Source organism: Anaerobacillus sp. ABD4_527, assembly GCF_056160805.1.
In genome coordinates this window covers 576,716-634,386 of the sequence record NZ_JBSWXZ010000001.1, presented here as the reverse complement: position 1 = coordinate 634,386, position 57,671 = coordinate 576,716, and the positions used below count along the sequence as shown (strand labels likewise).

The following is a 57,671-nucleotide window of genomic DNA, read 5'->3' as shown; positions in this document are numbered from 1 at the left end:
TTTCCATTTATCGTATTCGAAGGCTCGCACATATTTCCCTAACCCAAACGGTTCGATTTTCTCTTCTTGTACTTTTTTCACAAGAGCAATTGTTTTTTTGTCGATTTCTTCTTCTATGATTCGTTTTATCTTTTTCTGATCCTTTTCGAGATCGATTGTAGATGTGTTTTCTGTGATAGCTACCTTTAATTTAAATTTCACGTCAAACGTGAGCTGATCTTTTTTATAGGTTACATCGACATTACTTTTGATACGTGTAACCCCTACACTCAAAACTTTATTAGGATCTTCTACAATGAGGGAAATCGGTATTGGTTCCTGTACATCTTTTTTTAACATTTGAAGGATAGAACTATCTAAATGCCCGATTGAAAAGATGTATTTGCCATTATTGTCTAATAAAGCTGTGCCTTGTACCTGAATTTCTTCACCTACCAATTTAATTTCCGTAACAGCAGGCGTTATGCCTTTTTCGAAATTTGCATAGTGATATTCTTGTAACGTTGTTAGTACAGCGTTTTCTCTCAAGTGAGTGGTGTCGATTAAGTCTGATAAGTAAACGGAAATTCGTGGTTTATCACTTGGTCTAAACTCCATCACTTCTTGCACAGATCCATCCACCAAAGCAATCCTTGCATTAGGAGAATTTTTCGGATCACGGTAAAAAACATCTAACTCGTCGAATATTGGTTGCTCTTTCATCAGATCTTTTCCTAACAACAATACTTGGAGTTTTCCTCCAACGACAGTCCCTGCACTTTGAGAGTCTAAGTTATCTCTAGCTTGCCTTAAAGAATGGGCTGTTGTCTCAAGAGTTGCTACGGTGTCTTTCGCTTCTCTACTGAATACTGGACTCGTTTGATAGATCTCCATGTCACCTTCTTCTTCACTTTTATCAATTCCCACGACTAATGCAATCGAGGTTCTTTCTAGTGAAAGTTGATCCGATCGGCATCCAACTAAAAAGATGAGTGGCAGCATAATGACGGTTATGTATTTTCGATACTTCACGATTTCCGCCTCCTAACCATTCTAAACAACCAACCATACACCATTAGCAATAGGGGCATGAAAAATGCAATGCCGAGACCAACCTTATTAAAAATGCCTCCTAGTTTATCTAGATTTGTTAATGAGTTTGTGAAGAAATAAAAGCATATATACAAAATGGGAAGTGTTAGAAACAGAATAATTTGATGATCTTGTCGCTTTAAGAGTTGAGCAATACTAAATGAGGAAGCGAAATAATATGGAATCCCAGTTGTAGCTAAGATCAGTAAATAAAAAGATAAAAAGATAATCTCGAAGCGTTCAAGAAACGGAAACTCGATCGGCTTTACTAAGTTTAGTGTTGGCCAAACATATTCAAGTACTTCATAAGGTCCGTAGAAGATAAATGATCCGAACGTAACGACCAAATAACTTAATAATGTTATACCGTTCGCAATCAATATTCCTTTAATCGCTTTCGTCTTATCTTCTAAGAATGGATAAATGATAAATAACAGTTCTAATCCTAAGAAAGAAAAGGTAATACTTGGCACGGATTTTATGATCGGCATGAACCCATCTTTTATAATCGGTAATAAATTTAGCAGATCACCAGTAATCATTGGACTCATGAATAAGAAAGCCATCCAAGAAGTGAAAAAGAAAACGAGAACACTGAAGCGTGAAATAATTCTTAGCCCATTTCTAGCTAAATAAAAACTAGGTATGGTAATGATTAAAAGAATAAGATAAGGAGCAGTTTTTGGGAGCACCCATGTATTGATGATGAAGACGGAAGTAGCTGTAATCAGGAACATCCCTAAGGCTGTATAGGCAATCCAACAAATTGAGAATACGGAACCTAGCCATTTACCAAAAAAACGTCGAAATAGCTGTATGATCGTATCTTCAGGATATTTTTTCATTACTTGAATGATAATGATCGATGCAATTACACTTAACGCATACCCAATGAATAACGCGATCCAACTGCTCGTGTCACCAATTTCAGCTAAGTCTCTTGGTAATGACAATATCCCAATCCCAGATTGAGTTCCGTAAATTAGTAATGTGAACTGGGTCAAGGTTAACGTATTATTTTTGAAATTTGGCACGCTCACCAACTCCATTTAATGTGCATCTAATTGCGACGTGATACTCTCACTTTATTAATTGTCCACAGTGGAAAGCGGATGATAGAATCCTTTAAGTCTTTCCACTTTAGTGGTCCAAATGGAATGCCATAAGGCGTACCAACAGATTCGAGACTGACTAAGTGCATCACGATTGCCATAAAACCGATAACGATTCCCACCATTCCAAAGAATGATGCAACAAGCATCATTGGAAAACGAATGAAACGTATACCGAATGCCATTTCTGGGTTAGGCATGACGAAAGATGCAATCGCAGTCATCGCAACGACGATAACCATGATATTGCTCACGATCCCTGCTTCAACCGCTGATTGTCCAATGATAATACCTCCAACGATACCAACCGTTTGTCCGATTGACTTTGGCAGTCGTAATCCAGCCTCTCGTAACATCTCAAGGATAAATTCCATTAGAAATGCTTCGATTATAGGTGGAAACGGTACTTCTCTTCTAGATTGTCCAATTGACAAGAGCAGTTCAAGAGGTAGAATTTCATAATGAAATGAAATAATTGCGATATAAATTGATGGCAAGAAGATAGCGATAACAAAGCTGACAAACCGTAGGATTCGAATGAATGAAGATGAGATCCATCTCGAACTATAATCATCGATACTTTGAAAGAATGAGTTGAAATTAATCGGTGCTACGATAACACTCGGAGAACGATCAACGATGATCGCATATCTTCCTTGTAATAAATCTGCTGCTACACTATCAGGTCTTTCAGATGATAGGTACTGAGGAAAAATAGAGTAAGGATTATCCTCAATCATCTGCTCTAATTCACCGGAATCTAATATCGTTTTATAGTTTGCCTTTTCAATTCGATCCATTAACTCTTCAAGAACTTTAGGGTTTGCAAGATTTTCCAGGTATAAAATGCCGATTTTGGTCTTGTTTTCACTTCCCACATACGTGTATTTGATCCTTAATTGATCACTTGTTAAAAACTGTCGAAGCATAGCAATGTTATCTTCTAAAGGTTCCACAAAACCTATGTGCGACCCTCGGATCGTTCGCTCGTTTGCTGGCTCGTCAGGCTTTCTCTTTTGTAAGTTTTGAGCATTGATATGCAACGCGTCGTTCTCACCTTCAATGAAGAGAATACAACAGCCGTGAAGTAAGTTCGTTGTGATATCTTTCCATTTATTTACCGTATTTAAGTTTGGGACGGGAATTACATCTTGTATAGATTTTTGAGGGGAATGATCACCAAACAATGGGCTGAGCACATTTTGGCTTATGTAAGGTGTATCGGAAAGATGATCAATGTACGTTAAAAGTGCACTTCGCCCATCAAAAATCGTAATTTCCCTAATCGTTAGTCCTGGAAGGTTTAGTGAATGAATGAGAAATTCCTTGTTTTCAGCAAGGCATGACGAAATTACTTCTTCTTCGGATGAAGATAGTTGTTTCGTTGGTTCTTTAATTTTTCTTCTTTTTCTTCTCATTATCGTCACCTCACTAATCTCCCGCCTTTTTACTATGTACATCCCATCAATCCTCTATTCACGTCTCCTTCCCGTTGGCATTTCCAAGATATGAATATTAGGGAACTTTTTTGAGAAACTACCTTACAAATAGTCGTAGAGGAGTTTTTACGATGAAAGTGAGACGGCAACGACGTTCAAACGATGAACATCGAGAGAATCAATCTTCAACCGATACCCCATTATCAAGAAAACTAGATGAAAATGAGACGTCCATCAAAGATATTTTTAATGATTGTGAAGATATTACCTATAACACGTACCAGTATAGTAATTATTTCAATGAAAAAGCGCTGGTGCTCTTCTGTGAAACCATCGTTCAAAATGAAAAAGCGAATCTTCTTAAAGAAGTCATGCAAGATCTTATTCCACATGAAGTTGGTAAGGCAACTGAGGTGGAGTTAAAGGATGTAAAGGAGTTTTTTATTGAACGAGGCGTTTCATCTCGAGCAGTTAAGGTAATCGATAAGGTTCAACAAGTTAGTGAGAAGGTATTGGACGGGTATATCGTTGTGCTTTTCGAAGGTTGGAACAAGGCATTAGCATATGAAGCATTTGCAGTGGAAAAACGCTCTGTTGGAGAGCCACAGAACGAAGTGTCAGTAATCGGTCCTCGTGAAGGCACGATCGAAAACTTAACGAAGAACTTAGGGTTGATTCGTTCTCGATTAAAATCAGATAAGTTAAAAGTGAAAATCCAGAAAAAAGGTGAAAAAACGAGGTCAAAGGTTGCATATGCCTTTCTGGATGGAACGGTTCCTGAAGATACGTTAAAAGAGTTCGAAAAACGGTTCGACGAACTTAAAGACGAAGAAATTCTAGAAACATCTTATTTTGCTGAGTTATTAGAGGATTCCACGTATTCTCCATTTCCACAGTTCAAAACAACGGAGCGGCCAGACGTTGCAGTCTCTGCTCTACTAGGTGGGAAGATCATTGCACTGGTAGATGGGACACCAACGATTCTTATATGTCCAGGGTTATTTATTGAGTTCTTTCAATCCCCTTCTGATTATTATCAGCGTACGCTATTTTCTTCCTTAATCAGAATGCTTAGAATTACAGGGTATATCATAAGCTTGAGCTTGCCGAGTATTTATATTGCCTTATCAACTTTTCATACAGAGTTGATTCCATCTGTACTATTACTCGCGATATTAGATACGCGAGAAGGCATGCCCTTTCCCGCTTTAGTAGAAGCCCTAATCATGCTGTTCTTCTTTGAACTATTACAAGAAGCGAGTTTGCGGCTTCCTCGTCCGATTGGTTCTGCCGTGAGTATTGTAGGAGCGCTCGTTATTGGTGATGCCTCGATTAATGCTGGTATTGCTTCTCCTATGATGGTTGTAGTAGTTGCTTTAACAGGGATCGCTTCATTCTCGATTCCTCAATATGAATTTGGAACTTCTTCTCGTATCTTAAGAGTTCCTCTTATGATCGGAGCAGCAATCCTTGGAGGGTTTGGTCTAATGATTGGTTTTCTACTGATTTACCTTCATCTGATCAGTTTACGCTCGCTAGGTCAGCCGTACTTTGCACCACTAGGACCGATACGAAATGGGATACTCTATGACTTCATCTTCCGTTCTCCTCTCTCTAAACAATTAAGAAGACATAGGCAAAGTCAAGTCCTCCCTGAAGCAAACAATAAAGGAGGAGGCTGAGTTGATGAAAAAGAAGCTGATCATGTTCGTTTGTTTTGTAACAACTTCCCTTCTATTAACAGGGTGTTGGGACCATGAGGAATTACCGGAATTTGGATTTGTTCAAGCGGTAGCGATCGATTTGGCTGAAGAAGAAGAAAATAAAATCGACCTTACAACACAGTTCATTAAGCCGTCTCCTAAGATTGGTAGTGCAGCTGGCGGTGGAGATAAGGCATTTTTTAATATTGAGACGAAGGGAGATAGTGTCTTCGAAGCGATTCGGGATATTGCGACTCACCTTGGTCGTAAGGCGCAGTGGAGTCATACAAGAATCGTATTGATTAGTGAAGAATTAGCGAAAGAGCGGAACGTTGGTGAAATATTAGAGTTTTTTTACCGTGATCACGAACCGCGATTGCTCATCAGTATTGCGATAATGGAAGGAAAAGCGAAAGATTATTTAGAGGATAAACCTTTTATTGAGAATACGATCAGTCAGCAATTAAAGGAACTTGAATACTCGTCATCTATGTATAACGGCAAAACGGTCGATATGAACTTGTTGATTTTTGGTAGAGAGCTTAAGAGTGAAACAGGTATTGCAAAGCTTCCTTTTTATAAATTTGCATCAACTGGTGAGCCCATTGTATCGGGGATTTCTTATCTTCAAGATGGCAAGTTAAAAGGGCATCTATCTGCGAAGAAAACAGAATCTTTACTGAAATTAATAAATGAAACAGAGTCAGGTATAATCGAAGTTCCTTGCGAGGGTTCAAAAACAAATTTAAACGAGTCTATTGAAATTAGTCATGTAGAAACGGCGATCAAACCGACATTAAAACAAGATAATTCCGTCGATGTTACTGTCGATATGGATATGTTTGGTGATATTGGTGAGTTGAAGTGTACAAATATCGATACAACTGAAAAAATCAACAAATATAACAAAAAGGTAGCGGGTGTCGTGAAAAAAGCAGTTGAATCAACCCTTACCAAATTACAAAAAGAAAAGGTGGATTTAGTTGGGATAGGAAATGAGATTTATCGTAATCATCCAAAGAGATGGAAAGCGATAAAAGATGAGTGGCCAGAGATTTATAGCGAGGCTACATTTAATGTGAATGTCGAAATGGATATCGGTAATTCGGGGTCAGACGTTGGAAAAGCATTCTTTGAGTAAGGACGTGTCGTATGAACGAAAGAATAATCGTGACCATCATTGTCTATCTACTGTTAGCTTATACATGGTTTCTTGATCGAGATAAAAAAAGTCGGAAAGATTTCCTCTTCTACATGGGGTTAGTTGGTATTTCAGGCTACTTAAGCTTCATCTTTATAAGTGGAAAAGCCATGTTTAATTTAGACGATCTATTAGATATTCCGTTTGAACGTCCTGCTCGCATGATTTTCAACTATTTCACTTCCTAGAAAGGGCGTGCATGAATGAAACAAGTAGAAACGATTGACAAACTGCAAATGGTACTATTGTTTCAGGCTTTTATCACAGGGTCTACGATCATTAACATTCAAGGTCCTTTCATTGGAATCGCAGAAAACGGAGCATGGATATCAATTCTACTCGCCAATGGATTTGGTGCCCTCGTGATGTTTGTTGTGCTTTACATGTACGAAAAGTACCCAACCTTATCGTATATACAATATACGAAAGTCTTGATGTGGAAACCGATCGCTTACTTGTTTGGTATCTCTCTTGCATTGATTGTTATTCTCTTTACAGCTAACATCACATATGGAATGGGACAATTTTTAACAACTTCAATGATGAAAGATACTCCTTTATACATCTTTCACTTCTTGATCATTCTGGTAGCTTCCCTAACCGTTCGACAAGGGATCGAAGTCATGGCTCGGATGTTCCATGGGATCTTCTACTTTCTTTTTTTTATCATCTTCTCAATTTTAGTACTCAATGTTACACAGTATCACCCAGAATTTCTAAAGCCCGTCCTCTCAATAGGGTGGAAACCCGTGTTTCACGCGGCATATGTAGGTATCGGATTTCCTTACATAGACATCATGTATTTTGCCATGATCCTTCCTTATCTTAAGAGGGATGATAAGCCTTTTAAGCGCTGGATGTACGGAGGTCTTATCCTTAATGGCATCATACTAGCTGTAACCATCATTGCATCGATTATGGTTTTTGGTCCAATGGTTACCTATGAGAAATTTCCGATCTTCCAGCTTGCAAGAATTATTGAGATTGGAGAAATCATTCAACGTGTGGAATCAGTTTTCGGAATCGCACTCATCATTGGGTCTTATATGAAAATAACGTTAATGCTATTTATCATCGTTGAGATCGTAACACAGCTATTCGACTTATCGAACAAACGGGCATTCGTCTTTCCATTAGGGCTGCTCGTGTATCTCTTTTCCACAACAAGCTTCAATAACGAAGTTGAACTTGGAGAAAGCGGTTTGATTATGGAAACGATTCTTGCTTTTTCTCTTGGTTTTCTACCTTTATTGATTGTCGCTGCGCGAGCTCTCATCAAACGCTAGTTTCGTTCGTGTGCGAATTGAAGCTTGCCTCTTGCGCCTACAACTAATTTTTTCATAGTATCTCTGTCACTTGTTACATATCGCGCATATACTCTTTCTTTTTCCTCAACAATTTCGATGAACTCTCCGGCTGGGAAAAGATCATCCATGTCTTGTGAAGAATAACTTGCTGTTCGTTCTTTCTCTTTGTTGTATACGTCTAACCTGTTAAATTGATCACCATCCATAACGACATGAATGTGATGATAGCCTGACATTACTCCGATATCATCATGGTCACTTACATATGGTGGCGTGTTGATCTGATGCTGTTTGATCATTCCTGTAAAAACAAGTGCTAAGATGAGCACTCCTGTCATGATTAACCCTTTCACTTGCGTCCCCTCATCATTCGTTTTATACAGGTTATTCATCCTAAGGGGAACTGTGAAAAAAGCAGTTTCACACCACAAAAAAAGCACACCTATCAAAAGGTGTGCTTAAACTTACTTACCGGTTTTTTCTAACTTTTTCACTTGTTTACTTCTTAGCTGACCACATGCAGCATCAATATCTGTTCCGTTCTCATGACGGATCACACAGTTGATGCCGTGCTTCTTAAGTGTATCGTAGAAACCAAGGATCGATTCTTTTTCACTGCGCTGATAAGAATGATCATCGACTGGGTTATAAGGGATCAAGTTCACATAGGAAAGTTTGCGCTTATCTTTCAACAGCTGAGCGAGCTGTACCGCTTCTTCCTTATGATCATTCACATCACGAAGCATAATATACTCAAACGTTATGCGGCGATTGGTCTTCTCAAGATAATAATCGATCGCTGGCATCAATTTACTTAGTGGATAAGCTTTATTGATCTTCATGATTCTCGTCCGCAGCTCATCGTTTGGCGCATGAAGAGAGATCGCAAGGTTAACTTGCAAGTCTTCATTTGCGAAATCATAAATCTGATCAGCAAGTCCACTAGTAGAAACCGTAATATGTCTAGCACCGATCGAAAGTCCTTTTTGAGAGTTAACGACGTGAAGGAAGTCCATCATGTTTTGATAGTTATCGAAAGGCTCTCCGATACCCATTATAACGATATGACTAACACGTTCGTCTTGTCCTTTATCATCTAACGCGTGTTGAACGTTCATAATTTGCTCAACGATTTCGCCACTAGTTAAATCACGACTTTTCTTTAGTAGTCCACTCGCACAGAATGAACAGCCGATATTACAGCCTACCTGCGTCGTTACACATACTGACAAGCCATAATGGAACCTCATGAGTACTGTTTCAATAACGTTCCCATCTTGTAATTTAAACAAGAACTTAATCGTACCATCAGAAGATTCCTGTTTTATTTCTTGTTCTAGTGTTTGAATCACAAAGTTCTCTTTTAGTAGTTGAATACACTCTTTATTAACGTTGTTCATTTCTGAGAAGTCTTTTACGCGCTTTTTATATAACCAATCCCACACTTGTGAAGCACGGAATTTCTTATGACCATGTTCCATCAGCCAATCGGTCAACTGATCAAAAGTCAGTCCGTATATAGATTGTTTCATTTGTAACCCTCTTTTCAATTCTTAGCCATTCATTCCTATACTACTAGAAGTATGCCCAACAAGCAATGGGTTAAGACGAGTTTCCATACCTTAATAAAGAGTTCTTTGTCCTGATAACTTATTTACTTTGTGTTTTGCATCTTTCTTTTATCGCTGCTAGAGCACTTTCTTTGTCAGTTTCATCAACTTCATGCCATCGAATTTTTCTGCCGAATTCATCCGCTTTTGCATAAGCATAAATTTTATCATCAAATTCCGCTACGCTAATCTCCCAAAAATAGGACACTTCTGCACCTGTTGGCTGAGTGACGTCAACCTTATATAAGTAATAATCTACTTTATTCAGCATCGTTTCCCTCCTTCCCTATAAGAACTTCTTTTTACCTTCTCAGTTTATTTTACACTATAAAAAAACAGCTGCTAACCAGCTGTTTTAAGTCTATCCTAAATTTTGTACGTCCCACGTTCTTATTGAATAGTACCCACTGTTGATCTTTTCCTTTTCAGCCATCAACGTGCTTTGTAATTCAGATGGGAGCTTTGTAAACGTTCCGTGTAAAGGATCGATCCCATCATAGCTACTGTATATCGGCACAGTGACAATTTGTTTATCCACTGTATCAAAGCAATGAAGACATAAAAATCCTACGCTCCTCATTCGATATGAAAACATGATTCGATACCGTTCGTTCATGTTCTACCCCTCCTTTTGTTCGTGTTAACAGTATGTACGAACAACAGTTCGTTTATACACGGAAAAAAAGCACCTGAGAAAAACAGGTGCTTTTGCTTTAGAACGTAGGGATAGCGTCTGTATATTAGCGGCTTGATAAAATTTTTGATTTTGCTTCTAGTCTTCTTTTATGCAAGATCGGCTCGGTATACCCATTCGGCTGATCGATTCCTTTGAAGACGAGATCACAAGCAGCTTGGAAAGCGATCGACTGGTCATAATCGCTGGCCATCGGTCGATATTCGGGGTCATTGGCGTTTTGTTTATCAACGACTTTCGCCATTCGTTTCATCGTGCTCATAACCTGCTCTTCAGTACAAACACCATGACGTAACCAGTTAGCCATATGTTGACTAGAAATTCTGAGTGTCGCACGATCTTCCATTAAGTCAACATTGTGAATATCAGGAACTTTAGAGCACCCGACACCGTGCTCAACCCAGCGAACAACGTATCCTAAGATACCCTGAGCGTTATTATCGAGTTCTTCTTGAATGTCATCTTCAGACCAATTCGCTTGTTCAACAACAGGGATTTCTAGAAGATCATCTTGGTAGTTTGAGGTTAATTGAGCTAATTCAGTTTGTACAGACGGTACATGCACTTCATGATAATGGAGTGCGTGTAAGGTTGCTGCGGTTGGGGATGGAACCCAAGCAGTGTTTGCTCCTGCCTTAAGCTGACTTCCTTTTTGATCTAACATTTCAGCCATCAAGTCCGGCATTGCCCACATGCCTTTCCCAATTTGCGCTACACCAGTAAAGCCCGTTTTTAAGCCTTGTTGTACATTAGATTTCTCGTAACTTTGTAGCCAAACGGAGTTTTTCATCTCTTTCTTTCGAACAACTGCACCTGCTTCCATCGAAGTATGAATTTCATCGCCAGTGCGATCTAGGAATCCTGTATTGATAAAGACGATGCGCTCTTTTACTTCATTGATACAGTTGCGTAGGTTTAATGTGGTTCTACGCTCTTCGTCCATCACGCCTATTTTAATCGTATGTCGTTCAAGACCAAGAACATCTTCAGTTCTATTAAATAACTCATTCGCAAAAGCGACCTCTTTCGAACCGTGCATTTTTGGTTTTACGATATAGATTGAACCTTTTTTGGAGTTTTCGTACTTCCCGTTTCGTAAGACATCGTGTTTTGCGATTAGTCCAGTAATGACAGTGTCTAAAATCCCTTCTGGCACTTCGTTGCCTTCGCGATCTAAAACAGCGTTTGTAGTCATGAGGTGACCAACATTTCGCGCGAACATGAGAGATCTTCCTGATAAGGAAAACCTTTCGCCATTTGGACTTACATATTCCCGATCCCCATTTAATGTTCTTGAAACCGTCTTCGCTCCTTTTGTAAAGGAAGCAGTTAGATCTCCTTTTATAAGACCTAAGAAATTTCTATAGACCACGACCTTGTCTTCAGCATCCACCGCCGCAACGGAGTCTTCAAAGTCCATAATGGTCGTTAGTGCAGATTCAATGAAAACATCCTTCACGCCAGCAGAATCATTACGACCGATCGAATGGTTTCGATCGATCTGTATTTCTAGGTGAATGCCGTTATTTTTCAGAAGGATTTTGCTTGGATTCGTTTCATCTCCTAAATAACCCACAAACTGAGTAGAATCCAATAAAACGCTTTCCTTCGAATCATGTAAACGTGCACGTAGTAATCCGTTCTTAATGAAGTAATTAATTACATTACTGTGGCTATCATTTTTTAAAGGAACTGTTTTATCCAAGACGCTTTTTGCATAAGAGATGACCTTATCTCCTCTGATAGGGTTGTATTCTCCACTACGCTCAGCTCCGTCACCTTCTTCGATAACATCCGTCCCATACAATGCATCATAGAGACTTCCCCAACGCGCGTTCGCCGCGTTGATTGCATATCTTGCATTATTAACTGGTACGACTAGCTGAGGACCCGCCTGATTCGCAATCTCATCATCAACGTTTGTAGTACTTATGTGGAAGTCGCTCACTTCAGGTTCAATATAGTCTAACTTTTTTAAGTAAGCTTTGTACTGCTCAAGGTCAAACGCTTTATTTGATTTGTGCCAGGCGTTCAAGTTTTCCTGAAATTCGTCACGTGATTTCAATAAAGATTTGTTTTTTGGAGCTAGATCTTGAACGATTTCTCCTAATCCATTCCAAAACTGGTCTTTTGAAACGCCGCTTTCAGGTAGTACATCTGTATTAATAAATTCATAGAGTTCACTAGCTACCTGCAAATATTCTTCTTGAACATAGCCTTTCATAAGCATCTCTCCTCCATAAGTTATACAGTCACTTAATCAGAACTGTCTTATCGTTATGTATTATCATATAATAGAAGCGAACTTTTATATAATACATATATGGAATACGTACTATTCTTTGTGGTTATAAACCTTTGATTCTACTATCCCAGGAGTGATTCTATGGAAATTCGTCACCTTGAATACTTTACTGAAGTTGCGAAACAGCTAAGTTTTACAAAGGCTGCTGCAACTCTGCACGTTTCACAACCTTCAATAAGTAAATCCATCAAACAAATAGAAGATGAGCTAGGAGTACCACTTTTTTACCGATCTAAGCAACTAGAGTTAACAGACGCTGGTAAAGCAGTGCTTGTCAACGCAAAGAAAGTCCTTCAGTCATTTGATAACATGACAGCCGAGTTATCTGATATTACCGCAATCAAAAAAGGTGAGATTAAAATTGGGATTCCTCCTATCATCGGTGCAGCTTTTTTTTCGAATTTAATTAGTCGATTCAAAGAGCTATATCCTAACGTCACCATCCTTCTGACAGAAGTCGGCTCAAAACGGATCAAACAAGGCGTAGAGGATGGCTCATTAGATGTAGGATTGGTTTGTAATCTTCCAATGCAGGAAGCGAATTTTGAGACACTTCCTCTCATAAAAGATCCTTTGATGGCGATCGTTCACTCAGATCATCCGTTAAGCAGAAGGGGGAAAGTGACGATTTCTGATTTAGATAACGAACCGTTTATTATGTATCGTGAAGATTTCACCCTATATGATCGTATCATTGAAGATTTTACAAAACATGGCTTTTATCCGAACATCGTTTGTCAGAGTTCCCAAAAAGATTTCATGATCGAAATGGTAGAAGCAAAACTCGGATTGGCATTACTCCCTGATAAAATTGCAATGCGTATAAAAAATCCATCGATCGAGGCTCTTCAAATTGCTGATTCAGATGTCAGTCTAGAACTAGGATTGATCTGGAAAAAAGATAAGTATTTATCTTTTGCGGTACGAGAATTTATCAAGCTTGCCAAAATGTGAATGTAGTAAACCCGATGAATGTTTTCATCGGGTTCGATTTGATTACTCTTCTGTTATTTCCCATTGATGTTCAAACTCAACACACCCTTTTAGGGTTTGGGCGACAGGACAACCTCGTTCAAACACTGCTAACGCTCGCTCGGCAGCATCTCTCTTCCCTTCTGGAATCACAAGGTTATACGTACACTTGATTTTTGTAATCTTTAAGACGCCATCTGGTGCTTCGATGAGCCCTTCAAATTGACCAGATAGTTTATCTGGAAATGTTGGTATTTGGCGCGCTTCCAGCGCACCTGATAATGTACCAGTTAGTCAGCCACCAGCTGCAGCAACGATATGGTCTAGTGTGGATGGATATTCTTCTTCAACAGAAACACCGTAAAAATCTTTGACGCCTCCGTGAACACCAAATTCAATCGGTTCTTGAAAATCTGCGATGTAAGCGCGTCGCTTCTTGCCTTTGTCTTGCTCGATTCGTATATTTGATATTTCGATCGGTTTACTCAAACAATCCCTCCTATATTCTTCGTTATTATTCATTTTCCACTGCAACTATTTCGTTAAACAATGTATCAAATCCTTCTATCGATATTAAGAGAAGGGATAACGAGATAATGGTAGAATAAAGTATCAAAAGGGGGAATGGTAAATGCCTAAAACGTGGGATCAATCGATCGAAATACATGCACCCATCGAGGTAGTGTGGGGGTATTTAGATGGTTCATTAGAAAATATGCAGAAAATCATGCCGAATGTAGTGGAAAATACGCCCGTTAAAGTGACTGATGAGGGTGTTGGGAGTATAGCGAGACAGAAATATCGCGAAGGCAAACGCGTGATGGAATATGATGTACATACGTTAGAGTATATGGATAAAGAAGAAGAGAAAAAGCTAACGATCGCTTTTAACCTTGGTGGGATGTTTGATATTGAAGGCACCTATGAATTGTTTAAACTATCTGAAGATACGACGAAGCTTCGATATACGGGTTTTAATAAACCGTTGAAATGGTACATCAAACCGTTCGTGCTCTTTTCCAGTGATAAAGTGGTTAACGAATTTTTAGATAGAGTGAAGCGTGTATCTGAAAATCGAGAATAGAAGCCAGATGATGTCTGGCTTTTTCATATATCTTTTCGACTGTTCACTTCAAAAGCAGCTCTGACACCTGACTCAATTGCTCCTTCGATCCAGCCATGGAATGATGAAGTATGTTCGCCAGCAAAGTGCACTCGACCTTCAGGTTGAGTGACAACCTTTTCAAATTCAGTAATTTGGTTTGGTTTATAAAGAGTAAAGCATCCACCTGAAAATTCATTTTGACTCCAACTAAATGAAGCCCCATTCAAATAATCATCAAATACCCGTTTTCCGTGAACCTTCGCAAGATCTTCAAGCGACTGAGTGATTTGTTGTTCTAGCGATAAACTATTCCATAACATTGCATTATCTTCCCAGCTATAACTGGCGAGTAACACCCCGCTTGTTGACTCATCGACGGTTCGACTAGGAGTATATGTATACCGGTTTGGGAAATCCGATATTAGGTTCGCACCGCCAAGTCCTTCCTCCTCCCAAAAATTCTTTTTAAATTGAATGCCGATCTTCATAGACGCCACGTAATGGAGCTCTCGAATTGCTTTCCATTTTTCAAAAGAAAACGAATGATAAGGGTACACTTCAATAAATTGAAACACAGAAAATGGGACGGTCATGATGACTACATCACTTTTAAACGTGTTGATTTCTCCAGTTTGTTGGTTCCGACTTTGAACCACGATATTCCTCGGTCTTTGTACCAACCTGTGTACTTTTTCGCTATAGAGAATGTTCTCTTCTAGTTCGTTAAGAAAGGACTTTGGCAAGCGGTCATTTCCGCCAGTTATCTCATTAAATTCTAACTCCGCATTAAACACTGTATTAACGATATCCGTTAAAATATCAACGAAGGATAGCTCTGAGAACCCCTCGATTCCTAATAACACCTTGATCATACGAACGGCATTTGGTGAGAGAGATGGCCCGATGGGATTGTATCTCAGAAAGTTTTCCATGGAATAGCGATCGAACTTTCTTCTTAAGAAATCTTTTTGGCTTTGATCCCCCTTCTCATATAGCGTATAAAAGGGTTGTACCGCACTTAAAAATAATTCTACAGCTGTTTTTCCCTTTTCCTCTGGTCGTACTGGGAAGTTAAGGATATCCGGGTTTTGTTCATACTCTTCCCTACTTACCTGAATGCCATTGGCATATAGGATATCTTTCGGTGAGCTGTTAATAAATTTATTTATTGGTAAGTTAAAACGTGAGATATATTCATATGTTAATTTATGGGTAACAGGAATCCTCATAGCACCGACATCAAGGTATTTACCATCAGTAAAAGGCTCTCTCATCGTATAGATTCTTCCACCAATCCGCGTGTTTCCTTCAAGAATCGTTACATTATGCCCCGCACTTTTTAGAAGGGATGCTGATACAAGCCCAGACATTCCTGCACCGATAATCATAACATTCAAAGTTCGATCTGATTTAGGTAGACCATTTCGTATGACTGCAAGCATATCATCTGGATAACTCAGTGAGTGATCAATCGGTTGCCTCATCGTTTCCCTCCTTTTTATCACCCTATGTAGAGGAAGGAATTTATATGTTTAAGTCGTACTTGATACTTGCATCACCATCTTATAGTTGACCATAGTGACTCCATTCTTTTTGACCTGCTGCTTTTTCACTACCTTAAACCCTTGACGTTCAAAGAACGGTTTCGCGGTGATGCTTGCTTCAGTAGTCATTTGTTGTAAACCAAGCTGTTTCGCTTTTGTTAAGAGTTTGTGTACAAGCGCGGTAGCGACATCTTGCAGCTGATAATCTTTATGAACATAAAGAAGGTCTAAAACTCCCTCTCCTGTTAAATCAGCAAACCCAATAATAATACCATCCTCGGTAGCGACGTATGTATCATGATGATGAAGAGATTTTACCCATTCACTCTTTCTTTTTTCTCTTTCGTCGGGATTAGCCCAAGCAGCTATTTGTTCATACGAATAGTCTCGAGAGTTAATCGAATGGACGGTATCATAAAATAAATCGATGATGGGTTGAATATCTTCTTCATGGAACTTTCTAATCATCATATGAATCCCTCCTATCACTACTTGCTAACCATGCGTTGAAGAAATTTGAAAGACAGTGCACGTGCACTGTCTTTTAAGGATCACCTCATGTTTTCAACAAGCATGGCCATGCCCTGACCTCCACCTACGCACAGCGTTGCGATTCCATAACGTTCATTTCTTCTCTTCATTTCATACATCAATGACGTTAATATTCTAGCACCTGTAGCTCCGAGCGGGTGCCCGAGCGCGATGGCACCTCCGTTGACATTTACTTTACTAACGTCAAGGTTTAGTTCTCTTATAACAGCGAGTGCCTGCGCTGCGAAAGCTTCGTTAAGTTCAATCAAGCCGATCTCTTGAAGGGACATGTTTGTTCTCTCAAGCAACCTTTTTACAGCCGGGACTGGTCCAACTCCCATGATTTCTGGTGACACACCTGAAGTAGCCCAATCAACTACGCGAGCGAGGGGTTCTACGTTCAATGCTTTTGCTTTTTCTTCGCTCATGATAAGCATGGCTACTGCACCATCATTTCTTCCACATGCATTCCCGGCTGTTACGGTCCCATTCTCTTTAAAAACGGGATTCAGTTTCGAAAGCTTTTCGAATGTTGTCCCAGGTCTCGGATGTTCATCTGTATCAAATAAATAAGAATCTCGTTTTGATTTAATCTCTACCGGCGTGATTTCTTCGTTGAAGGTTCCTTTTTCAATAGCAACAGCTGCTCTCCTTTGGCTTTCAGCTGCAAAGTGGTCCTGATCTTCTCTCGAAATCTCATATCGATCAGCAACATTTTCGGCAGTCATCCCCATTCCAAGTTTTGAACCGAAAAGTTCGATTGGCTGCTGTCCAGCTTCTGTGTTGGAATCCACCAATTGTGTCCTGTCTCCTCCAAAGCGACTGTTACGTAAATAGATGGGAGCATTACTTAAGCTTTCAGTCCCACCAGCAACGACGACCTCTGCTTGTCCAGTTTGAACTTGTTGTACAGCAGATGCAACAGCTTGCATTCCAGATGCACAAAGTCTATTTATCGTAAAGCCAGGCGCAGTTTCTGAGATACCAGCCCGTAATCCTGCTACCCTCGCTACGTTTGACGATTCTGTCGTCTGTCTTACTTCTCCTAAGATGACTTCATCAACGGATTCTGGTGAGATTCCTGCCCGCTTAACCGATTCTTTTATAGCGATCGCGGCAAGTTCTCCAGAATTAATATTCTTCAGTGCTCCTCCATATCGTCCGACTGGCGTACGTACTGCTTCAACGATTACGATTCGTTCTTTCATCTTGCTTCCTCCCTATGTTCTCAGCTTCGCTATGAATATGTATAGAACCCTTTTCCACTCTTCTTGCCAAGATGACCTGCTTTAACGTACTTCGTTAAGATCGGGCAAGGTCTATATTTCTCCCCAAGCGTTTCGTATAGATACTGCATGTTACGAAGTCTTGTATCTAGTCCAACTAAATCTGCAAGTTCAAGCGGTCCCATGGGATGGTTTAACCCTAATTTCATCGCCTTATCGATGTCTTCAGGGGACGCCACGCCTTCCATCACCATATTCATCGCTTCGTTTCCTATCAAACAGTTCATTCGGCTTACTGCAAAACCTGGAAACTCATTGATCTTTACACACTCTTTCCCAATCGCTTCTCCAAATGCAACTGCTTTTTGGATCGTTTCTTCAGATGTCTCAAGCCCGCAAATAACTTCAATTAATTTCATTCTAGGGACAGGGTTAAAAAAGTGAAGGGCAATGCATTTCTCTGGACGGCTAGTTTGTGCAGCAATTTCTGTTGGTGACATCGTTGATGTGTTTGTTGCAAGAATCGTATGATCAGGTGTCATTTCATCAAGCTGTTTAAAGATGCTCGTCTTTAATTCCATAATCTCTAACACAGCTTCGATCACAAGATCTCGATCGTTCACTGCTGCATTCAACTCAGTCGTGTACTCGATCGAACCCAAGGACGAATCTGCTTCTTCCCTCGTTAGGATTTCTTTCGCAACTGCACGTTCAAACTCTTTTTCATGGTAAGCTTTGGCCTTTTCTAAAGAGGATTCGTTTATATCTTGAAGAATAACGGATAAGCCTGAAATGGCTACGGAATACGCAATGCCTCGTCCCATCGTACCTGATCCGATCACTGCTACTTTTTTAATCGTCATTAAGAACCACCCCTCGTTTGATAACGCTTTCAATCTGTGTTACAGACATTTTATTCTCAAGTAATAATTACTTTTCCTTTTCCATAAACTTACCTGTTAGTCGATCTCAAAGATCTTTCCAGGGTTCATGATGCCATTTGGATCGAGTGATCGTTTTATTCCGCGCATCACTTCGAATGCTGGACCATGTTCCATCTGCTGGTATTTCATTTTCCCTGTGCCAACACCGTGTTCTCCAGTACATGTTCCGCCTTTTTCGAGTGCATAGTGCACGAGGTGCTGATTTAGTTTAGTTGCTTTATCGAGTTCTGTTGGGTCATTAGGGTCTAACATGACGATCGCATGATAATTACCATCCCCAACATGGCCAAGCAACGCACCGTCTAACCCGTACGCTTCTATCGCTTTTCTTGCATCAATAATCGCACCTGCTAGTTCAGATATCGGAACGCAAACGTCGGTAACCATCATTTTTTTACCAGGAGAGTCATGGCTAAATGAATAGGCAAGATTATGACGTGCTTCCCATAGTTGAGCTCGTTTTTTTGAGTCATGCTCAAAAATAAATTCATCGCAGTTGTTGTCTTCCGCAATGCTTTCAGCAAATGCAACGTCTTGTTTTAACCCTGCTTCATTGCCGTGAAACTCAATAAAGACGGTAGGTTTTTCTAAATAATTCGTTTCATTTGTTTTGTTTACTTGTTGAATCGATCTCGCATCAACAAGTTCCATCCTCGCTACAGGTATGCCAGCATGAAGAATGTTCGTGACAGTCGAAACCGCGTTTTCTATTTCTGGGAAAACGATACGTCCAGCGAGAATCGTTTCTGGAATTCCATAAACTTTTAATGTAAGTTCTGAAAAAGTACCAAGTGTTCCTTCCGAGCCTACGAAAAGGCTGTTCAGATGATACCCTGATGATGATTTAGCTGTTAAGCTCCCTGTATGTATCACTCTTCCATCAGCAAGCACCACTTCCATATCTCGAACGACATCTCTCATCACACCGTAGCGAACGGATGTTGTGCCACTTGCATTTGTAGAAGCCATCCCACCGATCGTCGCATCAGCTCCTGGGTCTACAGTGAAAAATAGTCCGTACTTTTTAAGTTCTCTATTCAACTGTGAACGTGTTACACCAGGCTGTACGCGAACTAAAAAATCATCGGGACGTACTTCGATGATTTTGTTCATAAGTTGAAAATCGATCGAAATGCCGCCTTGGTAGGGAATCACATGTCCTTCAAGGCTTGATCCAAGCCCGAATGGTACGATCGGTATTCCATGTTTATTTGCTTCAGATACGACGTTACGAATGTCGTCTGTATTCTTTGGAAACACGACGACATCTGGATTATGAGGAGTATGATATGACTCATCCCTACTATGTTGATCAATGATTGTTTCGTTTGTACTGATTTGGTCTGGTTCAAGTAGAGTTGATAGGACCTCAAGGATATTCTTCAAAATGAATACACCTTCCAATCTTTTGTGTAAAATTATAATTATTCTGACAAATATCGTCACTCTTATTATGAACCAAAAGTCATCAAAGGACAATGGCCGAGCAACACATAAAAAACCAGGTACATTCCATGTACCTGGCAATTCATATTATTTTCCGATAAACATTTGCGTCCAGTAATGTCCATCTTGAGCTAGTCCGACACCAATATGGGTGAAATTACCGTTCATGATGTTCTTGCGGTGCCCTTCACTTTTCATCCATGCGTCAACAACAGCTTCTGGCGTTTGTTGTCCTTGGGCGATGTTCTCACCTGCAGTCTTAAAGTCAACACCAAAATCTCTCATCATATCGAATGGTGATCCATACGTTGGACTTGTGTGCGAGAAGTAATTATTCTTCTGCATATCTCGTGATTTTTCTTGAGCTACATCACTTAATTTCGTGAATGCTTTTAGATCAGAAAGACCTTGCTTTCTTCTCTCTTTGTTCGTTAGGTCGATTACTTGCTGTACTTCTTTGCTAATTTCTCCAGATGGTTCTGCTTGCTTTTCGTCATTCCCTTGTGCAGGTTGTTGATTATTCTGTCCCTGGTTGTTGTTGTAGTTGTTTTGCCCGTCTCTAGCGCGTTGCTTTGCCTGCTCATCTCCCCCACCTATTCCATACTGCTCTGGGAATCCTTCAGGTAGGTACTCTCTAGGATCAATACCAGGAATCGCTTCTTTGAACTCAAACTGACCTTTCTTCACAATTTCTCCATGTGGGAACTTGCTACTAGGTGTTTCAGTGCTGTAAGAGTTCGGATCGATTGTAATTTGACCAGAATTGATTCGCTGAATGCCTTCAGTTGGAGCTGTTGTATTCATATTCATTGCTTCGTTTTTATCATTATCACCGTTAGCGTTACATGCTCCGAGTAGGATTAACCCGGGAAGTAATAACGGCATTAATTTTTTGTACATGCTTTGCCCTCCTTGTGTAATTTTTCTTACATCCTTAGTTTTTCATCAAAAGGGCAAAGTATTTGTGGTAAAAACCGTGAATTCATCCATGAAAATAAGCCTCTCTGCATTTGTTGCAGAGAGGCTTTGTGTTATCAGCCAGTATTACGAAGTCCGGCAGCAATTCCATTAATTGTGAGTAAAATTTCTTTTAACAATTCATTATCAGAGCTATTGTCAGCTCTGTATTTTGAAATCAACTCGACTTGAAGTGAGCTTAATGGATCTACGTAAGGGTTTCTTAGGCGGATAGAGTCTTTAATGTTCGGTGTTCCATCTAATAATTCTTCTTGCCCTGTAATCGTGAGGATTACATTTTTCGTCAGATGATATTCTTCAACAATCATGTTGAAGATACGTTCTGCTACGTTTTCGTCTTTAATCAACGCCATATACTTTTCTGCAGTTGGTAAATCTGCTTTCATTAGACCCATCTGCAAGTTATCGATTAATGAAGCAAAAAACGGCCATTTTTCATACATTTGCTTAAGTTCGCTCAAGCCTTCTGGAGTCGAAGCATACTGATTAAGTCCAGTTCCAGATGCGTACCATGCTGGCATAAGCTGACGACTCTGTGTCCAAGCAAACACCCATGGAATAGCACGTAGATCATCAAAGCTGTTCGTACCTTTTCTGCTCATCGGACGAGAACCGATGTTTAGTGCACCTAATTCAGGTAAAGGTGTCCCGTTAGTGAAGTAAGTTAGAAATCCTTCATCTCTGAACACAAGGGACTGATACTTCTCAAGTGAAAGCTCTGACATCATCTCCATAGCTTCCTGCCATTTTTCTTGATCTGGATCTTTTTCTATCCCCGTTACAGCTGCTGAAAGTAATGTAGTTGTTGCTTGTTCAAGGCTTCGGTACGCAATATCGTACAGAAGGTAGCGAGAAGATAGAACTTCACCCTGTTCAGTGATTTTCACACCTGCTTTGTACGTTTCTGGTGGCTGAGAAAGTAAACTTCTTCTCAATGGTCCACCGCCACGTCCAAGTGCTCCGCCTCTACCGTGGAAAAATTTAAGCTTAAGGTTTCGTTCTTGTGCGATCTGGCTAATCTCTTGCTGGGCTTGGTATAGCTTCCAATTCGCAGTTAGCGTTCCGCCATCTTTACTGCCGTCAGAATAGCCGAGCATAATTTCTTGGCGGTTCCCAAGTTGGTTAAGGTGTTTTTGATAAACGTCTAGGTCAAAAAGCACTTCCATCGTATTCCCACCGGCTTTTAGGTCATCGATCGTCTCAAGAAGTGGTGCTACGTTAAGATTACTTTCAATACTCCCATCGGAGTGCAATCGGTAGATCCCTGCCTCTTTTGCAAGTACTAAAACCTCAAGTAGATCACTCGCTGTTTGGGTCATACTGATTAAGTACACTGAAATCGACTCGTTCCCAAACTCGTTGTGCGCTTTCTTGATCATCGTGAAGATATCGAGGATTTCTTGAGTCTCACTCGTATAATCTTCATATGTTGACAATACTGGTCGAGGATCCTCTAGGACTTCTGTAAGTAGAGTAACCTTTTCACTTTCGGATAATGAGGAATAATCATCACAAAGTTTGACGCGCTGCAATAATTCATTGATAGCACCTTCGTGTTTCCCACTGTGGTTTCGAATATCTAGTGTTGCTAGGTGGAATCGGAAGAGTGTTACCTGACGGATAAGTTTGTGAAGGTCATCAAAATGAAACCCTTCTGGATAATGTTGACGAAGGCTATTTTCGATTAGCCTTAAATCATCAATAAACTCATCCGCATCTTGGTATCCCATCGTTGTACCAATCTTATTTAGTTTCTCGAGCACATAAGATAGCTTCACACGGTAAGATTCATGTGGCACTCCCCACCGCTTAACATGTGGAAGCGTCTCTTCATCTTGTTCAATCGATGCGATAAGTTCACCACAAATCGGGACCCGATTAGAAGACTGACTTAATTTTTTCATGAGCTCTTTTACGGATTGCTTATATTTAGAAATAACGACTTCACGCTGCTTCTCTAGCGTCTTCCAAGTTACTTCAGGCGTAACAAATGGGTTACCATCTCGGTCTCCACCAATCCATGAACCAAAGTTTAGGATGTTTGGGATGTTCCATGAAACATCTGGGTAATGTTCTTTTAGGCATTCATCAAGTTCTTCATGAATTTCTGGAAGCACATCAAACAACGTTTCTTCAAAATAAAATAGCCCTAAATTCACTTCATCCATAACGGTAGGCTTCTTATGTCGGAGCTCGTCTGTTTGCCAAAGTGTTGTAATTTCGTTATAGATTGAATCCTTGATACTCTTTTTCTCTCTAGAAGTAAGTAATGGGCTGTCCATTTCTCGAAGAGCATTAGCGATTCGCTTATGAATTTCAAGCACTGATCGACGAGTTGACTCAGTTGGGTGAGCTGTCAGAATCAATTCCAATGAAAGGGATTCTAGTGTTTCTTCGATCAACTCTCCAGGCACATTGTTTTGTTTAAGCATTGATATTGCATGTGGAATAGAACCAGGTTGTGATTGGTCTTCTTCAAGCATTTGATAATCTCTTCTTCTTCTAATTCTGTGATTTTGTTCAGCAATGTTTACCAGATGAAAATATAATGCAAAAGCACGAATAACCTGTTTCCGTAATGGAGATTGTAGGTTTTGTATCGTCTCTTCTAACTCCTTCGTCATTTCATCCGTTGCATCTTGTCTGATCGATTTCGTCTTTTCACGAATCGACTCCACTTTTTCTAGAAGTCCAGGTCCGCCATGCTGCACTAAAACGTCACCGAGTAAGTTACCTAACATATTGATGTCACGCCTTAGTGCAACGTGGTGGTTTTGTTGTGATGTTGTTGCTGTATCGAGTTTTGCCATCTGCGACCATCCTTCCTTGATTTTAAATTCGAAAATTAAAATTATTTCAATATTTCTATTATATACAAGAAATTTTATTTTTGTCACGTAATAAGAAAGCGTTTGTAGATAGTCGCATTCCCTATAGTAACTAGTGAGAAAGGGATGGAAGCGGATACATTATTCTTGAAATTTTTCTCTGAAACCATAGAAAAACCCGCAGTATTTGCGGGTTTCTAAACAAATTCTATAAGTGGAATTTTTTTCTGAACTGCTCGATTTTTTTATTTTCCCCTACGATCAGAATCACATCATTATTTTGAAATGCGACTTCTGCATACCGACTTAGAATCGGTGAGTCCTCCCTCAAGATCAGAGAAACGTTAAGATCATACTTTCTTGAAAAGTCTAATTCTAGAAGAGTTTTTCCGACGAGTTCTTCAGGTACTTTTAATTCAACTGCTGAAACGTTTTTCGTGATTTCGATATATTCGATCACATTAGGCATCGTAATCTGTCTTGCTACTTTCATTCCGGCTTCTTCTTCTGGATAAATCACTCGATCTGCACCTAAATTTGAGAGGATTTCTCCGATTTCTTTACTCGTAGCCTTTACGATAATTTCCTTTGCATTCCGTTCTCTTAGCCTGTTCGTGATAAGGATGGCTGAGTATGAATCTGTACCGATCGCAACGAATACTGCATCGAATTGATCGACATTTAAATCGTCCATCACACCATTCTCTCTAAGGTCCCCTACGATCGAATGGGTGGCGTATTTCTCAACATCCTCGAGAGGCCCTTCGTCTTTGTCACAAACGATTACATCGCATTTTTGTTCATACAGTTCTTGTATGATTCCCTTTGCGAATCTTCCTGCCCCTAATACTAAAAATTGTTTTCTCACTTGATCAACCTCCTTCTTATCCCACAGCTAGGTCTTCTTTTAAATATCGAGTTTTTGATTTTTCAATTTTAAAAACAACATAAATAAAGCTGAAAATACCTATTCTCCCGATGATCATCAAAATGCATAACAGGAGCTTAGAGAAGGTTGCTAGTTCTCCTGTAATCCCCATGGACAGTCCAGTGTTCGTTAGGGCTGAGAGTACTTGAAAAGCAATCAATTCAATTTCCTGCAACTCGAAAAGTGAAAGTGCAACAGTCGATAACCCAAACAGAAATACAAAGCTTACAAAGATTAGAAAAGCTTTATTGATGGAGTCTTGTGAAATCGTCTTTTTCATCAATGTCGTATGTTCTTGAGATTTCGCAACAGAAACCATCTTAGCCATCAAAACGGAGAAAGTTGTTAAGCGTAACCCTCCTCCTGTACTGGACGAAGCGCCACCAATGAACATAAGGATCATGAGAATTAGGACTGTCGTGATGTGAAGTGTAGATATGTCGATCGTCGTTAATCCGCCGTTCCGAGTTGTTGCAGATAGAAAGAACACATTGAACAATTTATCTGTAAACGAAAGGTGGTGGAATGCCCCATTATGTTCAAGTGTATAATAAATTACTGCTGCTAAAAGAAATAATGACGTATGGAGCCGTATGTTGATTCGTGAGAACAAACTCCTTTTACGCCGAAACGGATTTATGTATTCTACGATCGTGGGAAACCCAAGACTTCCGATGAAAATCATCACCATGGTCGTTAATAAAAACAAACGACTTTCTTGAAATGACATAAGGCTATCGCCAAAAAGGTCGAATCCAGCGTTTGTAAAGCTCGCGACACTGTGAAATACCGTTACAAAGATCGCTTCTTTCAAAGAAGCAAATTCGTCTCGTATTCCGTTGAACATTAAAGCAAACCCTATTGCTTCAACAATAAGCGCGATCATTAGGACGGATATACTTAACGATTTAATCGTTTTTAATTTGGATTGATTTTGGTCTTTAGAAAGGAGAAGCATACTCGACATGGTAAGCTTCTTACCCATCATCATGAATAGGTAACTGATGAGGACGAGTATTCCTACTCCGCCAAGCTGCATTTCAATGATGAGGATAGCTTGACCAACCCTCGTAAGCTGTGTAGAAACATCGATTACTGATAATCCAGTCACACTAAGAGCACTGGTTGATACAAACAATGCATCCACAAATGGGAGGCCTCCAACATTTGCAAAAGGAAGGGCATAGAATAGGCTAAACAGTAAAATAGTCCCCACGTACATCATAAATATATAACGAAAAGATTGAATGGTTGATTTGTTTTTATACATAACATCTCTCCAACTAGTGGGTATCTTCACATTTATTTACAGCATATACACTATATCATACATTAAAAACAGGCTATGAAAAAAACTCCTTACTATTAAGGAGTTTTTGCTTGTTGTTTTATTATATAGTCGTATAATCCCATAGCACATACAGATAAATCTAGCTCTATGTAGCGATAGATGTGATGGTCGGTTGGAATTCCTTGATTACTGAGTGTTGCTTTCACTTTTGCAAATAAGTCATCCGCAATCAGTTTACTAACATGTTCAGGTGCACCCTCGTTAACATCATTTGCGATTGTTTCAGCTGAACGAATAAATTCAGGTAACCAATACGTTAATTGTTCGGTTACGTGTTCAGGTGCATCCGATTTCCCGTAGTGTCCAAAATAAATTGCATCAGGGTTGAAAGCCATGATCTTCTCAAGCGAATCAAGCATATCATGGGGGTTGAACTGATTAGGAGATGTTGATGGTAGGTAAAGCTCAACACCTGATAGAGGATAATAAACCCCTATCGTATCGCCTACAAAGACACCGTTTGTTTTTGAGTCATGGATTGAAAAGTGATGCTTCGCATGGCCCGGAGTATCGATGAAGGTAAGAACTCGATCCTCTCCAACCGCCAACTTTTCTCCATCCTCCATCGTGAGTAAACGATCGGATGGAATCGGAATGATCGGATCAAAAAGTTCATCGAATTTCTCACCGTATACAGCTTTTGCTCCTTGAATTAAGCGTGAAGGATTCTCAAGGTGTCGGTAGCCCTTCTGATGGACGATCACTCTAGCATTTGGACATTTTTCAAGGAAGAGTCCAGTCCCTCCAGCGTGGTCAAGATGAATATGAGTCACGATGATGTTACGTACATTCTTTAAGTCGAAATTTAGTTCTTCAAGACCGTTTAGTAAATGAGGAATCGATGGACTTGCACTCGTTTCGATAATCGTGATTTCTTCTTCGGCAAGGATATAGCTACCAGTTCTTTTTTCTAGGTTAAGATCATTTAGATCAACTAAGTATAAATCCTCACCAATTTTTTCAGGTTGGGTCATTTTGATCGTCCTTTCATCCATACTTTTTCTTTTTATCATGAAAGGCTTCTTCAAGACAGCCACAAACTCCTCTAATTCTAAGGAATTGCTAGTATGATTGCAGTGTTCTTTCAATCAATCGAGTAATGTCCTTAAACCTGTTTTTCCCGCCAAATGGACTATCGAGAAGACTGCACAACGCTACGAGATCAGAGAGTTTCGCTAATTGTCTCCAGTTAGACGATAATATGATACCGTTGTTTTTCAAACCAGTTAAGAGCCCCTCTTCAAATGACTCCATATTCGGAAAGTGATCGTAGCGAATCATGTTACCGATGTCTAAATAAATGCTCCCTGAAAAAGCAAATTCCCAGTCTAATACAGCACTGACTTCAGTTCCCTCTATTAAGAGGTTAAGTCCGTTAAAGTCACCGTGAACGAGCCTAGCTTCACTTTCGTCTTCTAAGAAAAGTACAGCATGTTTTTTTGCGTATGCAAGGATTCTATTTGTTAAAGACTGTGAGATTCTTGAGGTCATCGGTCCGTTTTGAACAAACGATTCAATTATTTCAATAAAGGATGTTTGAGTTAGACGAAATGGTTCTTTTACTGTTACATTCGCATCTAAAAAGCCATGTGAATCAAACGATAGCTTCCGCAACGAAGCGAGTTGTTCACCAACGGAATGACCAATCGAATACATCTCATTAGATGAAGAAGTTAACCGATCTCTTAATAAAACTCCTTCTTTCCATTCAACCAGTGCAACACTAAACTCTGGTCGATGTGAGAGATATAGGAATTCAGGGGTTCTGACTTCTTTAGGTAGAATTTGATTAAGATTCTGTTCAAGGGTGAGTGTTTTCTTGTTCGTAGTGAACCTGGCAACAAGAGATGACCCATCATTGAGGTCTAATTTGTAATTAGAGTGGCTCAATCCACCTTTTAATAAATGAATGTTTGAGATGGATAATCCGGGTTGATAGCTTTCTACAATAGCAGAAAAGGTCTTTTCATCTGGTTCGATAATCGGCTTATTCCGTTCCCAGTTCGTTTTCATCGTGCACCTCCTACTGTTGTTGCTAAAAAAAGAGCTCTTTCGTTTTTAGAAAGAGCTCTTTGATTAATTCCAACTTATTGGTAATGGCAAAACATCCTGGATGTTTTTTTCATAGCTTGTTCTCTCATTTTCCGTCATCCAAATCGTCACTGATCCCTTATCTTGACTTGTTCGAATCAAGCGCCCCACGCCCTGGCGGAGTCTAAGCAGCATGTAAGGTAGGTCCACATCCCCTTCAGGATTCCCCGCATGCTTGCGCTTTGCTTGGAATACAGGGTCGTTCGGTGGCATTGGAAGAGATGAAATGATGACGTGTGAGAGTGACTCACCCGGGACATCTAAACCTTCCCATAGGTGATACGAACACAATACTGCAGAAGGATCATCTTGAAATTCTTTAACCGTTTCACTAATTTCACGATCGCCTTCGTAAATCATTTTAAATGACCAGTCTTTCCTGCCTGCCCATGTTTTAAAACGGTTCATTTCTTCTGATGATGAGAATAGGATCAATGAATGACCATTATTCTTTGTAAGTGAATCTCCGATATCGCTCCACTTTTCTTCTTCATCACCTTCAATATTTCCTTTTAACTCCATCTGCTCTTCGTAGTCAAACGGGGAGTTCACAGAAAATGAAGCGTGTTTTTCAATCCCTAAACTGTTAGAGATATAAGAAAAATCCCCTGCTTGTGATAACGTTGCTGAAGAGAAAATGAATGGGATTTTCTGAGAGAAAACTTCTTTTCTTAATATATCTTCAACGAGTCTTGGCATGATGACGAGGCTCGTATCAGTAGATGTTTCTTCTAGCCAATGAATTCCCTCACCATCTTTAAGGAAGGTTCTTAACCCATAAGCGAAGAACTCTAAATATTCTTCCATGATCTTTACATGATAATCATCCATCACATATAGCTCTGAATCGAATACAAGTTGTTCTAGTAGCGCATCTACTTTGTGAACGATGGTCTCAGCTATCGATACGATCGAATCAGTTCTTGAAACATCTTTTCGTACTGACCCTTCAACGGATTTTGCGTTTTGACTTAATTGTGCGAACCATTCATCGTGAAGTTCAAGGATATCCTCTACAAGCGTGAGGGATTCTTCTCTGACGTCCTGATCCATATATCCTGTAAGGACATTCGAGAGTGTTTCTGAATGGAAACGATAAGTTAGCCCTTTTTGTGCTGAAAACTCAAGTAAATGGCCTTCGTCAAATACAACAGTACTCGCTTCAGGTAAAAGAGGTAGCTGTCCTTCTCTTTTACGAGATTCTTTCGTCCAAATATGTTCCATATAAAAGTCATGTGAGCAAATGATAAGATCGCTTGCTTGACGATAATGCTTACGGTTCAGCGTTTGCCCACAGCGGTGACGCCAATCACAAGTAGAACATTGCTGCAGTGGATCCCACGCGATTTTTTCCCATTTTTCATTAGGGACCCAAGGGTATTCCTTTCGATCACCGTATCGATAAAAGGATTGCATGGAAGCAGCTGGTTCATAGACAAATTCAGGGATTTCGTCATGAACACTTAAGATATCTTCGTCATCTGTGCGATGGGAAAGATAGTCTAGTTTTTTCACACATACATATTGTTCTCTTGCTTTTGCTAGTCGCACATCTACAGTTAACCCAAGTGCCTTCTCAAGTTTTTCGATGTCGCCACCTTTTTTTACAAGCTGCTCAATCAGCGTTTCATCTGCACAGGAAATGATTGCTGGCTTTCTAGAGTATCTTGCATAACAGATGGCATAAAGTAGGTAGACAAATGTCTTCCCTGTTCCTACCCCAGCTTCAGCAAATACAACGCTTTTATTCTTAAAAGCCTGTTCGATTTGAAAGGCCATAAAGATCTGTTCATCTCGGAGCTCATAACCGTGTTCAGGAAGAATGTCATAAAAGACATCACCAATGTAGTCTCCAAGCACATCATAAAATGAATCTTCTTTTGTTATTTCAAATGGTAATGGTTGAGTCATGTACGGTCTCCTCTTCTAGATTGGTACGTCCTCTTTTTCAAGAAAACCAACCCTTATCATAACAGATATCCTAGGAAAAGTGGTGATTAACTCTCATTGGTATACCGTAATTTTCTGGTAGATAAGAATCGAAACGATTGTTACCAGAAAAAAACGCCTGACTAGGCGTTTTAAATCAATAGGTTAAATAAATCCTGATCTTTATTTATCTCAATATAAGAGAAGCCACTTATCTCCATTCTTTCAATTAAAGGGTGATAATCTTCCACTTTGTTCAATTCGATACCGACTAGAACGGGACCTTTATCTCTATTATTTTTCTTCGTGTATTCAAAACGTGTGATATCGTCGGTAGGTCCCAGTACATCCGCCATGAATTCTTTTAGAGCTCCAGCACGCTGAGGGAAATGAACAATAAAATAATGCTTTAAACCTTCATAGATCAATGAGCGTTCCTGGATTTCTTGCATACGATTGATATCATTATTCCCTCCGCTAATGATACAAACAACATTCTTACCTTTAATTTGATCTTGATAAAAATCCAAAGCAGCGATCGAGAGTGCTCCAGCTGGCTCAGCGACAATCGCATTTTGATTGTACAACTCAAGGATGGTCGTGCATATCTTTCCCTCTGGTACGAGGATGACGTCATCTAAAAGCTGTTTGCAAATCTCAAGTGTTAGTTTTCCTACTTGTTTCACTGCGGCACCATCGACGAATTTGTTGATGTATTCGAGAGGAACCATTTCATTACGATCAATGGAACTCTTCATTCCTGGAGCTCCTTCTGGTTCGACACCGATGACTTTCGTCTCTGGATTAATACTCTTTACGAAAGAACCGACACCAGATGCAAGTCCTCCTCCACCGATAGGAGCCATCACAACATCAACATGATCAAGATCGTTCATGATCTCAAGTCCAACTGTTCCTTGACCTGCAATCGTATGATAATCATCGAATGGATGGATAAAGGTCTTCTCTTCATGATTGCAGAAATCGATCGCTGTTTTAAACGAATCATCGAACGTATCTCCAGTTAGGATAACTTCAACTGAAGAACCACCGAATAGTTCAACTTGTGATACCTTTTGTCTAGGAGTCGTAGCCGGCATGAAAATATGCCCTTGAATGCCAAGTGTTTTACATGAATACGCCACGCCTTGAGCGTGATTTCCTGCACTCGCGCACACGACACCTCGTGCTTTTTCCTCGTTGTTTAGCCCGTGAATGCGGTTATAAGCACCTCGAATCTTAAATGATCGAACGTTTTGTAGGTCTTCCCTTTTTAAGTATATGTTACATTGATAACGCTCTGAAAGGATTTCATTGCGTTGAAGTGGTGTTCTTTCTGCTACGTCCTTCAACACCTGATTTGCGATAATGATATCTTCTACTTGTACTTTGCTAATTGTTTTACTCATTCTCGCTCTCCCTTTATTTAATAAGAATAATCTAACTTTTTAGAAATCATTTTAACATAGTTTAGCACAGTTTTACGTTATTGAATAAAAGAGTTTCATTTCTTTTCACTCTCATGTCGTGCTACAATTCGTTCAAGAGAAAGTGAAGTACGTTAGGGAGGGAACGAGTATGGCTAAATGGGCGTTTGTATCAGATTTTGATGGTACAATTTCAAAAAAAGATTTTTACTGGTTCATCATAGAAAACTATTATCCTGAAGGAAGAGCGCTATATAAAGAGTGGAAATCTGAGAAGTTACAAGATATTGAATTTCTCAGCAAAGTCTTCAAATCGATAAACAAAGAGGAAGCACAGATTATTGAGGACATCAAAGCGCTGCCGATCGACCCTCATGTCCCCGACTTTATTAAGGCCGTTCAGCAAAATGGTGGCGACTTCTTTATCCTAAGCGCAGGAACAGATTACTACATCAATCACTTGCTTCGTCATTATAGGGTTAGCGATGTTGAGGTCTTCTCGAACACGGGCTACTTTAAAGATAATAATGTCCACTTATCTATCGATTCCACTCATCGACACTTCTCAAAAAGATATGGCATCGATAAATCACTCGTTATTAAAGAATTGAAAGAACGCTATGACGTCGTGTATTTTGCTGGGGATAGTGAGCCTGATTCACATGGTGCTAAGGAAGCAGACTTAACGTTTGCTAAAGATGTTCTTCAAGACATCCTGAAAGATCTTAATGTTGCATACATTCCTGTGGATTCGTTCATTGACATTGAAGATGATCTGAAAAGCAGAAGTGTTTTAAAGTAAACGTCGCTTCACCCTTTAAACAATTTAAGTGAAACTTTTATGTAAGAAAAAGACTGTCGGAACTATACCGACAGTCTTTCTTTCAACCCATCTAGTTAACATAATAAAATTATATTAAATCTCTGTTCGAATATCCCACAGTTCTGGAAAAAATCGGTGATCGAGAACTTTTTTTAAGTATCCAACTCCTGAAGAGCCTCCGGTGCCTTTTTTGAACCCTATTATCCTTTCAACAGTTTTCATATGTCTAAACCGCCATTGTTGCAGCCAATCTTCAATATCTACTAGTTTTTCAGCGAGTTCATAGAGATCCCAATATTGATCAGTATTCTTATAAACAGTGAGCCACGCGTTCTTTACAGATTCATTGCCTTCGTATGTGTTTGTTACGTCTCTCTCAAGCACTTCTTTGTCGATCGTAATTCCTGCACGATCAAGTGCTCGAATAGCAGCATCATAAATGCTTCTTTCACTGTATGCTTCCTTTAATACCTTGTGTAGCGATTGATCTTTTTCATAAATTTTAAGAACGTGAGGTGTTTTGTACCCAAGTGCAAATTCGATCATCCGATATTGGTAGGATTGAAAACCGGATGCTTGCCCTAATGAATCTCGAAATTCCATATATTCTGATGGAGTGAGTGTAGACAACACATCCCAAGCTTGTATGATCTGTGTTTGGGTTTTTGACACTCTAGCAAGCATTTTAAAAGCCGTTGATAGTTCGTCAGTTTCTATGGCTTTGATAGCCCCTTTTAACTCATGCAAAATCAGCTTCATCCACAGTTCGCTCACCTGGTGTATGACGATGAACAACATCTCATCATGGTGATCCGAAAGACGATTTTGACCGGAGAGTATCTTATCTAGGCTTAAATACTCACCGTAGGTCATGTTTTCTGTGAAATCAGTGTGGACCGATGACTCTGTAGGATCAATGTGTTTTTTATCCAAGTAATAACCTCCTGACTGAATTTGAAAGCGTATTCAATTGTAAGCAAGTATAGATGCAACCCTCTTGCAAAATTATATCATTCTACCTTTTAATGTGAATCCTTGATTTACCAAAGAAAATGAAGAAGCATCAGGTTTCACTGATGCCCTTAGCTTTTGTTCCTTGATGAAAAAATACTTGCCATGCTCCCCTGCTCTGTTTCCAAATTGAGCTTCTAAGGCTTTGAGATCCACTCTCTTTTCTTGTCAATGTGTACGTAATCAGGATAACGTCATCTGATAATTTCACTACGTTTGAGTGCGTCATGATCAATTCCGATGGCTGTTCTTCTAATAACCCTTTTAGAATATCACCCTTACTCAATCTTACTCCAGAACTACCAAACTCTTCAAAGTCATCTGCGATCAGTTCATCTAAAGCTTCTTTGGATTTTCTGATTTGGGGTTGTAACAGCTGATTCTCAAGTTCAGTAATCAAATCTTCTACTTTTTTCTCTGTTTTCATTGATTTTTCAACCACCTTATGGTTTTTTAAGTAACTAGTAACTGTATATTTTATTACCAGTACGGTAATTGAAATTTTAGAATAATTCATTAATTTTAAAGGGAGGTTATCCCTCCCCTTCATTATGATAAAACGTTACTAACGTCTTTCCATCGTGTATCGTAAGCTTGTACAACAAAGTTATTTTTCTTTGCGTACTCTCTAATCACGTCTTTTATCTCATCGGGTTGATACGTGAAATTCCGATTATTAGCTAATGCAAGATAGCCTGATCCTCTCAATAAGTAATCGGATGAAGCTATGCTATACCATCTTTCTTCGTCTATTGGCTCTCCGTTAATTGTTATCGAATTGACCTCTGTACCATCATATTCGATTTCTGCCCCGGAAACATGCAACCTTCCAACATATTTACCTCTGAATCCTGGTCCCCTTCCGTCAGCCATACAAACGGAACTGTCGAGAGAATGTTCAAATGCTTCTTTCAAATACTTCCCTTGTATTTCGAAATAAGTAGGGTTTAATGGAGATGGACAAATTTCAATCAACTTTTTCTCAGAAACAAATTGAATGATACCTGCATTCGCTATTCCGCTGTTGATTAAACCGATCTCACATTTAAATCGATCTCTTAATCCATCCGCAATTAAATTAGATAGTGGGTTCTCTTCCAAGATATCATGCCAGAGCGGCTTTCCCACTGTGTATAGTGGTGTGCTTAAATTCTTAACAGCCTCTTCTTTGCTACTTTCTAAAATCCGTACGATTTCTTCATCTTGTTGTGCTTTGGAGGTAGAGATAGTTGAAGAAGCTAATAGTTCGATGCCGTCTTCAGCTATTTCTAATTCTACAATCCCTATATGTTCACCATAGTTACCTGCTGAATTAATAATCGTACCATTCACAACTCTTGCCTGGTCATATAAAACATGATCATGAGCGGATAGAATAAGGTCGATCCCATCGATGGCTTCAGCAAGTTCAATATCTGCTTCAGTTCCAACATGATTTAGTATGATGCATAGATCATATTGTCCACTGTATTTGTTCATTTCATCTTTAATCGCCTGCTTGAAGTCTGAAATTGTAAAACCCATCAGTTCATTAAATTCTTGAAGATCAGGGGAAGCACCCGTTATTAAAATGTTAATTTCATTATGTTGTATGATTACGCTACTTCTGACACCTTGAATCGGTTCTCCGGTGACTTTACGTAAATTGCAGCTAATAAAAGGGAGAGAACTGTTTGTTGCCATATGTTCAAGTGTTTCGATTCCGTTGAACAATTCATTATTACCGATCGTGATAGCAGAATATCCTACACGTTCGAGTAGCTTGACCGCTGCTAATCCTCTTGTCCCCTGTAGTTCTATACTTTTAAAATCAGCAAAGTCTCCACCATCCAGTAATATGGTGTTTTCATCCATGTAATGTCGAATCAATGAAGCCGCTTTAACGAAGTTTTCAAAATGGCTATGTACATCGTTTGTGTGTATAATGTTTACCTTCATGAATGCCTCCAATAGTATGTAAAACACTTATTTTCTTCCAATAGTACGTATTCTTAACTAACGGATAAAGTCCTGCTCTTACCTACAATTTTTTATTATAGGATAAAGAAAAAACCCCGCATAAAATGCGGGGTTTTATTTCATCTGTACTGCTTCATGTTGATGGTGCGATGCTTGGCGCTTCACGTATACCACATAAATAACCATCGCTATTGCAACAGACGTAGCAGATGCTAAATAAATATCTGAATAATTAAACGTTGAAGCAATTAGTCCGAATAGTATTGCTCCTAGACCCACTCCTAAATCAAAAAACGAAAAGAACGTAGCGTTTGCCATCCCTTTTCGGTTTAAAGGAGCTTCTTGAACAGCCCATGCTTGAAGAGCTGGTAACACCGTGCCAAAACCTGTTCCAAACAATACTGCTGCAAGTAAGAGCATAAACTCATTACTTAACAAGGTCAAATCAATCATCGCAATAAAGACCAGCATTGTCCCAGGAAGGAATACCGCTTTATGTCCTTTACGATCATATATTTTTCCAGCGAAAGTTCTGACGATCATTAGTGAAAAGGCAAATATAACAAAATACAGTTCGATACCTTCTATGTTTAAGCTTGTTGTATACAATGGTAAGAACGTAGCGATTCCACCGAATACCATTGTTATGAAGAACAAGAGAATCGAAGGCATGAGAGCTGTTTTTTCAAAGAGATCCCACTTTTTCCTCTTAACGAGCGTTTTTTCTCTAGGCTTGTAGTGGATGATTGCAGCAATGAGAAATGCAGTTAATCCGCCGCTTGCTGCTATCATAAACAAACCAGAAAATTCTATAAAAGGGATAAGAAAAAGTCCGAGAGCAGGACCAAATGCCATCGCTAAGTTACCTGCAAGTCCAAAATACCCCATTCCTTCTCCTCTTCGCTTAGGTGGGATTAAATCTGTAGCGATCGTTCCAACTGCTGTAGTAGACATTCCCCAGCCTAACCCTTGGACGATACGCATCAAAAACAGTATGGCTAGACTTCCAGTGAAAGCATAGGAACCAACAGAAACGACAAAAACAAAAAGACCGATTAAGTAAACAAACCTTCTCCCTAAAGACTCTAACATATGACCACTCCATGGCCTTATGAGAAGTGCAGAGAGTGTAAAGACCCCGACTACGAGTCCTATAAGCTGATCACTTCCTCCTAAATCATTTACAAAAAGAGGAAGCGTTGGTAGGGTCATTTGAAAACCAGCAAAAATAAAGAAATTAGAAAAACATATAAAGATAAAGTCTTTTGTCCATATCTTTTCTTCTACGTGCGGCCGACTCATCAAATTCCTTCTTTCTCAATTCATTCTTGTCTACATCATACCTCATTAAAAGTTTCGACTCCCGAAATATGCTCATAAAAAAAGTGTAGCTCTATGAGCGTGAGCTATCACTTAACAAAACTTGATTAAGAAACTCTCGTATGACTTTTGGAGATTCTAACCTAACTGCTACAGCTGGTGGGAGCGTTCCTCTCATCCCTTCAAAAGGCGTACCGATCCACATTGTTTCACGGTCGGTTACCACAAACGGGAAGGACACGGTACAATTTATGTACTCTTTGTCTCCTTCTCCCTCAATCTTTGAAGTTGAAATGATCGTGACGTTGTCTTCTAGTTGGTTGATTACTCGTTTCCACTCTTCGTTTAGTTTCGTACCATACGGAATGGAGATGAGAACTTCGCGTGCTGATTTCATTTCTTTAAATAATTTCTCTGTTTTAATCGCATGGAACCACGTTAATTTAGGGTGTGGATGTTTAATCCAACTACCAATCTGAGATGGACTCACTAACTCTCCTCGATCGATTTGGTGAGAAACAAGTTTTCGCAGTGTTTTTGTTGACGATAGCTTCTTTTGAATAAAATCAACATTTGAGACGTGAATAAACTTACCTTTTGTTCTCGTCATCGCAACATTTATGAGTCTTTCACTATTCGCACCTGTAATTAACATACCAGCTCGATCTTCAGGTTCACCGTCAACCGTATCGAATACCATCATATCTTTTTCGCTTCCTTGAAAACGATGCACAGTTGCTGCTAACAAATCTAGGTTATCTCCTTCTAATAAATCTTCTATTAGAAAGTTCATTAAATTTGCCTGAGCTCTGTATGGGGTGACGTAACCGATCGATGTCATTCCGTCTTTGATTGCTTCATAGATTGCTTGAAACGACAACAATAGCTGCCAAATGTTCATTCTTGATTTCGATGAATGACCAATAAAACAAAACTGACCTGTATTGCTTGTATCGAGTAGAACAGAGGGTTGGTCTTTAAAAGGGTGCTTCCTAGCAATCTCTGCTCTCGACGAACGTGTGGAGGGATGGTCCTTTACAAGGGAATGGTAGATGTGATGATTTGTAAAGGATGATATCGCTGGATGGGTTCGTCGTTGTTCATTCAACAGGAATAAGTTTGGGTGGATACTAGATTCATCTACGCCTTTAACAATTCTGGAACAATAAAAGATGTCTTCACGTAACCACTTTGTTATCAAAGAACTTCTTCCTGAAGCAATTGGGGGAAGTTGTTTAAAATCACCGCAAATAATTACTTTTTTACCAAGAGAAGCGGCAAATGCGGCCTGTGGCACATAAGCCATGCTTGCCTCATCAACAATCACTAGGTCAAAGCGTTTCCTATAGATCGTTTCATCAATGGCAGCTCTCGAAAGTGTTGTACCAACAACTGCTGCCTCTTTTACAAACTTTGCTTCTTTTACACGTATCTTCTCAAGTACGTTTGCGAGTTTTGATTCGAGCCTTACTAACTCCTCTGAATCACGTCGACTGAAAGATTTCGATAAATCCTGCTTTAAGTTCTTACGCTCTTCAACTAGTCGTTCTTTTTCTCCTGCTAAACCAGGGTGTTTCTCCAGAAGGAGTTGGTCCGTAAATATGGGAAGATGAGAGCTGATATTTCGTTGCGATCCATACCTCATAATTTTGCCTTCTTCAAACTTGTCCTTAGTATCTGTGAACTGAACCGTTTCTTTCATAAGGACATCTACAGCTTGATTACTATGTGACAGAATAAGAACCCTTGCCCCTTTAAAATAATGGTTAGCTGCGGTTCTGGCTAATTTATGCGTTTTTCCTGTACCAGGCGGTCCCCACACATACGTCACAGGATTGTATTTGGAGCGTAAAATCAGCTCGTGCAGGCTGTTCTTTATTTTGTTCTCTGGGTGTTTAGTGGTTTTAGAAGGGCTCATTAACCTCTTCACTCGTTCTGTTCTTACTTTACTCTCTTTGATTTCATCCAACCTTAGGATCAATTCCTCTAACAACTCCCAAGGGTCGTGGAACAACCTTGCTTCTTTAATGACGGTTCCAAAGCCGCCCTCTAGTTTTACGATCACGTTACTGCCTTCTGAAGACAAGATCCGTCCTTCTCTTTTAATATCTTTTATTTCTAACCGAACTTTAGAACCCGTTGGTATTTGAACGCTACTAGTCGTCTCAAAATAATATCTGTATTCTCCATTATTACTCGATAACAGTTGCCCATTAATGATCCGGTGTGGTTTACTTCCAAATTTCTTTAAATAGAGTATCTCTGATTGCAGTGCTTTCTGCCATTCTTCAAGTATCTGTTTCATCTTACATCTCTTCCTTTTCAAAAGCCTTAATGGCCTTTAACACTATATCACGGACTGTTCATTCTCTCTACTAGTTCGTGTGATTTTTTACACGTTGGAGAAAAACTTCTAGCGCTTTTGTTTGGAATGGTGATCTCATGACGATTGAGAACATTCGTTTATATAGAAAACCTGGCAGCTCCACCACCGCTAATGTCCCAAGTTTTAGTTCTTTTCGTATCGCCCATCTCGAAAGAAAGCTTATGCCGATGCCTGCTTCAACAGACTCCTTTATTAGCTGAGTACTTCCGAATTCCATTTTGTTTGAAGGAGACAGATCTAACTGATGCCACATGTTTTCAGTCGCTTCTCTTGTACCAGACCCACTTTCACGCACAATCCATGTTTCTGATGATAAGTTGTTTAATTCCCCTGTTACTAGAGGATGATTCGGCTCAGAGACGATGACCATTTCATCTTCCGTAAAATTTGTTACAGAGAGTTCTTTTAACGGATGATCTCCTTCAATAATGCCTACATCCAACTGATGTGAGTAAACTAAATCTCCTATCTCTTTCGAATTTCCAATCGTTACGGTTGGAGATATTAAAGGGTATTTTTGATGAATATGTGCTAACACGTGAGGAAGTACATATTCCCCGTACGTATAACTCGCTCCGATACTGATTTTCCCACTTGTTTGATTCGTAAGTTCATCGATTAGATCAGTCATTTTAGAATATACGTTCAATAATTCCTTGGCATGATGATAGACGATTTCACCAGCTCTGTTTAACGACATCGTTCGATTATCCCGTTCAAGTAGCCTCGTGCCAAGCTTCTGTTCAAGATTCTTTATATATTGACTAACTGCAGGTTGCGTCATATGTAAATCGTTTGCAGCTTTAGAGAAATTTTTGTTCTCTACGACCGAAACAAACACTTTTAATTGCTGATCCATTTTTTATACCCCCATTATAAGTAATAACTTATATACATCATTATAATTATTTATTTCACTTATAACAAATTGCGTTATAAAATGGAAGAGGAATGGAGAGTGCGGTTATGAACATAAATACAATGAAACATGAGGCACAGCTGTCACATAGAACACGCTGGTTTGCCGGAATACTATTTACTTTTGTTATAGCGACGCTAGGGTATTTTCTAGCAAAATTACCAGGGTTCCAACTAACCGGTCAGCTTGCATCTGCAATATTTATCGCCATTGTTTATCGACAAGTAGCAGGCTATCCAGAACTATTTCGGGAAGGCATAACGTTTTCATCAAAAAAGATTCTGCGATTTGCCATTGTTCTTTATGGCATCAAACTTAACGTGGGTTTTATTGTACAAGATGGCTTATCGATCATCTTGATGGGAGTAGGAGTTATTCTGTTTTCGTTTCTAGCAAGCCACTGGCTATCAAAGCTATTGAAAGCGGATCGTTCGATAACAACATTGCTCGCTGCTGGAACTGGTATATGTGGAGCAGCTGCGATTGCAGCTGTTGCACCGATATTCCGTTCAAAAGATGAAGATACCGCAATTGGTGTAGGAATCATCGCTTTGTTCGGAACGATCTTCTCTGTGGGATATACAGTGATTCGTCCTTTACTTTCGTTTAGCCCGAGTGAATATGGTGTATGGGCAGGTATTTCTCTTCATGAGGTAGCGCATGTCGCTCTTGCCGCTGCCCCTGCTGGAGAAGAAGCTTTAGCGATGGCACTTCTCGCAAAGTTGGGCCGTGTATTCTTACTGGTACCCGTCTGCTTGATCCTTATCTATTTGATCAGTAGAAAACGAGATAAGGGAGAGTCAAGTACGATTCCTTTTCCATGGTTTTTAGTTGGGTTTGTGATGATGAGCCTCGTGGGTACGTATGTATTAGGTCCGGTCGTTCCATTTACTGAAGATGCCATGCAGATGGTAAACACGGTAACAACCTGGTGTCTAACAGCTGCGATGGTTGGTCTAGGATTAAATGTAAGCTTGAAAGATTTAAAAACAAAAGCATTAAGACCGGTCTTCGTCCTTTTGATCGTGTCGTCTAGTTTATCAACACTCACATATGTACTTGTAAAGGTCGTTTATTAATATTCGACCATATTGAAAAAGAGGCAACGTCATAGACGATGCCTCTTCTTGTTTACTCGAAATCATACTCTGCGAGCGCAATTGCAATTCGATTTTCGATATCTTCAATTTTGTCTTCATCTAAAAATTGATTGATGATGATTGAGAAAACAAGCGGCTCATTCTTCATCACATAACCCGATAAAGAAGATACTCCTTGTAATGTACCTGTTTTAGCGATTACGATGTTTTCAGCTGCTGTGTCATTCATACGGTTTCTCAGCGTTCCACCAACTAATCTACCACTCGCTCCAGCGATCGGTAATGACTTTAAATAATAGTCAAACCATTCCTTAGACTGTAGCTTGTAGAGTAATAGACTAAGCTGATTCGGCTGCACCAACGTAACGTGAGATATTCCTGACCCGTCACGAAGTAACATCTCTTCAGGGTTTAGACCTTCTTCAGTGAGGTATTCATTCACAACCTCTAGTCCTGCTTCCCAACTTCCCTTGTGTTTCGTTATCTTACCCATCTCTTTGACTAAAATTTCCCCATGTCCATTGTTGCTTAGTTTCATAAAAGGAATGAGTAATTCATGAAGTGGCATCGATTTTTTTTCGATCAAATCATTCATTTCTTTAGGCGCCTTCCCGACGCTTACGTCTCCTTCAATCCCTATACCAACATCCTTTAGCGATCGTTCAAACAAGTGAAGTGCATAGGCTGCAGGGTTTGAAACAGAGATCCAACTTTTTTCTAATGAGTCGTTCAGTGAAATGACACCTTCGATGGTAATAATATTCGTGCCATGTTTACGGTTTATCGTTAAATCCGTTTCTACATCTTGGCTAGTTGTCGTTGCCGTATTTTGAACCACGACGTAATCGGTATCAGGGGTAGTACGTACTTTAGCACGCTCTCCTTCCTTACTACCAGGATACACTTCTATAATAATCGTGCCTGCGTCATAATCGGTATTTGGAGAAAGTGTCAATGCAGAAACTTGTGAACCATAATACTCACTTTCATCTGTCCAAATCATATCTTCAGAAAGCTTTATGGAATCGTACCAGGATTCGTCTCCAATAAGGTTTCCTTCGATACTCTTAATTCCCTTTTCTCTTATTGTTCTCGCAAAATGTTGATAATCTTCTAAAAGTAAAGTTGGGTCTCCCTTTCCGATAAGAAAAAGGTCACCCTTTAACGTATTTCCTTTTATCGTTCCATTCGTAGCGATTTCTGTCGAAAATTGATAATCATGACCAAGTGTTTCTAGCGATGCTGCTGCTGTAATCAATTTCATGTTCGAAGCAGGAGTTAGCCTCGTGTCTCCATGATGATCGAAAAGTAATTCTCCTGAATTCGCTGATCGCACGCTTATGCCTGCAATCGATCCTTTGAGCCCTTCACTTGAAAGAATCGTATTGAGGCTTGTTGATAAATCTTGTTCCTTTTCTGCTTCCGATTGATTTCCTTTGCCGAATGATAGATTAGAGAGTAACAGTATTGCACTAAGCATGATGCCAACGCCCACCTTAATCGAAAATTTCAATAATTGATCTCTCCCCTATATTCTTTGTTAATTTTCAGATTACCTTCTTATGATGCAAAATAAAAAATGGAGTCATAGCGATTATATTCACGTCGCATGACTCCATTACAAATTATATATAGTTAGAATGAACGTTATCATTTAGTATGTTTCAGCTCCTGTTCTGGCTTCATTCGTGACACTTTTTCTTCTTTCTTATGCTCTTCTTGCATCTGAAGTCCCCAGCCGTCAGGAAAGATCAAGCTTCCACTCAGCGATACGGTCCTTCTTTCACGCATTTTCTCATCTCCTTTTCGATTATTTGTATAGTATTTCGTCAACCGAATGTTTTTTTCCTCTTTATAAGTCAAAAATATATCTTTTTACCTAAAACCTTGTCTAAAGTACTATACCGCTGGTGAAGTTTGACTTTTTATCGATAAAAAACCAGGAACCGTTACGGCTCCTGGGGATCTTCCAATGCTTTCTTTGCAAGTAGGGAAATAACAGCATCATCCATCGGTGGATTGTGAAGCCCTGCTCGAACATCGCGATAGTAACGTTGCATCGGGTTATCATTAAATAAACCTCTAGCTCCTACAATTCTCATAGCAAGATCCACAACATTAGCCGCTCCATTTGTTGCGACATGTTTTACAGCTGCAAGCTCTTCGCCCATATCCTTCCTTTTTTCAGGCTCAGTCACCCATCTAAAAGCAACACTGTACATCATTTCTCTCGCTCTTAAGAGTTCTAACTCCATCTCCCCTATTTTACGTTGTACTTCAGCGACATCTTTTATTGGACCGGGTAAGCTGTTAGGACTGTATTCAGTTGCGAATTTCACTGCATAATTTCTTGCAGCGATTGCAACCCCTAGATAGCAAGCAGGTATATGAAGTAACCAAGCTTTTGGTAACTTCATACCCTTAGGATTTTGCGAATCTTCAATGAGTGCATCGTTTGGTAATTGAACGTTTGTTAACACAAGATCATCGCTTCTTGTCCCTCTCATCGACATGGTATTCCATTTTTCTTCAATGGTAATCCCGTTCGACTTCATGTCTACTAGAAAGAAACCTTTATTCCCGGAATCATTGATCTCAGCGGATACTAGGGCGTAATCAAGAGCTGGTGCCATCGAAGTAAAGCTTTTTCTTCCACTAATGGTCCATCCGTTTTCATGTTCGATGGCTTTCGTTTCAGGCATTCCACCTCGTGTAGGGCTACCGCTCGTAGGCTCTGTAGCCGCTCTATTCATCAACGCTTGTTCGTTGACCACCAAATTAGCCATACGTTCAAATAACTCGTCAGACCATTCTTGGTCATCAACCATCTCTAGCATGATACCAAGATGCCAACCGATCGATAAAGCGGTGGAAGCATCACCTGATGCAATTCTCTCTTGTAACATGACAAACTCATATAGATCGATCCCTTTTCCCCCGAACTTTTCCGGGACAGTAAGGGAAGTATATCCTTTTTCTTTCATGGCCTTAAAATTCTCAAAAGGAAAGCGACCTTCTTCGTCTATATCATTCGCATTGGCCGAAAACGTATCAGCTAGTTCGTCTGCGAGTTGTAATAGGTTTCGTTGACGCTGGTTTTTTACATATGGGTTATATAAATGCATGTCACTGCCTTCCTTTCCAATCCGTTCTTTCCATCATCATACAACAACGGAGAACATAATCTCTAGTAAATTGATCGGAAATAGAAAGCCTTACTTATTAAAGCGATAGATAAGATCTTTATAATAAAATTCAGGAGATACGATCAGATCCATCTCTTTCACATCTTTTTCAATAGAATAGATAAGAATCATTTTAACGTGCCCTTCAGATTCCAACCTGAACTTATTCCACCCTTTCTTATCTACAACAACAAAGTCCTCAGGCTCTACTTGTTCACCTTGTACTTTCAATTTAGTATAGTAGCCTTTAAAGCCCTTTCCATATTCTTCGTAATTTTGTACGAACAGTTCAAAAAAGGCATACTCTTTGTTTGTAGGAAGTTCCTCCAATTCAGCATCTTCAGGTGGCTCTTGTAGCCTCGTTACTTGTAACGTTAGTAATTTATTATCATCCATATCATCTTGTATAAAAGTTTCGCCATCTTCATAGATTTTTTCTTCTTTTACAATTGGCTCTTCTTCAACAACTTTACTAGCTGCTTCAGGATCTCTGATCATGGTATACCAGGCTCCTGTAAAAAAAGCTGTAATCAAAAGAGCCATCGTGATTCCAACTAAGATTACCCTCATCAACCATTCCCCCCTCTGCCCTTATAGACGAACCCACGTTAGAAAAGTTGCAAATAAAAAACAGCCTTTTCAACAAGGCTGCCTTCTTTAAAACTTGACTTCTTCATTTGTATTTTCTCCAACTAGATCACGTACAGTCTGACTCTTATCGACTTCTTTACCATCCTTATGTGTACCAAAAAGCATATCGATAAACGGATTAGAGACACCATACCAATAGTTTTCATTTTTATAGTGGTGTAACAAATGAGTTTGTTTCAACCACTTTCCAAATTTGGTTTTAGGAGTAAGAGGCTGATGTGCAACAAAGTGTTTCCACTCATACACGAGAAGCATCGTCATCAAGCCTGATGCAAACGCGATTGTATTCACGATAGAAGGAAATAAAAGATAGTAAACGAAAGAAATAACAAGCATTTGAGGGATACTATACCATACTGGTAAAAACATTAAATGTAGGTCGTTTGGGTCTTTGTGATGGTCATAATGCAGTCTTTTTAATAGTTTAAGTGCAAAGAGGTTTTTTGGTGGCTTCAAATGAAAAAGAAATCTGTGGGTGATATATTCATTAAAGATAAAGAGGATCAGCCCAGCGATAAATGAAAGGACAGTGAAATGTGATCGTCCATTAACGAATAAGTAGATTAGGCATATGGAAAGTAACGTCAATATGAGCATTATATCTTTTATCCTAATAAACTTTTGAAACCCTGTTTTCTCCATTAGAATTCCTCTTCCCCTATTTATTGTTGAAACATACAACATAGTGAAATAATATTTATTAGGGTTATTCTCGATTCATGAATAAAAACCTTCAAAAAAAACCATCCAAAAAGGATGGTTAAATTTTCGTAGGTTTTTGTTTAAGCTTTGACTTGCGATTTTGGTGAGCGGCTGGTGAAGTTTTTACCCTTTCCTTCTCCGTCTTCGCGTCCTGTTCAAATGCTGCCATACCTTTCCCGAATAAAAGGCTCATAGGTGAATCCTCCTTAAAATAACATTACACACCAATTTCCGATTTATCGAAGGTTAAAACTTAAATTTGGAAATTTCTTATAGGAAATTTTTAATGCTCTTCAAGCTTGCTTTCTGTTTCACTGCAGTAGGCTTGCACAGCCTGCAACTGACTTAAAGATTCTTCGATTCGTTGCTTGTTATGCTCTTTTTCAACAGTTTGTAATGCTTGTTGTAAGCTCGCTTCGGCTGCTTTTAAATCTCGGCATGTATCCTGTACGTACCCTCTTGCATTTTTTTCCATTGTCCCACCCCTTTAATAATAGTATGGAGATAACTTTATTTTTTCATTCAAAGAAGACAGGCTATGTGCCTGTCTTCAAGTTTCGTCTACTTGATCTTTGAGATCTTCAAGTTCTTTTAGAAGTGTTAGAACCATTTCGTCACTTTGCTTTAACTCTTCATTCAACAAGGTGATCGTATCTTCTTTCCAGGTGAACGGTTCACCGTCGTCAGGGATCTTCTTTACCTGCTCGAACTTTTCACCTTCTTCAATTCCAGGTACAAAGGCGATTAACACTTCACAACCTGCATCGCCGAGCGCTATTCTTTTCCTTAAACTAACTTCGCCGTAGTTAAAGTGTCTCGCTGCGATACCACCAAACACGCTTGACGTCATCGTACAAAGGTGTGGGGCGTCCTTTACAAACTCACCAAAAGGGCACGAATGTGCTTTAACAATGACATACTGTGGTGTAACTTCCGAGATATAAAATTCTCCTCCGATGGAATTTTTAATATCTACGATGACGTCCGCATAGTGATCAGGAGTCCAATCATGTATTTGATAGTGTGATTCAAACCACTCTCCTGTGCGGATACCTAACTGCTTGATGTATTCTTGAGCTTTAGACCCAATTGTTCGATGATGGATATGAGCATACTGAGTAATCAGCTTACAGAGAAAGTTTTTTGCCGACAAAGACTGGTTAACAGTCATACTCACCACCTGTCCTTTATGCTGTTTCTTTCATCATAATGCATAAACAACAAAAATAATAGAATTTTTAGAAAATTAATTTTTAAGTTCAAACTTTTGAAATATATTATCTTCCAATGGTGGATAGATTTCTTTACCTGCAATTTGATTTATTATAATTTTATTTCGGTTAACTGAAAGGCCTAAATTCGTAGAACCAACACCATGAGTATGTTGCATGCCGCTATGCACAAATACTTCTCCAGTCGTCTCCTCGTTTAACATCAACTTGTAATCCTTTGAGACATTGTATCTTCCTAAGTCATCCCACTGAATCAAGTTACTCAACCCGCTAATGCAGTTTGGTACGAACGGTCTGTATCCTGTTGCAGCGATGACCACTTCGCTTTCAATGAGAAATGACTCGCCCTTTTCCCACTGTCGACATTTCAGTTCATATCCAGTTTTCTCTTCCTTTTCAGATATGCCATTCACTTCAGTCAATGGCATCAAAGTGACATCCATTTCTTTACCGCCAACCGTTTGTTCATATAAAAGATTATAAATATCTGTAATCGTATGAGGACTGATTCCCTTATATAAAAGCTGTTGGTTACTGAAGATCTCATCTTTTTGTTCCTGAGGCAGTTCATAAAAGTAATCGATATACTCAGGTGAGAAATGTTCAAGACTTAACTTTGTTTCTTCCATTGGGAAAAACCCTTTTGACCTCGTTATCCAATTGATCGAATACCCATGTTCTGATCTCTCTTTCAAAAGCTCCCTGAAAATTTCAGCAGCACTTTGCCCTGAACCAATAACCGTAATACTTTTCGCTTTCTTGCAGCGATCTTCATGTTGTAGATACGTTGAAGAATGGAAGACATCTTCTTCAGACATTCCTTGTAGTGATTTAGGTAAAGAAGGAATCGTTCCTACACCTAATATCAGGTTTTTCGTAAGGTATGAATGTGTTTCTCCAGTTTTCGTATTTTCGATTTCAACTTCATAGCGGTCGATCGGCGTTCCTAATGGCGTTACCGACGTAACTTTACTGCTGAAGTGACAGCTCTTCAATCGTTCAGACGCCCATTGACAGTAATGATTGTATTCATTTCTAGGCATTTCAAGCCTTTGGAGGAAGTAAAAGTTGTATAATCTGTTTTGGTGTTTTAGATAATTTAAATAGCTAAATTCATTTGTAGGGTCAGCCATCGTAACAAGATCCGCCATAAACGGAACTTGTAGCCGCGTCCCTTCAATAAGCATCCCTGGATGCCAATCAAATTCTTCTTTTTGTTCAAAAAACAGTGAATCGATTTCCTTGATAGGGTCTAATAAAGCAGCAAGTCCTAGATTAAATGGTCCAATTCCAATACCGATGACATCATATACTTTCTCTCTCATGTAATCCTATCCTTTCTATCTTCTCTCTAAGAATAAGTATAGCAGAAATATGGCTGATTTATTTTTCCAAACAAAAAAGACAGCCTTCTAAGACTGTCTTACATAGAATGTTGCGTTCTTTTATATTGATATTTTTTCCACTGAAAACGTACGAAGCATCCAATACAAAATCCTAGAATCGCAATAAATGAGGCGAGGGCTACCATGATAGAAGCAGTGATGGCTAACCAGTTGATGCTTGAAAGAACAGCGAGTAATGCTATTGTAAGTAAACTAACAGCGATTTTTTGGTTGAACGCTTGTTGATCTTTGTCTTCTAAAATATAGGGTGGTTTACCTATGAACAATTTACCAGCAGACATGATCGGATTGAAACCAAACAACAAGCTCGAAATACCAATCAATAATGGGATAACTAAAAATATATAGTGAAGTGTAAAAATGAATACAGTAGCAAATAAAAAGATAAACCATTGATTCATTCGAACTAAAGGACGTGGAATCCCAGACATTAAATCCAACCTTTCTTATAGGAATATACTTCTTTTATTTTAAACGTTTGCTCAAGAATTGTATAGTTATTTGCCCATAAAAAAACCCGCATTAAGCGGGTATATTAATCGGTAGTTATCGGAACTAGGTGCTCCATCTCAACGTTTTTTAAGAATGGATCCATCAACGATACAAACTCATTGATCCGATCTGACTTCATAAAGCCTTCGGTGTGGGCAGCGAGAGAGTCCCACTCCACAAATATTACGTACTTGCTTTCAGTCTCGATCGACTTTGTTAATTGATGGCTTATAAAACCTGGAGAAGTTGATATAAACTGAACGGCCTTCATGAATGTTTCTTCAAAGTCTTTCTCCATTCCTTCATTAACGATAAAAGCTGCTTTTTCAATGACCACGAACGTTCCCACTTTCTTTAATAAGGTTTTTCTTGATAAAAATAATTTGGAGATACAATCGTATTCTTATACGGTTTATGGAAAATGTGAGTTGTTGCTGGAGAAATCGGTGGAATTAACCATGTCCAATTCCCTGTTACTTTCCGCTCAGCTCGCGCTTCATTTGTCTCGAACTTATGAAACTGTCGAGCAGCTGTATGATGGTCTACGATACTAACGTTATCTTCTTGAAATGAGTATAATACAGCCCTGTTAAGCTCAATTAAGGCCCGATCTTTCCATAACGAGGCATTTGATGAAGTGTCTAAATTCATAATCTCAGCCATTTTTGGGATTAAATTGTAACGTGTTTCGTCCGCTAAGTTTCGAGCACCGATCTCCGTTCCCATATACCACCCATTAAATGGAGCTGCAACGTAATCGATACCTCCAATTTCAAGCTTCATGTCGGATATGATCGGTACCGCATACCAACGAGCATGTAAGGAAGAGATATCCATTTCCGGGTGTCTAAGCTCCACTTGAAGAACGATTTCAGGTGGTATCGTAATGACCGTAGGCTCGTTATCATCTAGTTGGAAAATAATCGGTAACACATCATGTGGCGTACCCTTTCCTCTCCATCCGAGTTTAAGAGCTTGCTTAGTTATTTCTATCGAATCAGGATCACCGATCGTCCCGTTTTCTGACTCATAACCAGCATAGCGAATGAGTTGGTGATTCCATATTCTAATTCTTTCAGGCTGGAAAATTGTAATTGTTGGTCGAATTCTTCCATTGTTTGTAGCTGTGTGAATATGATGAAGTAAAGCGTCAGCTACCACTTCAACTGTTGTTGCTGATCGCTTGTCAATTACGGTCAAAGTATTCCAAAACAGCCTTCCGATACATTTATTACTATTACGCCATGCCATCTTTGCACCGTGCTGTAATTCTTCAAATGTATGCTCATACACACCTGTTTTTTCAATTTGCTCTTTAACTTCATGTTTGCGTTCTTTTAAACGTTCAGGTGTTTTATTTAATTCGTAATATGCTTGCTCTAAAAAAGAGTAAGCTTCTTCTAACAATGTAGCATTGTTCACGTTCATGTCCCTCCTGCAGCTAGAGACGGTCTTATCGCCTGTTTGATTCCTCTTATGTAAGAGTCCAAGAGTATCATACCACATTGTTCGTCGATCCTATAATAAATACGTTTCACGAGACGAAAAGGCATTGATCTACAACAAAAACGTCCAAGTCATCGTGACCTGGACGTTTACATTATCTTACTTCCTCGAAGTACTCCTTATAGAAACCTCCGACCTTACCTGTGTTATCAACTACAAATAAGAATTCTTCTGTTTCATTTTTAACTTCGTAGGTTTTCCCTTCCGTCAACACACGGTTCACCATGTATTTTTTCGCGTCGGTGTGCACGCATTTTACTTCTCTTAGAGTTGGGCCATCTTTCCATTTTTCATGAATCATAACGTTCACTTCCTTTCCATTTCTTATTCTACTACAAGTTCGTTTCAATCCTCAAACGAATACACGATCGAATCTCCTACAGGTTCATATCCCAACTTCATATAGATCGAATTAGAAGTTGGGTTTGAAAGGTCTGTATAAAGACAGCAATAGCGGTTCCCTTTATCTAATAAATATTGGCTAAAAGCTGCTACGCATGCAGAGGCATACCCTTTTCTTTCATGCTCAGGAGGTGTAAAAACAAAGTTAACCGTTGTTCCTCTCATGGTCGGCCTAGATTCATTTGCCATCGAAACTACTTCACCATCAACCTCCCAGAGTACAGCTGATTCTTCATCAATAAATTGTTGCGCTCTTTCATGACTATCTTCATCAGAAAATGGTTCACCCATCGCACATGAAAATAGATAAACCCATTCTTTCAACAGAGGAAAATCCGTCTTTTTGACTTTTCTTAACTTGCCATCTACACGTTTAGGAGGAATGACGGTATCTAATCGATAGATTCGCTGGTTCATTTTTAGATTCCGTTTGCAGCTCGTAAGCTTGCAGTACCTCTTTGAAAAATACTCGACAATCGTTTTCTCTCCTAGAACACCTGGAAACAAATAATCTAGACGAAGCTTTTCAACTGCAAAATCTAATGTTTCTGTTGATACTTGTTCACCTGCAAGGATAAGGTTATGAGGCGGTGTTTGAATTAAACATAGGTTAATACGTCCTGCCTCTTCTATTGTACCGAGGAGGACCTTCCCTTGTTCTTCGTCATTTTTTTGATTTTTTACAAGTCTAACCAGAAGGCCTAAAGGAAGGCTATGTAATGCTTCGTTTTGCTCAAGAAAATCCTGGACATAAGTTAGATACTCACTTGGATCAGTAAATGTACGTAATTCCACTTAAATTCCCCCCTGGTTACAAGTCAACTATTATTAAAAGAGAACCTGAATCAATATTGATTCAGGTTCTCGATTATTACCCTTCTAAAAGCAATTGTTCTGGATCTTCAAGAAGATCTTTAATCTTGGCTAGGAAGCTAACGGCTTCACTACCATCTACAATTCGATGATCGTAAGAAAGCGCAATATACATCATAGGACGATTTTCCATACGATCTTGGTCAATCGCTACAGGGCGCCACTGGATTTTATGCATTCCAAGAATTCCAACTTGCGGAGCGTTTAGAATTGGCGTTGAAAGCATAGATCCAAATATACCGCCATTTGTTATTGTAAAGGATCCGCCTTGAAGTTGATCTAGTGAAAGCTTGTTATCGCGAGCTTTCTTAGCTAGCTCACTAATCTCGCTCTCAATTCCTGCAAATGATAGTTTGTCTGCGTCACGCACAACAGGAACGACTAGTCCTTCCTCAGACCCTACTGCAATACCGATGTCGTAGAATTTCTTAAGAACCATTTCTTTGTCCTGAATTTCTGCGTTTAGGCGAGGATATTTCTTCAGTGCCCCAACTACCGCTTTTGTAAAGAAGGACATAAATCCAAGTTTGACATCATTATCTTCTAGGAATTTGTCTTTACGACGCTTACGTAGGTCCATGATCGCAGTCATGTCTACTTCATTAAACGTTGTTAACATAGCAGCAGTGTGTTGCACTTCTACTAAGCGTTTTGCAATCGTTTGACGACGACGAGACATCTTCACTCTTTCTACAGGTTTACCGTTAAATTCGTCCTTAGCCTGCGCAGCTTTTTCAGGTTGCTTCTCTTGCTTTTTCTCCTGCTTTGGAGCTTCTTTTTCTTTCTTACTAGAGTCAGCATGAGCCTTTACATCGTCTGGACGAACGCGGCCGTAAGGATCTTGAGTTTGAACTTTATCTAGATCGACACCTAGTTCACGAGCAAGCTTTCTTGCAGAAGGAGATGCTACTGTACGTCCGTTACCTGACTTTTCTTCTGAAGCTTCAGGTGCAGCGTGTGCAGAAGCTTCCTCGTCGGACTTCGATTCTTCAGGCGTCTCGTTTTGCTGTTTTTTCGCTTCAGCCTTCTCTTCATCTTTTTCTTCTTTTTCATCAGATGAAGATTGTTCAGAGGATGAGTCTTCCTCGCTTGCGTCACCAAGGTAAGCAATGATTTCTCCTACTTCTACGTTGTCACCAGGCTCTTTCAATAGTTCCTTGATCACTCCGTTGTTTTCAGCGCTTACTTCAATATTTACTTTGTCAGTTTCAAGTTCAACAAGGTTGTCACCTTTTTCAACTTTGTCGCCTACTTTAATCAACCATTCGGAGATTGTGCCTTCTGTAATAGATTCTGCTAGTTCAGGTACTTTAACTTCGATCACGACGATTTACCTCCTTGGTGGGATACTGTTTTAGATGGCTCTAAGACTTCTTGAATGATACGTTCTTGGTCTCTCTTATGGATATTAGGCTCTCCACCTGCTGGACTAGATCGATCAGGACGACCGATATAATCGATCGAAACTCCATCAGGAGCAATTTCACGAATTCGTGGAGAAATGTAATTCCATGATCCCATATTTTTTGGTTCTTCTTGTAACCAAACGATTTCTTTTACGTTAGAATAACGTTCGAAAATCTTCTTAATTTCTTCATCAGGGAATGGGTACAGCTGCTCTACACGTAGAACATGTAGCCAGTCCATGTCTTTATCTGAAGATTCAATTTCTGCTGCTAGATCTACAGCGACTTTACCAGTTGAAAGAACGATACGCTCAACTTTATCTTTCTTTTCACCGAGTCCTTGTTGTTCGATCACACTTAAGAATTGTCCTTGACTGAACTCAAAACCTGGTGAAGAAGTACGTTGATTACGCAGTAAGCTCTTTGGAGTCATGATAACGAGTGGTCTAACCTCTTGCTCTCCAAGAATAGCCGCTTGTCTTCTTAAAATATGGAAATATTGAGCTGCGCTCGTCAAGTTCGCAACTGTCCAGTTGTTTTCAGCTGCAAGTGTTAAGAAGCGCTCAACTCTTCCACTGGAGTGCTCAGGACCCTGTCCTTCATAACCATGTGGAAGCAAGAGTACCATTCCAGATTTTTGACCCCACTTCGCTCTTCCTGCGGAAACAAACTGATCGAAGATGACCTGTGCAGCATTCGCAAAGTCACCGTACTGAGCTTCCCAAATCACGAGTGATTCTGGAGCGAATACATTGTATCCATATTCGAAACCTACAACAGAAGCTTCAGATAAAGGACTGTTATGAATAGCAAAGGACGCTTTAGCCTCTGGTAATTCATGTAATGGACAGAACGTTTCGCCTGTTTCCTTATCGTGTAAAACAAGGTGACGCTGTGCGAAGGTTCCTCTCTGTGAATCTTGCCCTGTAATACGAATAGGTGTGCCCTCGCTTAAAATAGTAGCGAATGAGAGCGTCTCACCTAATGCCCAATCCACTTTTCCGCCTTCTTCTAACATATCTAATCTACGCTTAAGAATTCTTTCAAGCTTAGGATAAACGTTGAAGTTATCCGGACGTGTAAGTAGATTGTTATTAATTTCTTTTAATGTATCTAGCGGCACGGAAGTATCGATCGAAGGTATTCCTTTGACGATTTCTTTCGGCGGCTGTATTTCCTGAACATCTCCACCATCTTCGTGATCCTTAGCCACTTTGTTATATTCCTCTGAAAGCTCATTCAATATTTCTTCATCTAGCTTTTCACCATATCCAGAATCAAGAATACCTTGATCCTCTAGGTAGCTAGCATAACGAGCTCGAACTGTAGGATGGTTTTTGATTTTTTCATAAAGGTGTGGCTGTGTTACAGCAGGGTCGTCCATTTCGTTATGTCCGAACCTTCTGTAGCCAATTAGATCGATAAGAAAATCTTTATTGAACTTCATTCTATACTGATAAGCAAGGTTCATCGCTGATAAGCATGCTTCAGGATCATCTGCGTTAACGTGAACAATCGGAATTTCATACCCTTTTGCTAGGTCACTCGCATATCTCGTTGACCGAGAATCAGTGCTCTCAGTCGTGAAACCAAGCTGGTTGTTAGCGATGATGTGAATCGTTCCGCCTGTATGGTAGCCACGAAGCTGGCTAAGGTTTAACGTCTCCGCTACAACACCTTCACCAGGAAAAGCAGCATCACCATGAATAAGGATTGCAAAAGACTTTCTGATATCCTGGCTCGGTTCACCTTTTTGGTCTCTTGTTTCCTGAGCCGCTCTTGCATAGCCCTCAACGACTGGATCTACAAACTCCAAGTGGCTTGGATTATTTGCTAAGGTAATCGTCGCTTCTGCAGTTTCAGAACCTTCAAATTTACGATCAGCACCCATATGGTACTTCACATCGCCTGTCCATCCGTAGTTGATTCCCATCGATCCTTCAGAAGGAACAAGCTCCTTGTTTGGTGCATGATGAAACTCAGAGAAAATCTTTTCATATGGCTTATTCAACACATGTGCAAGGACATTTAAACGACCTCTGTGTGCCATTCCGATCATGACATTTCGAGCACCGTCGCTAGCACCATCTCGAATGACTTCATCTAGCATCGGCACCATCGAATCAACGCCTTCGATCGAGAAACGTTTTTGCCCTACAAACGTTTTATGAAGGAATTTTTCGAACCCCTCAACTTCTGTTAGCCTTCTTAGGAGTGCCTCTTGTTTTTCTTTGTCTAAAGAACTAGTTACTGATCCACCCTCTACCATTTGATCGAGCCACTTTCGTTCTTCACTGTTGTGAACGTGACTGAACTCATAAGATAGAGATCTTGTATAGAGATCCTGCAAACGCTGAATCGCTTCATACCCATCATTGATATCTGAAGGGGCATTGTTCCAGATCACTTCTGCAGGAATCGCTTTCAAGTCTTCTTTTGTAAGATCATACTTTTCAGGATTCATAAAATCATGGTTTGATTTTTCTTCTTTAAGTGGGTTGATAGCTGCAGCTAAATGACCATATGTACGAATGTCATCAGCTAGCTTGACCGCTGCAATGACTTTCTTAAGATTACCGGGTTGAACGTTTGATTCAACAGCGTCATTAGAACTTGGTGGCGGCCCCCACTGTTCAAATTTTTCACGTAGATCAGGGTCTACTGATTCGGGGTCTTCCTGAAATTTTTCATATAGTTCAATGGCATAGCCAAGGTTTGGTCCATAGAATTCCTGCCAAGGATGTTCCATTCTGGACTGTTTGGTATTCAAAGCTCGCTACCTCCCTACTGGGAATGTTCTAATACGTTTGTATATTAAATTGTATTAGCTCCCATATTACCGCTCGATTATAATTCTGCGGTTTCATTATTAGTCCTTTTCACTCTTTTACAAGTTTAAAAACCTCATTTGTAAAAAAACGCTTACATGGATAGTTTAGCACAGTGTATATATAGTCACAAAGCACTTAAACAACTTTTCGAAAATAATTTCAAAAATCATGGCATAGGAGGAAATATTTTTCGAATATTTACACAGCGCAATACTAAATTACCATAAAGTATTCCCTTAGTGAATACATATATCGATAATAAACTGGTATTGTTTGCAAAAATAAAAAGTACGCCGTTTTGGCGTACTTTAAAGCTGATGTATCCCCTCCACAATCGTTTGAATAAGAAGGTTGAGGTCGTCTTCTTCAATCGATAGGGGCGGCGACATGGTAAGGACGTTGTTATAGCCTGCAACAGTGTCTCCATTTTTACCGATCAACACGTGGCGGGACTTACAGTAACCGATTACTTTGTTAAGAGATGCGACGTCTAGCGGTTTCTTCGTGTGACGATCTTCTACGAGTTCAATTCCTACAAGCAATCCTAACCCTCTAACATCCCCTACATATGGGTGACTCGATAACCTATTTTGAAGCTCGCTCTTTAGTTTCTCTCCTAGGTCCTTCGATCGATCGAACAACTTTTCCTTCTCCATAATCTCTAGATTCTTTAATGCGACGGCACACGATGCTGGGTTTCCTCCAAACGTGTTGATGTGTCGAAAGTGATCATACTGATTATTCCGTTTAAATTCCTCATAAATCTCCTCTTTAACCGCTGTAGCTGAAAGAGGTAGATAGCCGCTAGTCAGTCCCTTTGCCATCGTTACGATATCTGGCTTAACTCCATAATTCATAAATCCAAATGGTTTACCAGTTCTACCGAAACCACAGATTACTTCGTCACAGATGAGAAGTGCACCGTGCTTTTCACACACTTCTTTAACTTGTTTCATGTAGTCATCTTGTGGTATTAAGATACCTCCACCAGTAATGATCGGTTCCATGATCATCCCTGCGATCGTTTCACTCAACTCCCAAGTCATCATGTTGTCGACCGCTGAAACGGATGAGAGAGTATGTTCCTCATTCACCACATCTCGATATGAATCTGGCGGTTGTACGTGAAGAAATCCCTGTCCTAACGGTTCATACTTATATTTTCTTTGCGCCTGGCCGGTGGCGGCTAATGCGCCCATTGTATTTCCGTGATATGCTCTGTACCTAGAAACGAACTTGTGTCTATGAGTGTCTCCTTTTTGCTCGTGGTACTGCCTCGCAATCTTAAAAGCAGTCTCATTCGCTTCTGAACCACTATTAGAGAAAAAGATCACATATCCTCCACCAAGCATGTTGTTTAGCTTTTCAGCAAGTCGAACTGCTGGTGAGTGTGTATGTGTGAGTGGATAATAAGAAAGCTCTTTAAGCTGAGTATATGCAGCCTCAGCAAGCTCCTGTCTTCCGTATCCTACATTTACACACCATAATCCAGCCATGCCATCTAAATACCTATTCCCCTCATAGTCTGTAACCCAGGCACCATTCGCTTTCTCGATCACCATCGTCGATTTTGGATCAAATGGTCGCATGGCATGCCAAACGTACTTTTCGTCTTTACCTGCAAGGTTTTCGTGTGCTGTATGCATTCTCCACTCCCCCTTACTAATAGTCAAAACGGGTTGTAATCATTTTACGCCGCGTATAGAAATTTACGCCATCTTTCCC

The 57,671-nt window shown here is 39.7% G+C and carries 54 protein-coding genes and 1 pseudogene (2 of these 55 running past the window's edge); 8 read left to right on the top strand and 47 right to left on the bottom strand.

Annotated elements, in window-relative coordinates; genetic code table 11:
* The 3 genes in view from ACXAHI_RS03280 to ACXAHI_RS03270 are tightly spaced (at most 26 nt apart) and all read right to left on the bottom strand, a layout consistent with a single transcriptional unit that may run on beyond the window.
* Positions 1–1,011, bottom strand: the 5' portion of a protein-coding gene (locus ACXAHI_RS03280; protein ID WP_474845923.1) for a Ger(x)C family spore germination protein. 93 nt of this gene lie to the left of the window's left edge; the window shows 1,011 of its 1,104 coding nt (coding positions 1–1,011); the start codon lies at positions 1,009–1,011; its stop codon lies off the left edge, out of view.
* The gene (locus ACXAHI_RS03275) at positions 1,008–2,105 is read right to left on the bottom strand and encodes a GerAB/ArcD/ProY family transporter (protein ID WP_474845921.1); all 1,098 of its coding nucleotides are present in this window, start codon (positions 2,103–2,105) and stop codon (positions 1,008–1,010) included. The genes ACXAHI_RS03280 and ACXAHI_RS03275 overlap by 4 nt, the downstream gene beginning before the upstream one ends.
* Before the next feature lie 26 nt (positions 2,106–2,131).
* The gene (locus ACXAHI_RS03270) at positions 2,132–3,601 is read right to left on the bottom strand and encodes a spore germination protein (RefSeq protein WP_474848056.1); all 1,470 of its coding nucleotides are present in this window, start codon (positions 3,599–3,601) and stop codon (positions 2,132–2,134) included.
* A gap of 152 nt (positions 3,602–3,753) precedes the next feature.
* Between ACXAHI_RS03270 and ACXAHI_RS03265 the strand changes: the two genes are divergently transcribed.
* The 4 genes from ACXAHI_RS03265 to ACXAHI_RS03250 are packed head-to-tail and all read left to right on the top strand — an operon-like array spanning position 3,754 to position 7,812.
* Entirely contained in the window at positions 3,754–5,304 is a 1,551-nt protein-coding gene (locus ACXAHI_RS03265) for a spore germination protein (protein WP_474845919.1), read from the top strand.
* A gap of 4 nt (positions 5,305–5,308) precedes the next feature.
* The gene (locus tag ACXAHI_RS03260; protein ID WP_474845918.1) at positions 5,309–6,466 is read left to right on the top strand and encodes a Ger(x)C family spore germination protein; all 1,158 of its coding nucleotides are present in this window, start codon (positions 5,309–5,311) and stop codon (positions 6,464–6,466) included.
* Positions 6,467–6,477: 11 nt separating this feature from the next.
* Positions 6,478–6,714: a hypothetical protein gene (locus tag ACXAHI_RS03255; RefSeq protein ID WP_474845916.1), complete on the top strand. Its 237-nt coding sequence runs from the start codon at positions 6,478–6,480 to the stop codon at positions 6,712–6,714.
* A gap of 15 nt (positions 6,715–6,729) precedes the next feature.
* The gene (locus tag ACXAHI_RS03250; protein WP_474845914.1) at positions 6,730–7,812 is read left to right on the top strand and encodes a GerAB/ArcD/ProY family transporter; all 1,083 of its coding nucleotides are present in this window, start codon (positions 6,730–6,732) and stop codon (positions 7,810–7,812) included.
* On the opposite strand, the gene ACXAHI_RS03245 is transcribed toward ACXAHI_RS03250, so the two are convergent.
* The 5 genes from ACXAHI_RS03245 to ACXAHI_RS03225 form a co-directional block, all read right to left on the bottom strand.
* Positions 7,809–8,186, bottom strand: coding sequence for a hypothetical protein (locus tag ACXAHI_RS03245; protein WP_474845912.1), 378 nt, complete (start codon positions 8,184–8,186; stop codon positions 7,809–7,811). The genes ACXAHI_RS03250 and ACXAHI_RS03245 overlap by 4 nt on opposite strands.
* Before the next feature lie 111 nt (positions 8,187–8,297).
* Positions 8,298–9,365: a dual-specificity RNA methyltransferase RlmN gene (gene rlmN, locus ACXAHI_RS03240; RefSeq protein ID WP_270182198.1), complete on the bottom strand. Its 1,068-nt coding sequence runs from the start codon at positions 9,363–9,365 to the stop codon at positions 8,298–8,300.
* A 118-nt stretch (positions 9,366–9,483) separates the two neighbouring features.
* Entirely contained in the window at positions 9,484–9,714 is a 231-nt protein-coding gene (locus ACXAHI_RS03235) for a hypothetical protein (RefSeq protein ID WP_474845911.1), read from the bottom strand.
* A 90-nt stretch (positions 9,715–9,804) separates the two neighbouring features.
* The gene (locus ACXAHI_RS03230; RefSeq protein ID WP_474845909.1) at positions 9,805–10,059 is read right to left on the bottom strand and encodes a hypothetical protein; all 255 of its coding nucleotides are present in this window, start codon (positions 10,057–10,059) and stop codon (positions 9,805–9,807) included.
* A gap of 124 nt (positions 10,060–10,183) precedes the next feature.
* On the bottom strand, positions 10,184–12,361 hold the full coding sequence (locus ACXAHI_RS03225; RefSeq protein ID WP_474845907.1) for a malate synthase G: 2,178 nt from the start codon (positions 12,359–12,361) through the stop codon (positions 10,184–10,186).
* Positions 12,362–12,523: 162 nt separating this feature from the next.
* On the opposite strand from ACXAHI_RS03225, the gene ACXAHI_RS03220 reads away from it, so the two are divergent.
* On the top strand, positions 12,524–13,396 hold the full coding sequence (locus ACXAHI_RS03220) for a LysR family transcriptional regulator (RefSeq protein WP_474845905.1): 873 nt from the start codon (positions 12,524–12,526) through the stop codon (positions 13,394–13,396).
* A gap of 42 nt (positions 13,397–13,438) precedes the next feature.
* Here the strand turns inward: ACXAHI_RS03220 and ACXAHI_RS03215 are convergent.
* Together ACXAHI_RS03215 and ACXAHI_RS03210 are read right to left on the bottom strand one after the other, a co-directional pair.
* Positions 13,439–13,687 (bottom strand): annotated as a pseudogene (locus ACXAHI_RS03215) (OsmC family protein); the annotation flags it as partial.
* Between the two features lie 21 nt (positions 13,688–13,708).
* Complete coding sequence (locus ACXAHI_RS03210) at positions 13,709–13,903, bottom strand: hypothetical protein (protein WP_474845903.1); 195 nt, start codon at positions 13,901–13,903, stop codon at positions 13,709–13,711.
* Between the two features lie 142 nt (positions 13,904–14,045).
* On the opposite strand from ACXAHI_RS03210, the gene ACXAHI_RS03205 reads away from it, so the two are divergent.
* Positions 14,046–14,498, top strand: a complete 453-nt coding sequence (locus ACXAHI_RS03205) for an SRPBCC family protein (protein WP_474845901.1) — start codon at positions 14,046–14,048, stop codon at positions 14,496–14,498.
* Between the two features lie 23 nt (positions 14,499–14,521).
* Here the strand turns inward: ACXAHI_RS03205 and ACXAHI_RS03200 are convergent, their stop codons facing one another.
* The 13 genes from ACXAHI_RS03200 to ilvA all read right to left on the bottom strand — a co-directional run bounded on the left by ACXAHI_RS03200 (position 14,522) and on the right by ilvA (position 31,724).
* Complete coding sequence (locus tag ACXAHI_RS03200; RefSeq protein ID WP_474845899.1) at positions 14,522–16,003, bottom strand: flavin monoamine oxidase family protein; 1,482 nt, start codon at positions 16,001–16,003, stop codon at positions 14,522–14,524.
* Between the two features lie 48 nt (positions 16,004–16,051).
* The gene (locus tag ACXAHI_RS03195) at positions 16,052–16,534 is read right to left on the bottom strand and encodes a GNAT family N-acetyltransferase (RefSeq protein ID WP_474845897.1); all 483 of its coding nucleotides are present in this window, start codon (positions 16,532–16,534) and stop codon (positions 16,052–16,054) included.
* 80 nt (positions 16,535–16,614) lie between these two features.
* A complete protein-coding gene (locus tag ACXAHI_RS03190; RefSeq protein ID WP_474845895.1) occupies positions 16,615–17,802 on the bottom strand; it encodes a thiolase family protein in 1,188 nt (395 codons plus the stop codon).
* A 29-nt stretch (positions 17,803–17,831) separates the two neighbouring features.
* On the bottom strand, positions 17,832–18,683 hold the full coding sequence (locus tag ACXAHI_RS03185) for a 3-hydroxyacyl-CoA dehydrogenase family protein (protein ID WP_474845893.1): 852 nt from the start codon (positions 18,681–18,683) through the stop codon (positions 17,832–17,834).
* A gap of 96 nt (positions 18,684–18,779) precedes the next feature.
* Positions 18,780–20,150: an FAD-binding oxidoreductase gene (locus ACXAHI_RS03180; RefSeq protein WP_474845891.1), complete on the bottom strand. Its 1,371-nt coding sequence runs from the start codon at positions 20,148–20,150 to the stop codon at positions 18,780–18,782.
* Positions 20,151–20,297: 147 nt separating this feature from the next.
* Positions 20,298–21,110 (bottom strand): CAP domain-containing protein, encoded by an 813-nt coding sequence (locus tag ACXAHI_RS03175; RefSeq protein WP_474845889.1) that lies wholly within the window; start codon positions 21,108–21,110, stop codon positions 20,298–20,300.
* A 134-nt stretch (positions 21,111–21,244) separates the two neighbouring features.
* Entirely contained in the window at positions 21,245–23,998 is a 2,754-nt protein-coding gene (gene ppc / locus ACXAHI_RS03170) for a phosphoenolpyruvate carboxylase (RefSeq protein ID WP_474845887.1), read from the bottom strand.
* Positions 23,999–24,224: 226 nt separating this feature from the next.
* Positions 24,225–24,884, bottom strand: coding sequence for a potassium channel family protein (locus tag ACXAHI_RS03165; protein WP_474845885.1), 660 nt, complete (start codon positions 24,882–24,884; stop codon positions 24,225–24,227).
* A gap of 16 nt (positions 24,885–24,900) precedes the next feature.
* Positions 24,901–26,091: a TrkH family potassium uptake protein gene (locus tag ACXAHI_RS03160; RefSeq protein WP_474845883.1), complete on the bottom strand. Its 1,191-nt coding sequence runs from the start codon at positions 26,089–26,091 to the stop codon at positions 24,901–24,903.
* Between the two features lie 218 nt (positions 26,092–26,309).
* Positions 26,310–27,269, bottom strand: a complete 960-nt coding sequence (locus tag ACXAHI_RS03155) for an MBL fold metallo-hydrolase (RefSeq protein WP_474848054.1) — start codon at positions 27,267–27,269, stop codon at positions 26,310–26,312.
* An 88-nt stretch (positions 27,270–27,357) separates the two neighbouring features.
* Entirely contained in the window at positions 27,358–28,308 is a 951-nt protein-coding gene (locus ACXAHI_RS03150) for a phosphotransferase family protein (RefSeq protein WP_474845881.1), read from the bottom strand.
* Between the two features lie 63 nt (positions 28,309–28,371).
* Positions 28,372–30,297 carry an ATP-dependent DNA helicase gene (locus ACXAHI_RS03145; RefSeq protein ID WP_474845879.1) on the bottom strand — a complete coding sequence of 642 codons (1,926 nt, stop codon included), beginning with the start codon at positions 30,295–30,297 and terminating at the stop codon, positions 28,372–28,374.
* A 170-nt stretch (positions 30,298–30,467) separates the two neighbouring features.
* Positions 30,468–31,724, bottom strand: a complete 1,257-nt coding sequence (gene ilvA, locus ACXAHI_RS03140; RefSeq protein ID WP_474845877.1) for a threonine ammonia-lyase IlvA — start codon at positions 31,722–31,724, stop codon at positions 30,468–30,470.
* A 169-nt stretch (positions 31,725–31,893) separates the two neighbouring features.
* Between ilvA and ACXAHI_RS03135 the strand changes: the two genes are divergently transcribed.
* Positions 31,894–32,544 carry an MtnX-like HAD-IB family phosphatase gene (locus ACXAHI_RS03135; protein ID WP_474845875.1) on the top strand — a complete coding sequence of 217 codons (651 nt, stop codon included), beginning with the start codon at positions 31,894–31,896 and terminating at the stop codon, positions 32,542–32,544.
* A 114-nt stretch (positions 32,545–32,658) separates the two neighbouring features.
* Here ACXAHI_RS03135 and kynA read toward each other — a convergent pair whose 3' ends face one another.
* The 6 genes from kynA to ACXAHI_RS03105 all read right to left on the bottom strand — a co-directional run bounded on the left by kynA (position 32,659) and on the right by ACXAHI_RS03105 (position 40,100).
* On the bottom strand, positions 32,659–33,498 hold the full coding sequence (gene kynA / locus ACXAHI_RS03130; RefSeq protein WP_474845873.1) for a tryptophan 2,3-dioxygenase: 840 nt from the start codon (positions 33,496–33,498) through the stop codon (positions 32,659–32,661).
* 130 nt (positions 33,499–33,628) lie between these two features.
* Positions 33,629–34,003 (bottom strand): nuclear transport factor 2 family protein, encoded by a 375-nt coding sequence (locus ACXAHI_RS03125; RefSeq protein ID WP_474845871.1) that lies wholly within the window; start codon positions 34,001–34,003, stop codon positions 33,629–33,631.
* 122 nt (positions 34,004–34,125) lie between these two features.
* Positions 34,126–35,514 (bottom strand): bifunctional metallophosphatase/5'-nucleotidase, encoded by a 1,389-nt coding sequence (locus ACXAHI_RS03120; RefSeq protein WP_474845869.1) that lies wholly within the window; start codon positions 35,512–35,514, stop codon positions 34,126–34,128.
* Between the two features lie 135 nt (positions 35,515–35,649).
* A complete protein-coding gene (locus tag ACXAHI_RS03115) occupies positions 35,650–36,837 on the bottom strand; it encodes an MFS transporter (protein WP_474845867.1) in 1,188 nt (395 codons plus the stop codon).
* 91 nt (positions 36,838–36,928) lie between these two features.
* Positions 36,929–39,160, bottom strand: coding sequence for an AAA domain-containing protein (locus ACXAHI_RS03110; protein WP_474845865.1), 2,232 nt, complete (start codon positions 39,158–39,160; stop codon positions 36,929–36,931).
* A gap of 70 nt (positions 39,161–39,230) precedes the next feature.
* Positions 39,231–40,100: a LysR substrate-binding domain-containing protein gene (locus ACXAHI_RS03105; protein ID WP_474845863.1), complete on the bottom strand. Its 870-nt coding sequence runs from the start codon at positions 40,098–40,100 to the stop codon at positions 39,231–39,233.
* Positions 40,101–40,207: 107 nt separating this feature from the next.
* Between ACXAHI_RS03105 and ACXAHI_RS03100 the strand changes: the two genes are divergently transcribed.
* Positions 40,208–41,239, top strand: a complete 1,032-nt coding sequence (locus ACXAHI_RS03100) for a YeiH family protein (protein WP_474845861.1) — start codon at positions 40,208–40,210, stop codon at positions 41,237–41,239.
* Between the two features lie 52 nt (positions 41,240–41,291).
* Here ACXAHI_RS03100 and dacB read toward each other — a convergent pair whose 3' ends face one another.
* From dacB to ACXAHI_RS03010, 18 genes are all read right to left on the bottom strand, one after another.
* Entirely contained in the window at positions 41,292–42,773 is a 1,482-nt protein-coding gene (gene dacB, locus ACXAHI_RS03095; protein WP_474845859.1) for a D-alanyl-D-alanine carboxypeptidase/D-alanyl-D-alanine endopeptidase, read from the bottom strand.
* Between the two features lie 137 nt (positions 42,774–42,910).
* Positions 42,911–43,051 carry a hypothetical protein gene (locus ACXAHI_RS03090; protein ID WP_474845857.1) on the bottom strand — a complete coding sequence of 47 codons (141 nt, stop codon included), beginning with the start codon at positions 43,049–43,051 and terminating at the stop codon, positions 42,911–42,913.
* A 158-nt stretch (positions 43,052–43,209) separates the two neighbouring features.
* Positions 43,210–44,385 (bottom strand): acyl-CoA dehydrogenase family protein, encoded by a 1,176-nt coding sequence (locus tag ACXAHI_RS03085; protein ID WP_474845855.1) that lies wholly within the window; start codon positions 44,383–44,385, stop codon positions 43,210–43,212.
* Between the two features lie 90 nt (positions 44,386–44,475).
* Positions 44,476–45,015, bottom strand: a complete 540-nt coding sequence (locus ACXAHI_RS03080; RefSeq protein WP_474845853.1) for a hypothetical protein — start codon at positions 45,013–45,015, stop codon at positions 44,476–44,478.
* 87 nt (positions 45,016–45,102) lie between these two features.
* Positions 45,103–45,738 carry a sterol desaturase family protein gene (locus ACXAHI_RS03075; RefSeq protein WP_474845851.1) on the bottom strand — a complete coding sequence of 212 codons (636 nt, stop codon included), beginning with the start codon at positions 45,736–45,738 and terminating at the stop codon, positions 45,103–45,105.
* Positions 45,739–45,856: 118 nt separating this feature from the next.
* Complete coding sequence (locus ACXAHI_RS03070; protein ID WP_270182161.1) at positions 45,857–45,991, bottom strand: hypothetical protein; 135 nt, start codon at positions 45,989–45,991, stop codon at positions 45,857–45,859.
* Positions 45,992–46,081: 90 nt separating this feature from the next.
* The gene (locus tag ACXAHI_RS03065; protein WP_270182160.1) at positions 46,082–46,273 is read right to left on the bottom strand and encodes a hypothetical protein; all 192 of its coding nucleotides are present in this window, start codon (positions 46,271–46,273) and stop codon (positions 46,082–46,084) included.
* 75 nt (positions 46,274–46,348) lie between these two features.
* Positions 46,349–46,969, bottom strand: a complete 621-nt coding sequence (locus ACXAHI_RS03060; protein ID WP_474845849.1) for a methanogen output domain 1-containing protein — start codon at positions 46,967–46,969, stop codon at positions 46,349–46,351.
* Between the two features lie 75 nt (positions 46,970–47,044).
* Positions 47,045–48,355 (bottom strand): lysine N(6)-hydroxylase/L-ornithine N(5)-oxygenase family protein, encoded by a 1,311-nt coding sequence (locus ACXAHI_RS03055; protein WP_474845848.1) that lies wholly within the window; start codon positions 48,353–48,355, stop codon positions 47,045–47,047.
* 98 nt (positions 48,356–48,453) lie between these two features.
* A complete protein-coding gene (locus tag ACXAHI_RS03050; RefSeq protein ID WP_474845846.1) occupies positions 48,454–48,867 on the bottom strand; it encodes a DUF4395 domain-containing protein in 414 nt (137 codons plus the stop codon).
* A gap of 104 nt (positions 48,868–48,971) precedes the next feature.
* Entirely contained in the window at positions 48,972–49,265 is a 294-nt protein-coding gene (locus tag ACXAHI_RS03045; protein WP_474845844.1) for an antibiotic biosynthesis monooxygenase family protein, read from the bottom strand.
* A 17-nt stretch (positions 49,266–49,282) separates the two neighbouring features.
* The gene (locus tag ACXAHI_RS03040; protein WP_474845842.1) at positions 49,283–50,356 is read right to left on the bottom strand and encodes a nitric oxide synthase oxygenase; all 1,074 of its coding nucleotides are present in this window, start codon (positions 50,354–50,356) and stop codon (positions 49,283–49,285) included.
* Positions 50,357–50,528: 172 nt separating this feature from the next.
* On the bottom strand, positions 50,529–50,735 hold the full coding sequence (locus ACXAHI_RS03035; protein WP_474845840.1) for a DUF6501 family protein: 207 nt from the start codon (positions 50,733–50,735) through the stop codon (positions 50,529–50,531).
* A gap of 44 nt (positions 50,736–50,779) precedes the next feature.
* Complete coding sequence (locus tag ACXAHI_RS03030; RefSeq protein WP_474845838.1) at positions 50,780–51,631, bottom strand: GNAT family N-acetyltransferase; 852 nt, start codon at positions 51,629–51,631, stop codon at positions 50,780–50,782.
* Positions 51,632–51,707: 76 nt separating this feature from the next.
* Positions 51,708–53,033 carry a 2-oxoglutarate dehydrogenase complex dihydrolipoyllysine-residue succinyltransferase gene (gene odhB / locus ACXAHI_RS03025; RefSeq protein ID WP_474845836.1) on the bottom strand — a complete coding sequence of 442 codons (1,326 nt, stop codon included), beginning with the start codon at positions 53,031–53,033 and terminating at the stop codon, positions 51,708–51,710.
* A complete protein-coding gene (locus tag ACXAHI_RS03020) occupies positions 53,030–55,885 on the bottom strand; it encodes a 2-oxoglutarate dehydrogenase E1 component (protein ID WP_474845835.1) in 2,856 nt (951 codons plus the stop codon). The genes odhB and ACXAHI_RS03020 overlap by 4 nt, the downstream gene beginning before the upstream one ends.
* A gap of 369 nt (positions 55,886–56,254) precedes the next feature.
* A complete protein-coding gene (locus ACXAHI_RS03015; RefSeq protein WP_474845833.1) occupies positions 56,255–57,592 on the bottom strand; it encodes an aminotransferase in 1,338 nt (445 codons plus the stop codon).
* A 16-nt stretch (positions 57,593–57,608) separates the two neighbouring features.
* Positions 57,609–57,671, bottom strand: the 3' end of a protein-coding gene (locus tag ACXAHI_RS03010; protein ID WP_474845831.1) for a CoA-acylating methylmalonate-semialdehyde dehydrogenase. 1,404 nt of this gene lie beyond the right edge of the window; only the last 63 of its 1,467 coding nucleotides appear in the window; its start codon lies off the right edge, out of view; its stop codon occupies positions 57,609–57,611.

Coding starts and splice junctions, on each gene's coding strand:
- ACXAHI_RS03270 (WP_474848056.1), bottom strand. CDS start 3,601: ATGAGAAGAAAAAGAAGAAAAATTAAAGAACCAACGAAACAACTATCT.
- ACXAHI_RS03265 (WP_474845919.1), top strand. CDS start 3,754: ATGAAAGTGAGACGGCAACGACGTTCAAACGATGAACATCGAGAGAAT.
- ACXAHI_RS03260 (WP_474845918.1), top strand. CDS start 5,309: ATGAAAAAGAAGCTGATCATGTTCGTTTGTTTTGTAACAACTTCCCTT.
- ACXAHI_RS03255 (WP_474845916.1), top strand. CDS start 6,478: ATGAACGAAAGAATAATCGTGACCATCATTGTCTATCTACTGTTAGCT.
- ACXAHI_RS03250 (WP_474845914.1), top strand. CDS start 6,730: ATGAAACAAGTAGAAACGATTGACAAACTGCAAATGGTACTATTGTTT.
- rlmN (WP_270182198.1), bottom strand. CDS start 9,365: ATGAAACAATCTATATACGGACTGACTTTTGATCAGTTGACCGATTGG.
- ACXAHI_RS03235 (WP_474845911.1), bottom strand. CDS start 9,714: ATGCTGAATAAAGTAGATTATTACTTATATAAGGTTGACGTCACTCAG.
- ACXAHI_RS03230 (WP_474845909.1), bottom strand. CDS start 10,059: ATGAACGAACGGTATCGAATCATGTTTTCATATCGAATGAGGAGCGTA.
- ACXAHI_RS03225 (WP_474845907.1), bottom strand. CDS start 12,361: ATGAAAGGCTATGTTCAAGAAGAATATTTGCAGGTAGCTAGTGAACTC.
- ACXAHI_RS03220 (WP_474845905.1), top strand. CDS start 12,524: ATGGAAATTCGTCACCTTGAATACTTTACTGAAGTTGCGAAACAGCTA.
- ACXAHI_RS03205 (WP_474845901.1), top strand. CDS start 14,046: ATGCCTAAAACGTGGGATCAATCGATCGAAATACATGCACCCATCGAG.
- ACXAHI_RS03200 (WP_474845899.1), bottom strand. CDS start 16,003: ATGAGGCAACCGATTGATCACTCACTGAGTTATCCAGATGATATGCTT.
- ACXAHI_RS03195 (WP_474845897.1), bottom strand. CDS start 16,534: ATGATGATTAGAAAGTTCCATGAAGAAGATATTCAACCCATCATCGAT.
- ACXAHI_RS03190 (WP_474845895.1), bottom strand. CDS start 17,802: ATGAAAGAACGAATCGTAATCGTTGAAGCAGTACGTACGCCAGTCGGA.
- ACXAHI_RS03185 (WP_474845893.1), bottom strand. CDS start 18,683: ATGACGATTAAAAAAGTAGCAGTGATCGGATCAGGTACGATGGGACGA.
- ACXAHI_RS03175 (WP_474845889.1), bottom strand. CDS start 21,110: ATGTACAAAAAATTAATGCCGTTATTACTTCCCGGGTTAATCCTACTC.
- ppc (WP_474845887.1), bottom strand. CDS start 23,998: ATGGCAAAACTCGATACAGCAACAACATCACAACAAAACCACCACGTT.
- ACXAHI_RS03155 (WP_474848054.1), bottom strand. CDS start 27,269: ATGACCCAACCTGAAAAAATTGGTGAGGATTTATACTTAGTTGATCTA.
- ACXAHI_RS03150 (WP_474845881.1), bottom strand. CDS start 28,308: ATGAAAACGAACTGGGAACGGAATAAGCCGATTATCGAACCAGATGAA.
- ACXAHI_RS03145 (WP_474845879.1), bottom strand. CDS start 30,297: ATGACTCAACCATTACCATTTGAAATAACAAAAGAAGATTCATTTTAT.
- ilvA (WP_474845877.1), bottom strand. CDS start 31,724: ATGAGTAAAACAATTAGCAAAGTACAAGTAGAAGATATCATTATCGCA.
- ACXAHI_RS03135 (WP_474845875.1), top strand. CDS start 31,894: ATGGCTAAATGGGCGTTTGTATCAGATTTTGATGGTACAATTTCAAAA.
- ACXAHI_RS03125 (WP_474845871.1), bottom strand. CDS start 34,003: ATGAAAACAGAGAAAAAAGTAGAAGATTTGATTACTGAACTTGAGAAT.
- ACXAHI_RS03120 (WP_474845869.1), bottom strand. CDS start 35,514: ATGAAGGTAAACATTATACACACAAACGATGTACATAGCCATTTTGAA.
- ACXAHI_RS03115 (WP_474845867.1), bottom strand. CDS start 36,837: ATGAGTCGGCCGCACGTAGAAGAAAAGATATGGACAAAAGACTTTATC.
- ACXAHI_RS03110 (WP_474845865.1), bottom strand. CDS start 39,160: ATGAAACAGATACTTGAAGAATGGCAGAAAGCACTGCAATCAGAGATA.
- ACXAHI_RS03105 (WP_474845863.1), bottom strand. CDS start 40,100: ATGGATCAGCAATTAAAAGTGTTTGTTTCGGTCGTAGAGAACAAAAAT.
- ACXAHI_RS03100 (WP_474845861.1), top strand. CDS start 40,208: ATGAACATAAATACAATGAAACATGAGGCACAGCTGTCACATAGAACA.
- ACXAHI_RS03090 (WP_474845857.1), bottom strand. CDS start 43,051: ATGCGTGAAAGAAGGACCGTATCGCTGAGTGGAAGCTTGATCTTTCCT.
- ACXAHI_RS03085 (WP_474845855.1), bottom strand. CDS start 44,385: ATGCATTTATATAACCCATATGTAAAAAACCAGCGTCAACGAAACCTA.
- ACXAHI_RS03080 (WP_474845853.1), bottom strand. CDS start 45,015: ATGAGGGTAATCTTAGTTGGAATCACGATGGCTCTTTTGATTACAGCT.
- ACXAHI_RS03075 (WP_474845851.1), bottom strand. CDS start 45,738: ATGGAGAAAACAGGGTTTCAAAAGTTTATTAGGATAAAAGATATAATG.
- ACXAHI_RS03070 (WP_270182161.1), bottom strand. CDS start 45,991: ATGAGCCTTTTATTCGGGAAAGGTATGGCAGCATTTGAACAGGACGCG.
- ACXAHI_RS03065 (WP_270182160.1), bottom strand. CDS start 46,273: ATGGAAAAAAATGCAAGAGGGTACGTACAGGATACATGCCGAGATTTA.
- ACXAHI_RS03060 (WP_474845849.1), bottom strand. CDS start 46,969: ATGACTGTTAACCAGTCTTTGTCGGCAAAAAACTTTCTCTGTAAGCTG.
- ACXAHI_RS03055 (WP_474845848.1), bottom strand. CDS start 48,355: ATGAGAGAGAAAGTATATGATGTCATCGGTATTGGAATTGGACCATTT.
- ACXAHI_RS03050 (WP_474845846.1), bottom strand. CDS start 48,867: ATGTCTGGGATTCCACGTCCTTTAGTTCGAATGAATCAATGGTTTATC.
- ACXAHI_RS03040 (WP_474845842.1), bottom strand. CDS start 50,356: ATGAACGTGAACAATGCTACATTGTTAGAAGAAGCTTACTCTTTTTTA.
- ACXAHI_RS03035 (WP_474845840.1), bottom strand. CDS start 50,735: ATGATTCATGAAAAATGGAAAGATGGCCCAACTCTAAGAGAAGTAAAA.
- ACXAHI_RS03015 (WP_474845833.1), bottom strand. CDS start 57,592: ATGCATACAGCACACGAAAACCTTGCAGGTAAAGACGAAAAGTACGTT.